Below are 56,344 nucleotides of genomic sequence, written 5' to 3' on the forward strand. Positions count from 1 at the left end.
AGGGCGACGACCTGGCCAGCGGCGGCGACGGCGACGACACGCTGCTGGGCGAGGACGGCGACGACACGCTGTTCGGCGGAGCGGGCGACGACCTGCTGAACGGCGGGGCCGGCAACGACGTGCTGTTCGCCGACGGCGGTGCGGACACGCTGTGGGGCGGCGGCGGCGCGGACCTGTTCGCCTTCGGGCGCAACTCGGGCGGGTCGGTGGTGATGGACTTCCAGGTTGGGGTCGACCGTCTGGCCTTCCACGAGGCGGGCATCGACCTCGGCGCGGTGATCCGCTCGGCCCGAGTGGAGGGCGGCAACACCACCCTCGACATCGGCTCCGGCGCCCGCATCACCATCCTCGGCCAGACCGGAAACGTCGCCGCCTGGTTCGGCTGAGGAGACATAAACACCAGACAGAACGGCGGCGGACCAGCTCAAACCCGGAGGCGGCTTTCAGGCCACCTCCGGCACCGATGGGGAGTTGGGTCCGGGGAAACCCGCCCGGTCAGTAGGACTTCGGCAGATCCAGGACATGCTCGGCGACATAGGCCAGGATCAGGTTGGTGGAGACGGGCGCCACCTGATACAGCCGGGTCTCGCGGAACTTGCGCTCCACGTCGTATTCGCTGGCGAAGCCGAAGCCGCCATGGAACTGCAGGCAGGCGTTCGCCGCCTCCCACGACGCCTTGGCGGCGAGGTACTTCGCCATGTTGGCCTGGGCGCCGCAGGGCTCCCCGGCGTCGTAGAGGCGGCAGGCCTCGAAGCGCATCAGGTTGGCGGCCTCCACCTCGATGAAGCTCTCGGCGATGGGGAACTGCACGCCCTGGTTCTGAGCGATCGGGCGGCCGAACACCTGACGGTCGCGGGTGTAGTCGCAGACCTTGTCAATGAACCAGTAGCCGTCGCCGATGCATTCCGCCGCGATCAGCACCCGTTCGGCGTTGAGGCCGGTCAGGATGTACTTGAAGCCTTGCCCCTCCTCGCCGATCAGGTTCTCCGCGGGAATTTCCAGATTGTCGAAGAACAGCTCGTTGGTCTCGTGGTTGACCATGTTGCGGATGGGCTGGACGGTCATGCCCTTCTGCATCGCCTCCTTGATGTCGACGATGAAGATCGACATGCCTTCCGACTTCTTGCGAACCTGATCGAGCGGCGTGGTGCGGGCGAGCAGGATCATCAGGTCGGAATGCTGGACGCGGGAGATCCACACCTTCTGCCCGTTGATGACGTAGCGGTCGCCCTTCTTCTCCGCCCGGGTCTTGATGCGGGTGGTGTCGGTGCCGGTGGTCGGCTCGGTGACGCCCATCGACTGGAGGCGCAGCTCGCCCGCCGCGATCTTCGGCAGGTAGCGGCGGCGCTGCTCCTCCGAGCCGTGCCGGATCAGCGTGTTCATATTGTACATCTGGCCGTGGCAGGCGCCGGAGTTGCCGCCCGAGCGGTTGATCTCCTCCATGATGACCGAGGCTTCGGTCAGGCCGAGCCCCGAGCCGCCGTATTCCTCCGGAATCAGGGCGGCCATCCAGCCGGCCTTGGTCAGCGCATCCACGAACGCCTCGGGATAACCGCGCTCCTCATCGATGCGGCGATGGTACTCGCTGGGGAATTCGGCGCAGAGCGCGCGCACGGCGTCGCGGATCTCGTCGAAGCCCTGACCGATGCTGGTCTTCATGTCTCGTCACCCTGCTTTTTTGATTGGTGCCGTGTTTCAGGCCGTGGGATTCAGGCCGTGGGGGCGCTGCGCGCCAGGATGGCCTTCGCCCGCTCGGCGACCGGGCGGTCGACCATGCGCCCGTCCACCTGTACGGCGCCCCGCCCCGCCGTCTGGGCCTCGTCCCACGCCGCGACCACGCGCCCGGCCCAGGCCACGTCGGCAGCGGAGGGGGCGAAGACGTCGCGGACGACGGGCAGCTGGGCCGGGTGGATGCACAGGGCGCCGGTCATCCCGACGGCCCGCGCCTGCGCCACCATGGCGCGGTAGGCGTCGAGGTCGCGGAACTCGGCCAGCGAGCCGGGCAGGCCGATCGCCGCGAGACCATGGGCGGCGGCGGCCAGCGCGATCTGGCGGCACGGCAGGGCGAGCAGCGCCTCGGTCGGCTCCACCCCCAGCGTCAGGGCGAAATCCTCGCTGCCCAGCGCCAGCGCCGCCACGCGCGGAACGGCGGCGATCCCGGACAGCCGCTCCAGCCCCAGCGGGCTTTCGATGAGGGCGACGAGGCCGATGGCGCCCGGCGTCAGGCCGCGCTCCGCCTCCCACTCCGCGATCATCGCGGAGAGGACGCGCAGCGCCCCGGCGTCCTCGGCCTTGGGCACGACCAGGGCGGCCACGCCGGGGCGCACCGCGGCCTCCAGGTCGGCGACGGCGTCGCGCCAGCCGCTGTTGATCCGCACCAGCACCGGCATGTCCAGCCCGTGGAGCCGGTCGATCGGCGCGGGGAGACCGCGGCGGGCCTCCGGCTTGCTGGCGGGCAGGACCGCGTCCTCAAGGTCGAGGATGAGGGCGTCCGCCCCGCGCTGGTGGGCCTTCTCCAGCAGCTTGGCGTTGTCGGCGGGGACGAAGAGGTAGGATCGGTACGGCAGGGACATCAGACGCCTCCTCCAACCGTGCCGCGATGCGCCGTCGTCATGACCGTTCGGCCTCCAGCTCGGCGGACATGGCGACGAAGCCCTCGTGGTCGGTCACCCACAGCGTGGCGCCGGTTTCGGTCGGGGCGCCGCACAGGGTCAGCGGATGGATGTCGAACAGCGGCCGCTTCGCCCGGAAGCGGAAACCGGTCACCCGCGCCCCCGGATTCTCGCGCAGGAACAGATCCATCAGCATGGTGGCGCTGAGCGGGCCGTGGAACACCAGCCCCGGATAGCCCTCGACGTCGCGGCAATAGTCGCGGTCGTAATGGATGCGGTGGCCGTTGAAGGTCAGGGCCGAATAGCGGAACAGCAGCACCGGGTCGGGCTGGATGCGCCGCTGCCATACCGCCTCGCCCGCCGGACGCTCGCCAGGGACGGGGGCGTCGCCGGGCTTGGCGGCCTCGCGGTAGACGATGTCGTGGAATTCGGTGATGGCGACGCCGACGGCGGTGCTGATCTCGTGCCGGACCTTCACGAAGACCATCCGGCCCGACCGGCCCTCCTTCGGGGTGACCTCCTCGATGGTCGAGCGGCGGGTGATCGCCTCGCCGCTGCGGATCGGCCGGTGGAAGGTCAGCGTGTCGCCGGCCCACATGCGGCGGGGCAGCTCCACCGGCGGCAGGAAGCCGCCCTTGTGCGGATGGCCGTCCTCGGCGATGTCGCGCTGCAGCGCCTTGGGCAGGAAATACAGCCAATGCCCGAGCGGCGGCACCTCGCCGGCCGGCCAGGGCGGGTTGTCGTGGTCGAGCATCGCCGCCAGCCCAGTCAGCGCCGCCGGCGCCGCGACGTCCTCGGCGCTTTCCGACCGGCCGATCCAGTCGCGCAAATGATCCATGGTCATGCTCCCCCCTGTTGTTCAGAGATTTCACGCCGGACGGCGTCGGTGTGCTGGCCCAGCGCCGGAACGGCGCCGGAGGCGTAGGGTCGGCCGCGCACCTGCACCGGCGGCGCCACCACGTCGACCGGTCCGCCCGGCGTCTCGGCGGTCACGCGGCGCAGCTGCGCGTGGGTGGACAGGTCGGCCACCTCGTTCAGCGAGCCGAAGGCGGTGCGCGCGCGGTTCAGGCGGCGCACCGCCTCGGCGTGGTCCATGGTTTGGAAGATGGCGGCGACGAGCGCGTCCAGCTCCGGCCGGTTGGCGACGCGGCGGTTGTTGGTCGAGAAGCGCTCGTCCGTCGCCAGCTCCGGCCGCAGCAGCACGTCGGCGCAGAAGGCCACCCATTCGCGCTCGTTCTGGATCGACAGCACCACCTGCCGGCCGTCGGCCAGGGCGAAGGCGGAATAGGGGGCGATGCTCGGGTGCATCAGCCCGACCCGCCCCGGCGCCTTGCCGCCATGGTCGTGGTGCATCAGCGGCACCATCATCCACTCCGCCAGTGAATCGAACAGCGACACGGCCACCGCCGACCCCTCACCGCTGCGCTCGCGCTCCAGCAGCGCCTGGAGGACGCCGGTGTAGGCGTTCATGCCGCAGGCGATGTCGGCCACCGACACGCCGACGCGCCCCGGCTGGTCCGGCGACCCGGTGATGGAGGCCAGCCCGGTCTCGCTCTGCACCAGCAGGTCGTAGGCCTTCATGTCGCGGTAGGGGCCGTCGTCGCCGTAGCCGGAGATGTCGCAGGTGATCAACCGGGGATGGCGCCGCCGCAGCGCGTCCGAGCCGAAGCCGGCCCGCTCCGCCGCACCGGGCGCCAGATTCTGCACGAAGACGTCGGCGCGGGCGATCAGCCGCTCCAGCAACTCGGCGTCCTCGGGCGTCTTGATGTCGAGGACGACCGACTCCTTGCCCCGGTTGAGCCAGACGAAATAGGAACTCTGCCCGTGGACCACGGCGTCGTAGCCGCGGGCGAAGTCGCCCTCCGGCCGTTCGATCTTGATGACCCGCGCCCCGGCGTCGGCGAGCCGCGATGTGCAGAGCGGTGCCGCCACCGCCTGCTCCAGCGAGACGACCAGCCGTCCTGACAGAGGTCCAGCCAGAGGTAAAGTCATTCTGCGAAGCCTCCGCTGTGGGCCAGGGCCGATTATCCGTGACCGCGATGGTAAACAGCCGGACCGGCCCCGATCCAATACAGATGGGGCATGCATCGCATAACGAAGCGCTATGAGGCCGAGGCGGCTACGAGGACGCCGCTTCTTCGTCCAGCAGCAGGGTGCCGGGCCAGTCGCCGCCGCCGACCAGATCGCGCACCACCCGCAGGAAGGTCTCGCGCACCGCCGCCGCGGCCTCGGTCACCGGGGCGCCGCGGGGACGGCAGAGATGGACCGAGCGGCGCAGCGACGGCGACACGATCAGCCGGGCGGAGACCTGGTCCGTCCGCCATTCCTCCATCACCGCCGAGATCGGCAGGACCGAATAGCCCACCCCCTTGGCGACCAGCGCCTTGATCTGGGGGAGCCCGTTGATCTCCACCGCCACGGTGACGATCGTGCAGGTCTCGCGCGCCACCCGTTCGATGCGGTCGCGCAGATTGTGCGGGCGGCTCGGCAGGATCAGGTCCTTGCCGGCCAGTTCGTCGAAGGCGATCTCGCCATCGTCACCGCCCGGCGGCCCGATCAGGTAGAGATCCTCGCGCACCAGCGATTCGGCCAGCAGCGTGCGCGACCGCGTCACGTCGTAGATGCAGCCGAAATCCAGCCGGTCGTCGTTCAGCCATTCCAGGATCGTCCCGCTGAAGGACTCGACCACCCGCAGCGACACCTGCGGCAGCTCGGCGCGGACCGCCTGCACCAGGGGAACCGCCGCCACCAGCGCCACCGAGGAGGTAAAGCCGACGGTCACCAGCCCGCTCGGCGTGCCCGAGCAGTTGCGCACCTGCTCGGTCGCCTGGGCGACGTGGCGCAGGATGATCTCCGCGTGCTCGTACAGCCGGGTGCCGGCGGCGGTCGGCTTGACCCCATGGACGCCACGGGTCAGCAGCTTGACCCCGAGGCCCGCCTCCAGATTGCGGATGTTGTGGCTGAGGGCCGGTTGGGCGACGTTCAGCTTCTGAGCCGCGGCCGTGAAGGAGCCTTCATCGACGATGCCGATGAAATACCGCAACTGACGCAGATCCAACGCTCACCTTCCTTTGCCCGGCCCTTTGCCTGCGGGAGCGACACTCCCCCGCCTCGGCCAATCATGTCGGTGCGCCGCAAGCGGATCAAGGCGGGTGGATGAGGAAGCGCCGGGCAAACCCGGTTCAACCATCCGCGGGGCCACTGCGTTCCATTGACCCGTTTCATAAGACTTATCAGAGACCGGCGGGTAATCACCGGACCGGCACGGCCTAGTTTTTCCCCATCCGCACAAGCGGATGAGCCGTCCGCACGCCCGCGCCCCGCCCCGCGGGGCCGGGATTACAGCCAGGAAGGGAAGAGGATTCCACCGATGCACTATTCCGGCGACCTCGACATGACGCGGCGCGGCCTCCTGCTTGGGACCGCCGCCACCGCCGCGCTGACGGCGGCGCCGTTCCGGGCGCCGGCGCGGGCGGCCACCGTTGGAGAGACCGCCATGCCACCCCCCGCGACCGAAGCCGACGCGTCCACTCTGTCGCCCGTCCTGTCCAAGGTCACTTTCACCGTGAACGGGCAGCGCCGCGACCTCGAACTCGACACGCGGACGACCTTGCTCGACGCGCTGCGCGAGCATCTGCACCTCACCGGCACCAAGAAGGGCTGCGACCACGGCCAGTGCGGCGCCTGCACGGTTATCGTGGACGGGCAGCGGATCAATTCCTGCCTGTCGCTCGCCGTGATGCACGAGGGCGGCAGCGTCACCACCATCGAAGGGCTGGGCCTGCCCGGCAAGCTGCACCCCATGCAGGCGGCCTTCGTCGAGCATGACGGATACCAGTGCGGCTACTGCACGCCGGGCCAGATCTGTTCGGCGGTGGCCATGCTGGACGAGATCAAGGCCGGCGTGCCCAGCCACGTCACCGCCGACCTGAACGCCGCACCCCAAGCCACTGCAGACGAGTACCGCGAGCGGATGAGCGGCAACATCTGTCGCTGCGGCGCCTATTCCAACATCGTCGATGCGATCTCGGACGTCGCACGGAGGGAGGCATGAGACCCTTCACCTACGAGCGGGTGGACTCCCCCGCCGCCGCAGCCGCCGCGGTCGAACGCCGGCCCGGCGCCAAATTCATCGCGGGCGGCACCAACCTGCTCGACCTCATGAAGCTGGAGATCGAAACGCCGACCCATCTGATCGACGTCAACGGGCTGACGCTCGACAGCGTGGAGGCGACGCCGGACGGCGGGCTGCGCATCGGCGCGCTGGTGCGCAACACGGCGCTGGCCGCCGACCAACGGGTGCGGCGTGACTACGGCGTGCTGTCGCGGGCTCTGCTCGCCGGGGCGTCGGGCCAACTGCGCAACAAGGCGACGACGGCGGGCAACCTGCTCCAGCGCACGCGCTGCCCCTATTTCTACGATACCAACCAGCCCTGCAACAAACGCCAGCCGGGCAGCGGCTGCGCCGCCATCGGCGGCTACAGCCGGCAGCTCGCCGTCGTCGGGTCGAGCGACGCCTGCATCGCCACCCACCCCAGCGACATGGCCGTCGCCATGCGCGCGCTGGACGCCACGGTGGAGACGGTGCGGGCCGACGGGACGACGCGGAGCATTCCCATCGCGGAGTTCCACCGGCTGCCCGGCGACACGCCGCACATCGAGACGGAGCTGGTGCCCGGCGAGCTCATCACCGCGGTGACGCTGCCCAAGCCGGTCGGCGGCACCCACCTCTACCGCAAGGTGCGCGACCGCGCGTCCTACGCCTTCGCCCTGATCTCCGTCGCGGCGGTGGTGCAGCGCGACGGCAGCGGCCGGGTGGCGGTGGGCGGCGTGGCGCACAAGCCGTGGCGCGTCGAGGCCGCCGAGGCCGAGATGCCGCGCGGCGCCAAGGCGGTGACCGCTAGGCTGCTGGCCGATGCGAAGCCGACGCACGACAACGCCTTCAAGCTGACCTTGGTCGAGCGGACGCTCGCCTCGGTGCTGGCCGAAGCGAAAGGGTGAGACATGAAGTTCGACACTCCCGCGACCACCAACCCGATCGACCAGCTGAAGGTGGTGGGCAAGCCGACCGACCGCATCGACGGTCCGCTGAAGACGACGGGAAAAGCCACCTACGCCTATGAATGGCACGACGTGGCGCCGAACGTCGCCTATGGCTGGGTCATCGGCTCGGGCATCGCCAAGGGGCGCATCGCGTCCATGGATTTGGAGGCGGCGCGAAAGGCCCCCGGCGTCGTCGCCATCGTCACGGCGGAGAACGCCGGCTCCCTCGACAAAGGCAAACGCAACGCCGCGCCCCTGCTCGGCGGGCCGGAGATCGAACATTACCAGCAGGCCGTCGCCCTGGTGGTGGCGGAGACCTTCGAGCAGGCCCGCACCGCGGCGGGGCTGGTGCGCATCGACTACACCCCGACGGATGGCGCCTATGATCTGGCCGCGGCCAAGGACAAGGCGGAGAAGACCAAGGACGGCGATTCGGTGGTCGGTGATTTCGCGGGGGCCTTCGCGGCGGCTCCCGTGACGCTCGACGAGACCTACACCACGCCGGACGAAAGCCACGCGATGATGGAGCCGCACGCGACCATCGCCGCCTGGGAGGGCGATCGGCTGACCGTCTGGACCTCCAACCAGATGATCGACTGGATGGTCACCGACCTGTCGGCGACGCTGAAGATGCCGAAGGACAAGGTGCGCGTCATCTCCCCCTTCATCGGGGGCGGCTTCGGCGGGAAGCTGTTCCTGCGCGCCGACGCGCTGCTGGCGGCGCTCGGCGCGCGGGAGGCCGGGCGGCCGGTCAAGGTCGGACTGTCGCGGCCCCTGATGATGAACAACACCACCCACCGCCCCGCCACCATCCAGCGCATCCGCATCGGCGCCACGCCGGACGGCACGATCACCGCCATCGCCCATGAAAGCTGGTCGGGCAACCTGCCCGGCGGCTCGGAGGAGACGGCGACCGACCAGACGCGGCTGCTCTACGCCGGGGCGAACCGCCTGATCGGCAATCGCATCGCCACGCTCGACCTGCCCGAGGGCAACGCCATGCGCGCGCCGGGCGAGGCGTCGGGCATGATGGCGCTGGAGGTCGCGATGGACGAGATGGCGGAGAAGCTGGGCATGGACCCGGTGGAATTCCGCATCCGCAACGACACCCAGACCGACCCCGCCGATCCCAACCGGGCCTTCTCGCAGCGCCAGCTCGTGCAATGCCTGCGCCTGGGGGCGGAGCGGTTCGGCTGGGCCAAACGCAACCCGAAGCCGGGACAGGTGCGCGACGGGCGCTGGCTGGTCGGGCTGGGGATGGCGGCGGCCTTCCGCAACAACCTGCTGACCAAGTCGGCGGCGCGGGTGCGGCTGGACCAGCGTGGGATCGTGACGGTCGAAACCGACATGACCGACATCGGCACCGGCAGCTACACCATCATCGCCCAGACCGCGGCGGAGATGATGGGGGTGGGTCTGGACAAGGTGGCGGTGCGGCTCGGCGATTCGAGCTTCCCGGTGTCCGCCGGGTCGGGCGGCCAATGGGGCGCCAACAACGCCACCGCCGGGGTCTACGCCGCCTGCGTGAAGCTGCGCGAGGCGGTGGCGCAGAAACTGGGGGTCAACTCCGCCGACGCGCAGTTCGTGGACGGGCAGGTCGTCGCCGGCAACCGCAAGATCCCGCTGACCGAAGCGGCGGGCGCCGACGGCCTGTCCGCCGAGGACGGCATCGAATACGGCGACCTCGACAAGAAATACCAGCAGTCGACCTTCGGCGCCCATTACGTGGAAGCCGCGGTGGACGCGGCGACCGGCGAGATCCGTGTGCGGCGGATGCTGGCGGTCTGTGCGGCGGGCCGCATCCTGAACCCGAAGTCGGCGCGCAGTCAGGTGATCGGCGCCATGACCATGGGCGTCGGCGCCGCGCTGATGGAGGAACTGGCGCTCGACAAACGGACGGGCTTCTTCGTCAACCACGACCTCGCCGGTTACGAGGTGCCGGTCCACGCCGACATCCCGCATCAGGAGGTGATCTTCCTGGACGAGGCCGACCCGATCTCCTCGCCGATGAAGGCCAAGGGGGTGGGCGAGTTGGGACTGTGCGGGGTGGGGGCGGCGGTCGCCAACGCGGTCCACAACGCGACGGGCCTGCGGGTGCGCGAGTACCCGATCACGCTCGACAAGTTCCTGGACCGGTTGCCGGCGGTGGGGTGAGGGAGAGGGGGAAGGGCTTTATGGGTGGGGAAACCCCGCAACGCCGCCGTGCCGACGCTGGTGCGGCGCAGCCCAGGCCTTATATTGGAGGGCCATGCGCACCCTCCTCCTCGCCCTTTGCGGCATCCTCGCCGCCGCGCCCGGCTGGGCCGCCGGCCTGCACCATGACCTGACCGTCACGCTGGACCCCGCCGCGCGGCGGCTGGAGGTGGAGGACCGGCTGCGCCTGCCCGCCGGGACGCACCGGCTCCGGCTGGCGCCGGGGCTGGTGGTCGGCGAAGCACGGCTCGACGGCGCGCCGGTCGCGGTGCGCGGCAACGCCCTGCCGGTGACCGTGCCGGAGGGTGGGGGCGAATTGCGTCTGCGCTACGCCGGGACCCTGCCGCCCCTGACGCCGGAAGCGCGCGGCGGGGGAGGCGGAGCGGAGGGTGCCTATCTGCCTGCCGGCACCGGATGGATTCCGACTCCCGAAAGCGGCGCGGCGGAGCCGCCCTCCTGGCGCCTGTCGGTCCGCGTGCCGGGGCCTTTCGTCGCGGTGGCGACGGGACGTCTGGTGGAGGAGACGCGCGATGGTGCCAGCTACACCGCGACCTTCGCGGAGGAGCGCAGGGTCGAGGAGCCGTCGCTCTTCGCCGGACCGTGGCAGGTGACGGAGCGGATGCATAACGGATTGCGCCTGCGCACCTACTTCCATCCGGAACAGGCCCCGCTGGCCGACGAGTATCTGGACCTCAGCGCCCGGACCATCGACGCGCAGGCGGCGCGGATCGGCGCCTACCCCTTCGCCGGATTCGCGATCCTCTCGGCCCCGCTGCCGGTCGGTCTGGGCTTTCCGGGGCTGACCTACATCGGGCGTTCGGTGATGCCGCTGCCCTTCATCCGCGCCCAGTCGCTGCCCCACGAGATCCTGCACAACTGGTGGGGCAACGGGGTGCGCGTCGGCGAGGGCGGGAACTGGCCCGGAAATTGGTCGGAGGGGCTGACCACCTTCATGGCCGACTACGCGGCGGCCGAGGCGCGCGGAGAGGACGCGGCGCGGGCGATGCGGCTGGACTGGCTGCGCGACTACGCCGCCCTGCCGGCGGAGCGCGATTCCGCCCTGATCGATTTCCGGGCCAAGGTCCACGACGCCGCCCAGATTGTCGGCTACGGCAAGGCGGCGATGCTGTTCCATATGCTGCGCGCCGAGATCGGGGCGGAGGCCTTCGACGCGGGCATCCGCCGCTTCTGGGAGGAGAAACGCTTCCAGGATGCGGGGTGGGGCGACCTGCGACACGCCTTCGCGGAGGCGTCGGGGCGCGACCTCGACCCCTTCTTCGCGCAGTGGCTGACCCGCGTCGGGGCGCCGACGCTGGAACTGGTAGCGACGAAGGCCGACGGCGACGGGGTGGCGCTGACCCTGCGCCAGGGCCAGCCGGCCTACGGCCTGACTGTTCCGGTGGAGGTGCAAACCGCGGCGGGAGTGGAGCGCCTTGCCGTCCGCCTCGACGGACGCGAAACGACCGTGACGATCCCGATTGCCGCCGCACCGCGGGCGCTGGCGGTCGATCCGGGCTTCGGCCTGTTCCGCCGTCTGGCGCCGGGGGAGGCGCCGCCGACCCTGCGCGACGTGACACTGGACCACGCGGCCACCACCGTCATCGCCGCCGCCGACGGCCCCGCGGCGGAGGCCGCCCGCGCGCTGGCCGAGCGGCTGGCGGACGGCACGCCGCGGATCGCCACTGCTGACCGCATTGATCCCGCTGCTCCGCTCGCCGTGATCGGGACGGCGGGGGAGGTGAACCGGCTGCTGGTCCGGCTCGGCCTGCCGCCGCTGCCGGACAGCCTCAAGGGGCGCGGGACGGCGCGGGTTTGGACCGCGCGCACGCCGCAGGGCCGCCCGCTGCTGGCGGTGGCGGCGGACGACGCGGCGGCGCTCCAGGCGCTGCTGCGCCCGCTGCCCCATTACGGGCGGCAGAGCTGGCTGGTCTTCGAGGGCGCCCGCGCCGTGGACCGCGGCGTCTGGCCCGCCGGCGACAGCCCGCTGCGTGTGTCTTTCGAGTAGCCTCGCCCGCCCGGCAGCTGTCCATGGAGCATACCCCGCCTTTGCCTGTTGTAGGGGAAACGGCGCGCGATGCGCGCGTTCTGCGGGAGAATGCACATGTCTCGGATGACGAAGACTTTCCTCGGAACCCTGGCCGGCCTCGGCGTGGCGGCGGCGCTGGCCCTGCCCGCGGCGGCGGCCCCCGGCGACATCCACACGGTGACCGGCGAGAAGGTGAACCTGCGCGCGGCCCCCTCTGACAACGCCTCGGTCCGCTCCACGGTCACCCGCGGCGACGAGGTGATCGAGCTGAAGCAGGAGGGCAACTGGATCGGCGTGCGCTCGATGCGCACCGGCGAGGAGGGCTGGGTCTTCGGCGACCTCGTGAAGCGGCAGACGCCGAGCACGCTGGGCGGCGCGTCCTCCGCGGCGTCGGACGCCGGGTTCGGGCGCATCTCCTCGGGATTCGACGGGCTGCTGGCCGGCATCAACAACCAGCTCGGCTACCGTTTCGCGGAGCGGGTGGAGCAGTCGGGCAACGGCGCGCTGCGCGTCATCCCGACCCAGGAATGGCTCTACAACACCAGCCGCGAGGCCAAGATCTACGCGGCGCTGGCGCTCTACGAGATGTGGAAGAACCACAACAACGGGCGTCCGGTGAGCGTGGCACTGGGTTCCCCCGGCTCCTCCGCCATCGCCATCGAGGATTCGGGGCGTGGGCCGGAGCTGTCGCTGCCCATGATGGGCGCCTCGAAGTAAAGGGGCTTCGCGGCGGGGAGGGCATGACGCCGTCCCGCCGCGCCCCATTCTTGATCCGCATCAACGCCAGCGCTCCCCGCCGCCGTCCAAATGCCGCTGTGGCAGGCCGAAGGGGCGGGGACGATGAAGTACGTCGATGAATTCCGGGACGCGGCGCTGGCCCGCGGCATCGCCACCGCCATCGCGCGGGAGGCGGCGAGCGGGCGGACCTATCACCTGATGGAGTTCTGCGGCGGCCACACCCACGCGGTGTCCCGTTACGGCATTCCCGACCTGCTGCCGGACAACGTGCGGATGATCCATGGGCCGGGCTGCCCGGTCTGCGTCCTGCCGGTGGGGCGGATCGACGACGCCATCGCCATCGCGCGCCAGCCCGGCGTGATCCTGTGCACCTACGGCGACGTGCTGCGCGTGCCGGGATCGGGGCGGGTCAGCTTGCTGAAGGCGAAGGCCGAGGGGGCGGACGTGCGGATGGTCCTGTCGACCCTGGACGCTCTGCGCATCGCCGAGGAGAATCCGGACCGCGAGGTGGTCTTCCTCGCCATCGGCTTCGAGACGACCACGCCGCCGACCGCGGTGGCCGTCCACGCCGCCCAGGCCAAGGGCCTGAGGAATTTCAGCGTCTTCTGCAACCACGTCCTGACCCCCGCGGCCATCCGGGGCATCATGGACAGCCCGGAGGTGCGGAGCATGGGCACGCTGCCGCTCGACGGCATCGTCGGGCCGGCGCACGTCTCCGTGGTCATCGGCAGCCGTCCTTACGAATTCGTGGCTGAGGCCTACCACAAGCCGGTGGTGATCGCCGGGTTCGAACCGCTGGACGTGCTCCAGGCCATCCTGATGCTGATCCGGCAGGCGAACGAGGGGCGGGCGGTTGTGGAGAACCAGTTCACCCGCGCGGTGACCCCGGACGGCAACCGGAAGGCCCAGGGGATCGTCGCCGACACCTTCGACGTGCGCCCCAGCTTCGAGTGGCGGGGCCTCGGCTCCCTCCCCGACAGCGGCCTGTGCTTGAGGGAGTGCTTCGCCGCCTTCGACGCGGAGCGGCGCTTCGCCGTACCGGGCCGCGCGGTGCCCGACCACAAGGGCTGCGAGTGCGGCGACATCCTGCGCGGCGTGAAGAAACCCAGCGATTGCAAGCTGTTCGGCACGGTCTGCACCCCGGAGAATCCGATGGGCTCCTGCATGGTGTCGGCGGAAGGGGGCTGTGCTGCCCATTACACCTATGGGCGCTTCCGCGACCACCGATAGGCGGTGCCGTAACCGTTGGTTTCAACCGCGAACGGTTTGTCACGAAATATTTCGGCGGGGAAGCTATTCGCCCATTGCACGGCTAACCTTTTGCGGGGGTTCGGAGGAGGCTGATAGGTTCGTTCCCGAACAAAAGAACAGGAGGGGACTTCCCGCATGAAACGCCGTTCATTCCTCGCCAGCGCCGGTGTCGGCGTCGCGGCCAGCACTCTGGCGGCTCCGGCCATCGCGCAGAGCACCCCGGAAGTGCATTGGCGCCTCGCTTCCAGCTTTCCGAAGAGCCTGGACACCATCTATGGCGCCGCCGACGTGATTTCACGCCGCGTCGCCGCCATCACCGACAACAAATTCACGATCCGCCCCTTTGCCGCCGGTGAGATCGTCCCCGGCCTCCAGGTGCTCGACGCCGTGCAGAACGGCACGGTCGAGTGCGGCCACACCGCCAGCTATTACTATGTCGGCAAGGACCCGACCTTCACCTTCGATTCGACGGTGCCGTTCGGCCTCAACGCCCGCCAGCAGAACGCCTGGATTCTCCAGGGCGGCGGCATGGAACTGCTGCGCGACTTCTTCAAGGGCTACAACGTCGTCAATTTCCCGGCGGGCAACACCGGCACCCAGATGGGCGGCTGGTTCCGCAAGGAGATCAAGACGGTCCAGGACCTGAGCGGCCTGAAGTTCCGCATCGGCGGCTTCGCCGGGCAGGTGCTGACCAAGCTGGGCGTCGTGCCGCAGCAGATCGCCGGCGGCGACATCTACCCGTCGCTGGAAAAGGGCACCATCGACGCCGCCGAGTGGATCGGCCCCTACGACGACGAGAAGCTGGGCTTCAACAAGGTCGCCAAGTACTACTATTACCCCGGCTGGTGGGAAGGCGGCCTGAACGTGTCGCTTCTGGTCAACCAGCAGAAGTGGGAAGAGCTGCCGAAGCCCTATCAGGCGGCGCTGGAAGCGGCCTGCTTCGAGGCGCTGGCCATCATGAACGCCAAGTACGACTCCGACAACCCCGCCGCCCTGAAGCGTCTGGTCGCCGGCGGCGCCCAGCTCCGTCCCTTCCCGCGCGAGGTGATGGAGGCCTGCTACAAGGCGGCCTACGAACTGTACGACGAGACGGCCAAGAACAATCCGAAGTTCGCCAAGATCTACGAGCCGTGGAAGAAGTTCCGCGACGAGGAGTATCTGTGGTTCCGCGTCGCCGAGAACAGCTTCGATAACTTCACCTTCACCGCCGGCCAGCGCCGCTGATGAGGGCGCGGTGCGGCGCGTTGGCGCGCCGCACCGTTTCGGCCGCTATTGGGCGGCCAGTTTCTGGGACAGACGTTGCAGATCCTGCGACGCGCGGTCGGCGATGCGCTGGGCGGCCACCAGCGTGTCCGTCAGATTGCCGACGTCCGGCGCGATCTCGCCCGCGGCGTCGGACATCTCGTCCAGGGCCTTCACCGCGGTGTCGATCAGGCGGATGACCAGCCCCGCGGGGCCGTCGGCGTTGTCATACCCAGCCATTCCAAAATCTCCATGGTTGCGCAACCCAGCCCGAACGACACGGGAAGGAGTTTCCATGGAGGGGGCGGCGCGCGCAAGCCGCTTGTTGCGGCGCACACGCTCCCGCCCTGGCCGGCGTCAGTGGATGCCTGGCGCTTCCTGCCCGGTGCTCGCAACATATTCGGTGTAGCCGCCGCCGTACTGGTGGATGCCCTCCGGCGTCAGCTCCAGCACCCGGTTCGACAGGGCCGCCAGGAAATGCCGGTCGTGCGAGACGAACAGCATGGTGCCCTCATAGGCGCCCAGCGCCGAAATCAGCATCTGCTTGGTGTCGAGGTCGAGGTGGTTGGTCGGCTCGTCCAGCACCAGGAAGTTGGGCGGGTTGAACAGCATGATCGCCATGACCAGCCGGGCCTTCTCGCCGCCGGACAGCACGCGGCACTTCTTCTCCACATCGTCGCCGGAGAAGCCGAAGCAGCCGGCGAGTGCGCGCAATGCTCCCTGGCTCGCCTGCGGGAAGGAGGTCTCCAGCGATTCGAAGATCGTCTTGTCGCCGTCCAGCAGGTCCATGGCGTGCTGGGAGAAATAGCCCATGCGCACGCTGCCGCCGACCGCGACGGTGCCGCTGTCCGGCTCGGTCGCGCCGGCCACCAGCTTGAGCAGCGTCGATTTGCCGGCGCCGTTGACGCCCATGACGCACCAGCGCTCCTTGCGGCGGATCGTCAGGTCCAGCCCCTCGTAGATGGTCCGGCTGCCATAGCCCTTGTGCACGTTCTTCAGCACCGCGACGTCGTCGCCGGAGCGCGGGGCCGGCGGGAAGTCGAAGGTCACGATCTGGCGGCGCTTGGGCGGCTCGAAGCGCTCGATCTTGTCGAGCTTCTTCACCCGGCTCTGGACCTGGCTGGCGTGGGAGGCGCGGGCCTTGAAGCGCTCGATGAACTTCAGTTCCTTGGCCAGCATGGCCTGCTGGCGCTCGAACTGCGCCTCCTGCTGCTTCTCGCGCAGCGCCCGCTGGCGCTCGTAGAAGCCGTAGTCGCCGGAGTAGCTGGTCAGCGACCCGCTGTCGATCTCGATGATCTTGTTGACGATGCGGTTCATGAACTCGCGGTCGTGCGAGGTCATCAGCAGGGCGCCCTCGAAGCCCTTCAGGAAGCCTTCCAGCCAGATCAGGCTTTCGATGTCCAGATGGTTGCTCGGCTCGTCGAGCAGCATGACCTCGGGCCGCATCAGCAGGATGCGGGCCAGCGCCACGCGCATCTTCCAGCCGCCGGACAGCTTCCCGACGTCCATGTCCATCATCTCCTGGCTGAAGCTGAGGCCGGCGAGCACCTCGCGCGCCTTGCCCTCCAGCTCGTAGCCGCCCAGCTCGTCGAAGCGGGCCTGGACCTCGCCGTAGCGCTCGATGATGGCGTCTATCTCGTCGGCGCGGTCGGGGTCGGCCATGGCGGCTTCCAGCTCGGCCAGTTCCGCGGCGACGGTGCTGACCGGGCCGGCGCCGTCCATCACCTCGGCGACGGCGGAGCGGCCGGACATTTCGCCGACGTCCTGGTTGAAGTAGCCGATGGTCGCCTGCTTCTCGATCGCCACCTGACCGGTGTCCGGCAAATCCTCGCCGGTGATCATGCGGAACAGCGTCGTCTTGCCCGCCCCGTTGGGACCGACCAGCCCGATCTTTTCGCCCCGGTTCAACGCCGCCGATGCTTCGAGGAAGAGGATTCGGTGACCATTCTGCTTGCTGATGTTGTCGAAGCGGATCATGTGCGGCTGCGTTCCTGCGGCGTTGTTCCCATGGCGTGGCGGGGGCTCTTATGCCACAGGATGTGCGGTGCGATGGAGTCCAGATCGGCGCCATGCGAAAATCGCATTCGGGAAACAGGTCGATGGAAGGAATCGCCGTTATGGGGCGTCCGCCGCAGGTTTGGGACTATTGGCGCCCCACCGGCAGCGGCGGCGGCATCGTCGAGCTGGGAACGGTGCGCGGCCGCGACGTGGCCCTGCCGGTGCATTTCCATCGTGAGGACCAGCTGACCTTCGTCCTGGCGGGGTGGCGGCGTTTCGTCATTGCGGGCGAGCTGCGCGAGGCCGGTCCCGGCGAGGGTGTGCACATCCCGGCGGGAACGCCGCACCGCTCGCTGTGCGGGGCCGACGAGGTCGTCTGCGTCAACCTCTACACGCCGCCCGGCCTGTACGCCGCGCCGGAGGCGATCGCCGGGCTGGCCCGGCACTGGCGCCGGTCGGGCGGGCTGGGCTGGCCCGACCTGACGCGGATCACCGAGGACCACCGCCGCTCCATCGGGACCGGGGTGGAGCCCGCATCCGCGTTCACGGGGGGCGAGGCGTGGGACAGCGTCGGCGACGCGGCCCGCCGCGCCGGGATGAGCCGCGAGGGCTACACCCGCCGGTTCCGCAAGCACCACGGCGTCCCACCCCACGCCTTCCAGCTTCAGGAGCGGCTGAACGACGCGCGGCTGCTGCTCCGCGCCGGGGAGCCCATCGCGGCGGTTGCGGCGGACACCGGATTCACCGACCAGAGCCATATGGGGCGCTGCTTCCGCCGTGCCTTCGGCGTGACGCCGGGCCGCTACCGCGCCGGGTAGGTCACATCCGTACCAGACCGCCGCCGCGCCGCCTGCTACCCATCCGGCATTCACCCACAGCCAATCTTGGGAGCATGGCATGTCCATCGCAGTGTCCGCCGTCTCGTACCTTCTGGTGGTCGGCGCTGGGGTCAGCGTCGCGTTGCAACAGGTCCTCAACGCCAACCTCAGGGCCGACCTCGGCTCGCCCTGGTGGGCGGGCTTCGTCAGCTACGTCGTCGGCATGCTGGCGATGCTGGCGGTGGCACTCCTCGCGCCGGGTCCCCGCCTTGCCGAAGCGGTGGGCGGGGTGGGGTCGTGGGTGACCTGGACCGGCGGGCTGTTCGGCGCGCTGTTCATCGGGACCGCCATCCTGATGGTGCCCCGCCTGGGGGCGGCGACGGTGCTGGCGCTGATCGTGGTCGGCCAGATGCTCGGCTCGCTCGCCTTCGACCATGTCGGTCTGCTCGGTCTGCCTCAGCAGCCGATAAGCCCGACCCGGCTGGCTGGCGCCGCCTCCCTGATCCTCGGCGTCGTCCTGATCCGGCTGTAGCGCACCTAAGCGGTACGGTGCAGGGCGAAGCCCGACGCGCCGGGGGCTTCCAACTCCGGGCGGAGTTCAAGGCTGGGGATGGCGTAATCGCCGCCGTTCTGACGGCGGAAGGGGATCGGCGCCGTCGTCTCCAGCGTCCGCATCCGCTCTCGCAATTGCTCCGCCGTCTGTGCGAAGCCGGTCTCGTCGAAGCGGTCCACCCGGTAGGCGACGAAGGGCGGCAGCACGTCGTAGCCGGGGTAGTGCAGGATGCCGTGGTTGATCGGGAACAGCAGGTCGTCGATCGGGCCGTTGATGCCGCGCGGCGCGTAATGCTCGGCCCAGCCGCCCGTCGTCACCACCAGCATGGCGCGCTTGCCGGCGAAGCGGCCCTCGCCGTAGCGGTCGCCCCAGCGCCGGTCGCTGTGCTCGCCGACGCCATAGGCGAGGCCGTAAGCGTAGACGCGGTCGACCCAGCCCTTGAGGATCGCCGGCATGGTGAACCACCAGAGCGGAAATTGCAGGATCAGCGCGTCGGCCCACAGCAGCTTTTCCTGCTCGGCCTTGACGTCCGCGGTCAGCGCGTCGGCGGCGAAGGCGGCGCCGGAGGCGGCGGCCACCTTCAGGCGCTCGCCGCCGCCGAGGGTGGGGAAGTCGGCGTGGTCCACCGCCGCCTTCCAGTTCATGGCGTAGAGGTCGGAGACCCGCACGGCGTGGCCCTGCGCCTCAAGCTCCGCGACGGCGGCATCGCGCAGGGCGGCGTTGAGGGAGCGGGGATCGGGATGGGCGAAGACGATCAGCACATTCATCGCAGGCACCTGTTCGCTTGAAGCACGTGCGACTCAAGCTAGGCGGATGGCGATTGATCCGGTAGACAGGGGGTATGGATAGGATACTGCCGTAAAATGGATCAATCGCCCGCGAACGTCACGCTGGACCGCATGCGGACCTTCGTCCGCGTCGCCGAGCGGGGAAGCCTGTCAGCGGTGGCGCGCGAGATGGCCATCGGCCAGTCCAGCGTCACCCGGCACATCCGCGAGTTGGAGGAGGCGCTGGGCGTCGCCCTGTTCAGCCGCACCACGCGCCGCGTCGCCCTGACCGCGGAGGGCGAGCGCTACTACGCCAACGCCGTCCAGATCCTGCGCCTCGTCGAGCAGGCGGGCGACGAGGCGCGCGACACCGGCCGCGCCTCGGCCGGGACGGTGCGCGTGTCCTGCACGGCGGCGCTCGGCGTCCGGCACATCAGCCGGTTGATCTTCGCCTTCCAGGACCGCCACCCGGACATCGCCGTCGATCTCGGCCTGACCGACGAGCGCATCGACCTCGTGCGCGACGGCGTGGACATCGCCATCCGGCTCGGCCCGCTCGCCGACAGTTCGCTGAAGCGGCGGGCGCTCGGGCAGAGCCGGCGTGCCCTCGTCGGGGCGCCGGCCTGTCTGGAGCGGCACGGCTGGCCGACGACGCCGGCCGACCTCGCGGGGTTCGAGGGTGTGCGCATGTCGAACATCGCGGGGAGCGACCGGCTGACGCTCGAAGGGCCGGACGGCGCCCTTCACGCCGTGTCCCTGGGGGGACGGCTGCGGGTCGATCACGGCCTTGCCGCGCGCGAAGCCTATCTCGCCGGCCGCGGCATCGGCCCGGCCCATGTCTGGCTGGTGGACGATCTGCTCGCCGACGGCCGCCTGGAGCTTCTCCTGCCGGACCACGCGCCGCCCGCCGTGCCGCTCAACCTGCTGATCGTGCCGGAACGGGCCGGCATCGCGCGGGTCCGGCTGCTGGTGGAGTTCCTGGCGGAAACGGTCGCGACCATCCCCGGGATCAAGCGGTCGTCCCGGGGATAGCCGCCCGGGGATCGCCGCCCGAGGAGAGCCGATAGGGTGATTACGGGGCCGCCCTCTCGGTCACCGCCTCTTTTCTGACCGCCAGGCTGCGGCGCGGCAGGCGCAGGCGCCCGTTGAGGACGAGGTGAGCGACGAGGCCGATCAGCAAGCCCCAGAACGCCCCGCCGATGCCGAGCAGCTTGATGTTGGCGGCGGACGCCAGGAAGGTGATCAGCGCCGCCTCGCGGGAGGCCGGGTCGGCCATCGCCCCGGCCAGGCTGCCGCCGATGGTGCCGAGCAGCGCCAGACCGGCGAGCGCGGTGATGAAGGTTGCGGGAAACGCCATGAAGACGGCGGCCAGCGTCACCCCGAACACGCCGACGAGCACGTAGAAGACGCCCGCCGCGATCCCGGCGATCCAGCGCTTGGCCGGGTCCTCGTGCGCTTCCTTGCCGGTGGCGATGGCGGCGGTGATGGCGGCGATGTTGAAGGCGTGGGAGCCGAACGGGGCCATGAGCAGCGAGCCGAGGCCGGTCACGGTCACGATGGGGTTGGCGCTCGTCTTGAAGCCGTCGTTCCGCAGGACCAGCATCCCCGGCATGTACTGGCCGGACAGCGTGATCAGGAACAGCGGCAGCGCGACGGACAGCAGCGCGTTCAGCGAGAAGTCCGGCGCGGTGAAGACCGGGGCGGCGAACTCCAGCGACAGCCCCGACAGATCGACGCGGCCCTGAGTCAGCAGGAAGGCCAGCCCGAGGACGAGGATGCCGACCACGGCGTAGCGGGCGGAGAACCGCTTCAGCGCGACATAGGCGACGATCAGCAGGCCGACCAGCAGCGGATCGACGCTGGCCCCGCCGAACGCCCCGATGCCGAAGGGGAGCAGGATGCCGGCGAGAAGGCCGGAGGTGATGCCGGGCGGGATCAGCCGGATGACCTTCTCGAAGCAGCCCGACAGGCCGAGCGCGACGAAGGCCGCCGCCGAGATCATGTAAGCGCCGACCGCCTCGGCGTGGGGCGTCGTCGCCAGCGCGGTGACGAGGAACGCCGCGGCCGGGGTGGACCAGGCGGTGATGATCGGTTCGCGATGGCGCCAGCTCAGGAACAGCCCGGTCAGCCCGACGCCGATGGAGACCGACCAGACCCAGGAGGCGGTGAGGTCGGGGCCGAGGCCCGCGACCTTCGCCGCCTGGAAGACCAGGATGAAGGTGCCGCCGTAATTGACGATGACGGAGATCAGGCCCGCCACGACGGGGTGGGTGAGGTCGTCGAGGCGGATGGGAGCGGAATTGGGTGGCATGGTTGCGTGGGACCTCCGGACGGTTCGGGCCGCAAGGGCGATGAGCGGCCTTGACAGCTACCCGACCAATGGCCTGATGTGCCCATCCGCTTTATCGAAGAAGGCCAGACCAATTGTTCCGGCATTCCCAGCTCGAGTCCGTGAAGGCGTGGATCGCCAACCCCGCCCACGCGGCCATGCCGCTCCACGCGCGGATTCAGCGGGCCGTCCGGCAGCTCATCGTCGACGGCGCGCTCGGGCCGGGCAAGCCGCTGCCCGCCTCGCGCGCGCTCGCCGCGTCGCTGGGGGTGTCCCGCGACACGATCGAGGCGGCCTACGCCCAGCTTCACGCCGAAGGTTTCATCGACCGGCGCGTCGGCAGCGGCAGCTTCGTCGCGGAGATCACCGAGTTCACCCCGGGCCGCCGCCGGCCCCGGCGCGACACGCTCCCGAGCGATCAGGCGCCCGCTCTCAGCCGGCGCGGCGCCGCCGTGTTCGAGGCGGGCGGGGTGCGCGAGATGCCCGCGCCGCGGCCCTTCGCCCATGGCGTTCCGGAAACCCGGACCTTTCCGCTCGCGCTCTGGGAGCGGCTGGAACGGCAGGTGCGCAAGGAGGTCGGCGCGCAAAGCCTGTTCCACGGCGATCCGCAGGGGACCGAACCGCTGCGCCGCGCCATCGCCGATTATGTGAACCTGGAACGCGGCGCGCGCGCCACCGCCGACCGCGTCCTGGTGCTGACCAGCTCGCAACAGGCCATGGCGCTCTGCGCGAGCATGCTGCTCGATCCTGGCGACGGGATTTTCCTGGAGGACCCGGCCTATTACGGGGCGCGCAAGGCGTTCGAGGCGGCAGGGCTGGACTGCGTTCCGATCCGCGTCGACCGGCAGGGCATCGTCGTCGATCACATCCTGGCCGAGCCGCAGCGGGCGAAGGCGGTGTTCCTGACGCCGTCCCACCAGTTCCCGACCGGCGCGACGCTGGCGCTGGACCGCCGTCTGGCCCTGATCGAGTGGGCGGCCCGGCATCGGGCCTGGATCATCGAGGACGACTACGACAGCGAGTTCCGCTACACGGGCAAGCCGACGGCCTGTGTGCAGGGGCTCGATCCGCACGGCCGGACCATCTACATCGGCACCTTCACCAAATCGCTCTTTCCCGGATTGCGGATCGGCTACGCCGTGCTGCCGCCCCAACTCGTGAAGCCGATGACCGTCGCGCGCACCCTGCTGGATGGCCACACGGCGCCGATGGCCCAACTCACGCTGGCCCGCTTCATGGAGGGCGGGCATTTCGGGGCGCATGTGCGGACCATGCGCGGCGTCTACGCCGAGCGCCTCGACGCGCTGGCGGGCCTCGTCGCCAAGCACCTGTCGGATTTCGTCGAGCCGCAGGTTCCCATCGGCGGCCTGCAGATGCCCTGCCTGCTGACCGGCGACCTGACGGAGCGCGCCGCCGTCGATGCGGCGCGGCGGGCCGGGATCGAACTGCTCGGCCTGTCGGCGCTGCACGCCGCCGGCGACGGCAAGGCCGGCTTCCTGATGGGTTTCGCGGCCTACACGCCTTTCGAAATCGAGGTGGCGGTCAGAAAGCTGGAGAAGGCGCTTCGCGCGGCGACGAAGCCATAGCATGGCGCGGGCGCGCGGCATCGGATGAATTGGTCTGGGTGGGTGTCTGAGAGTGGCTGGGTATGGCGGGCCATTTTCCTGCTATCGAAGAGCCGACCAATCCTTGATGTTTCCCATTTGGGAAGGGAAGGCGACCCATGCACAAGACAGCGGTGGCGATCCGGCACGTCCATTTTGAAGACCTCGGCATCTTCGGCGCGGTGCTGTCGGATGCCGGCTACACGGTGCGTTATCACGATCTCGACGCGGCCCCCTTCGCGACGCTCGACCCGCTGGAGCCGGATCTGCTGATCGTCCTCGGCGGTCCCGTCGGGGTCTATGACAGCGACGCCTATCCGTATCTCGCCGAGGAGGCATCCCTCCTGGAGGCGAGGCTGGCCGCGGGGCGCCCGACGCTCGGCATCTGCCTCGGGGCGCAGCAGATCGCCACGGCGCTCGGCGCTGCGGTGCGCCCCATGGGCCACAAGGAAATCGGCTTCGGCCCGCTCACGCTGACCGATGACGGACGGGCCGGGCCGCTTCGCCATCTGGAGGGCGTTCCGGTGCTCCACTGGCACGGGGACGCCTTCCAGATCCCCGCCGGGGCGGAGAGCTTGGCGTCGACGCCGCTCTGCGCAACCCAGGGGTTCGCGGTTGGCCGCCATGCGCTGGCCCTGCAATTCCATCCGGAGGTCGATGTGGCTGCCGGCATCGAGCGATGGCTGACGGGCCATGCCGCCGAATTGGCGGGGGCCGGCATCGACCCGCGCGTGCTGCGTGGCCAAGCGGCGCGGATCGGCCCGGAACTGCGCGAGGCCGCGCAAAAAATGCTGGCCGAGTGGCTTCAGGGTGTGGCCTGACCCTGTGCGGCGAGGCGGGATGAGATTTTCACCGATCTGCACGACGCTGCCGATCTGTGGCACAGTCCGCTCCGACGAGCCGCCTCACAGGGAAGTTGAATGAACGACGCAGCAAGGAACATGCTGATCGACGGCATGGAGCGTTGGAGCGCCTTCATCGAAGCGAACGCCTCCTGGGCGGAGGTGATCTTCTTCCTGTGCGCCTTCGCGGAGTCCCTGGCCTTCGTCGGGTTCGTGGTGCCGGGCGTGGTGCTGATCGCCGCGGGAGGCGCGCTGGTCGCCTCCGGTGCCCTCGGTTTCTGGCAGGTCTACGTCGCCCTCGCGCTGGGCGCGGTGCTGGGGGACGCCGTGTCCTACTGGCTCGGCCGGGTGTTCGGCGATCGTGTCCCGGTCGTCTGGCCGTTCCGCCAGCGGCCCGAGCTTCTGGAGCGGGGCAGCCGCTTCTTCCTGCGCCACGGTGGCAAGAGTGTGTTCCTCGCCCGCTTCCTTGGCCCGCTGCGGCCGGTGGTGCCGATCACCGCCGGGATGATGGCGATGCCCCACCACAGCTTTCAGACCGCCAACCTGCTGTCCGCGGTGATCTGGGTGCCCCTGATGATGGCGCCCGGCATCGCCATCGCGAAGGGCGTCGGCATCGAAGACCTCCTGTCCGGCGCCAGGGCGACGCCGACGGTCACCCGGAACGGGGGCGACGCGCCCTGCGTTCTGGCGCCGCCGATTTCCGGCGAACCGTTGCGGTGCTAACCGCCCTCAGGCGCATTTGGAATAGCCGCAATTGAGGCAGCTGTCGCAGCCTTCCTGCCGGATCAGGCCGGGCTGGCCGCATTTCGGGCATTGCCGGAGGGCGGCCGTGTCCGGCCCGGCGTGCCCGGTGTGGGGTGGCGCGGTCAGCGCCCCATCTTTGGCCCCGTCGTCGGGCAGCAGGCCGATGGCCTTGAGGTGCCGTTCGATCACGTCGCCGATGGCTGCCAGAAGGGACGGGACGTAGCGGCCCTGCATCCAGGCGCCGCCGCGCGGGTCGAACACCGCCTTCAATTCCTCCACCACGAAGCCGACCTCGCCGCCGCGGCGGAACACCGCGGAGATCATCCGCGTCAGCGCCACCGTCCAGGCGTAATGCTCCATGTTCTTGGAGTTGATGAAGACCTCGAAGGGCCGGCGGCGGCCGTCCTCCACGATGTCGTTGATGGTGATGTACATGGCGTGGTCGCTGTCCGGCCAGCGCACCTTGTAGGTTTCCCCCGGCAGGGTCTCCGGACGGTCGGGCGGCTTGGCCATCGGAACGGGAGGCGAGGCCGCCCCTTCCTTCTTCACTGACAGGACGGAGCCGGTGACCGCGTTCGGGCGGTAGGTGGTGCAGCCCTTGCAACCCAGCTCGTAGGCCTGCCAATAGACGTCCTTGAAGGCGTCGAAGGGCAGGTCCTCCGGGCAGTTGATGGTCTTGGAGATGGAGCTGTCCACATGGCGCTGGGCCGCCGCCTGCATCACCACATGCTCCGCCGGGGTCAGGGACTGCGCGTCCACGAACCAGTCGGGCAGGGGGGCGTCGCTGCCGAACCGCGCGCGGAACAGGCGGTAGGCGTGGTCGCTCACCTCCTCCGTGCGGCGGGTGCCGTCGGGCATCAGGACGGTGCGCTCGTAGCTGTAGGAGAAGACCGGCTCGATCCCCGACGACACGTTGTCGGCGAACAGCGAGATCGTGCCCGTCGGCGCGATGGAGGTCAGAAGGGCGTTGCGGATGCCATGCTCGGCGATCAGGGCGCGCACGTCCTCGTCCAGCCCGCGCACCATCGGGGCGTTCGGATAGGCGTCGCGGTCGTAGAGCGGGAAGACGCCCTTCTCCGCGGCGAGCAGGGCGGAAGCGCGGTAGGCCTCGTTGCGGATGACCCTCAGCCAGGACTCGGTCAGCGCCACCGCCGCCTCGCCGCCGTAGCGCGTGCGGCAGAGGATCAGCGCGTCGGCCAGCCCGGTGACGCCCAGCCCGATGCGGCGCTTGGCGTGGGCCTCCCGCGCCTGCGGTTCCAATGGGAAGCGCGAGGCGTCGACCACATTGTCCATCATCCGCACGGCGAGCGCCGTCAGCTCCTTCAGCCGGTCGGTATCGAGCCGGGCCGTCTCCTCGAACGGGTCGAGCACCAGGGCGGCGAGGTTGATCGAGCCGAGCAGGCAGGCGCCGTAGGGGGGCAGCGGCTGCTCGCCGCAGGGGTTGGTGGCGGAGATGGACTCGCAATAGCTCAGGTTGTTCTGCCCGTTCACCCGGTCGATGAAGATGACGCCCGGCTCCGCATAGGCGTAGGTGGCCTGCATGATGCGGTCCCACAGGCCGCGGGCCCGCACCTCGCGGTGGACCTGCCCGTCGAAAACCAGCGGCCAGGGCCGGTCCTCGCGCACGGCGTCCATGAAGGCGTCGGTGACCAGGACCGACAGGTTGAACATGCGCAGCCGGCCGGGCTCGCGCTTGGCGTCGATGAAATCCTCGATGTCGGGATGGTCGCAGCGCAGGGTCGCCATCATCGCGCCGCGCCGGGCGCCCGCCGACATGATGGTCCGGCACATGCTGTCCCACACGTCCATGAAAGACAGCGGGCCGGAGGCGTCGGCGCCGACGCCCTTCACGAGGGCGCCCTTGGGCCGCAGGGTGGAGAAGTCGTAGCCGATGCCACCGCCCTGCTGCATGGTCAGCGCCGCTTCGCGCAGATGGGCGAAGATGGCGCCGAGGTCGTCCTCGATCCGTCCCATGACGAAGCAGTTGAACAGCGTCACCGTCCGCCCGGTGCCGGCCCCGGCCAGGATGCGCCCGGCGGGCAGGAACTCGAAACGGGACAGCGCCCGCTCGAAGCGCGGCGCCCAGACCTGAGGATCGGACTCGGGCGCGGCGAGCGCCGTGGCAACGCGGCGCCAGGTGTCGGCGACGGTCTGGTCGATGGGATCGCCCGCGGCGGACTTGAAGCGGTACTTCATGTCCCAGATCCGCTGGGAAATGGTGGCGATCCCCGTCATGCGTCCTCCCCTTGCGCGGGCGGGCCGGTCCATGGCGCCGGCCCGCCGACAACGCTATCCGAAGAGTAGGGTGCGCCTCCGTGAGGGTCAACCCGGCTGTTCCGTTTGTGTTCCGGTCGTCAGTTGCTGATCCGCTCCCGCTGATCCGGCATGGCCTTGAGCGTCGCCAGGATGTGCCCGCTGTCGGCGCCGGACCCGCACAGGCCGAGAGCGGTCTCGCCGAAGTCCACGAGGCTGTGGTGGCGCGGGGCGGGCGCCCGCTCCAGCGGCACCAGCCACGCCGCGTGCCCGCGCGCCGTCAGGGCGTCGAAATAGCCGCGCTGGGTGTGGAACGGGATGTTGGTCTCGCGCGGGTCGCCGATGACGAAGACGCGGCGTTCGGGATCGGGCGGGATGCGGTCGAGCGATGCGGTGGGGTCGAACCAGCCCTGCGGGCGGGCCAACAGCGACCGCAGCCCGCGCGCCTCCAGATAAGCGCGGTAGGCCGGCGCGCCGGAGGAGATCACCGCGCAGCGCAGATCGTGGCGGCGGGTGAGGAACTCCGCGGTCAGCGTGCCGCCGGCGCTGTGCCCGCCCAGCGCCCATGCCGTCACGCCGTAGCGGGCCTTCAGGACGTCGAGCAGGGCGTTCATCAGGGCCGCCTCGCGCGGCGTGTGGCGCGTCGTCCAGAAGCGGCCGGAACTGCCATAGGCGCCGGGCCGGGCGAGGAACAGGAAGGGGATGCCGAACCGTTCCGCCAGGGCGCGTTCCTGGTCGATCATGGCGGCGACGCCCAGCCCCTCCTGGTGACCGACGGAGGTCGGCTTGGTCCCCATGATGTCGCCGTGCATCCAGGCCGCGGCGATGGGGTTGGGGCCGGGGGCGGGTCGCAGGCCCGCCGCGTAGTAGCGCAGGCACTCCCCACGCCCGTCCACCTCGACCCAGGCGGCGGTCTCCTGCGCTTCCAGCGTGGCGCAGGCCTTGCGGGTGATGGTGACGCCCTCGCTCACCGCGGCGTTGGAGAAGCGTTCCGCGCTCGGCTGCGACTGGGCTCGCGCGCCGGTCGCCGTCGCCAGGAGAAGTCCGGCGAGGATGGCGAAGGCCGCGCCCCGGCGCATCAGGACGCGGTTTCGGCCACGTCGGCGGTGACCGGTTCCGCCGCCTTCGGCCGCACGGTCGCCGGGCCGCCCGCGGCGACGACCAGCCGGTCGGTGGCCGCCTCCAGCCGCTCTTCCAACTCCTGCATGGCCTTGGCGCGGCCCAGGCCCGGCGGGATGGGGGGCAGGAATTCCACCATGATGGTGCCGGGCCGCTTGATGAAGCTGTTGCGTGCCCAGTAGAGGCCGGCGTTCAGCGCCATCGGCACGATGGGGATTTTGAGATGGTCGTAGAGCACGCCGACGCCGATCCGGTAGGGTCGGTAGGCGCCGACGGCGACCCGTGTGCCCTGCGGGAAGATCACGATGGGCCGCCCCTCGTCCCGCACCGGGCGGGCGTTCCGGACCATCGAGGCGACGGCGCGGCCCTTGGCGCCGCGGTCGACGGCGATCATCCGGGATCTGGCGGCGTACCAGCCCCAGATGGGAATCCACAGAAGCTCCCGCTTCAGGATGATCGCCGGATCGTTGACGAGGAAGTGCAGCTTCATCGTCTCCCAGGCCGACTGGTGCTTGGCGGCCAGGAGGAAGGACCCGCTCTGGGGAACATGCTCCCGCCCGCGCACCTCGTAACGGATGCCGACGAGCGTGCGCTCCAACCACGAGACGGTGCCGAAATACCACGTGATCACGCGGATCATGCTGCGTCGCGGCAGCAGCAGCGACCACAGGATGCCGACGCAGATGACCGCCGTCCACACATAGAAGGCGACGTTGAAGGCGAGGGAACGCAGGAAGATCATGGCCGGGAACTTGTCAGGATTCGATCAGCTTCTCAAGCGCGTAGCGAAGCCGCGTCACAATGTATTTGTTGTATTCGGTCATCAGCAGGCTCGCCGTGCCCGGCCACAGCCACCAGTCGTTCAGATGCACGTTGGGGGAGGCGACGGGGTGGGGCACCACCTCGACCTCCGGGATCACCATGCGGAACTCCAGCAGGCTGCGCATCATGTGGTAATTGGCGGTGACCAGCCGCATCGAGCCGTAGCCCTGCGCGCGCAGCCAGTCCGCCGTCTCGTAGGCGTTGCCGACCGTGCTGTCCGCCGAATAGCCGAGCGTGATGCAGCATTCCATCTCGCCGGGGAACTGGCGGGAGCGCTTCAGCAACTCCTGCACCTCCAGCCCCTCATAGACGCCGGAGACGAACAGCCGGTGCGCCCGCCCGTCGGCCAGCAGTTCCAGCCCGGTGCTCAACCGGCCGCTGCCGCCGGTCAGCACGACGATGGCATCGGTGTTGCGGGTGGCCTCGGCGCTGCCGGGCGGCGGTGGGGTTCGGGGAATCGACGCGGCGAACCAGAACAGCCCGCCGAGCCACGCCAGCCCGCCCAGCATCGCCAGCAGCAGCAGCCGTCGCAAAGCCCGCAGGACGCGGGCGCGCCGCGTGTGGGCCATCGCTCAGCCTCCAGACGGGCGGGTCGGGCGGGCGGTCACGGCATCGACTCCAGCGTGCGCAGCACCGTCCAGCGCGCGGTCAGGGCGGCCAGCAGGCAGGCGGCCAGCGGCACGGCGGCCAGCGCGGCGACGGCCCACCAGGGCGAGGTGGCGAGGTCCGGCAGCAGGCTGGCGTGAAGCCCGGCGGCGGCGTGGCCGATCCCGCCCAGCGTGCCGGCGGCCAGCAGCAGCCCGGTCATCCCGCCGCGCAGGGTGAGGCCGATGACGTGCGATTCGAACTGCCGCGCCACATAGCGATCGGTGGCCCCCATCAGGTGCAGCAGTTCCACCACATGGCGGTGGATGGCGAGGCCGGAGCGCACGGCGAAGATCACCGCCATCACGCCCGCCCCGCCGATCAGCGCGACGATGCCCAGCGCCGCCAGATGCATCGCCCCGGCGAAGCGTCGCAGGTCGGCCAGCCACACGGCGTGGTCGTCCAGCGTGGCGCCGGGGGCGGCGGAGGTCAGGCGCGCGGACAGCGCCGCCGTGTCCACCGGCCCGTTGGTCATTACGTCGATCAGCCGCGGCATCGGCAGCAGCGGGTCGGCGGCCTCCTTGCCCAGCCAGGGTTCGAGCAGCCGGCCGACGTCGCCGCTGGACAGGACGCTGGCGGTCGAAATGCCCGGAGTCGAGCGCAGAACGGTCAGCGCGGCCTCCGTCCGCTCCTCCAGCGGGGCGGCCTGGGCGCTGTCGGGGAGCGGCATGATCTGCACCGTCAGTCCGCCGGCCAGACCACTGTCCCAGCGCCGGGTCATGTCGGAGACGAGCAGGGCTCCGGCCAGCGCCAGCGCCGCCAGATAGACCATCAGCGCGGTCAATCCCATGAGGAAGCGCGAGGTCGGGTCCTTCGCCAGCGGCAGGTCGGAGTTTCGGCGGGTCAGCGGCGGCAGGGCCATGGCGTGTCTCCTTCCCCCATCTTCAGGCCTCCATCTCAGGCCCAGCGCGAGGCGTGCGCCGGCAGGACGTGCAGGCGCCCGTTCTCCAGCATCAGGCGCGGGTGCTCGAAGCGGCGGATCAGCGCCTCGTTGTGGGAGGCGATGACCACGGTGGTGCCCAGCTTGTGAAGCTCCTCGAACAAATACAGAAGGCGCATGCCGATGCCGTCGTCCACGTTGCCGGTCGGCTCGTCCGCCAGCAGCAGGCGCGGGCGGTTGATGACCGCGCGGGCGATGGCGACGCGCTGCTGCTGCCCGCCCGACAGGGTGGAGGGCAGGGAGTTCAGATGGTTGCCCAAGCCCACCCAGCGCAGGATCTCCGTGCAGTGTTCCACCACGTCCGATTCGCGGGCACCGCCCATGCGCAGGGGCAGCGCCACGTTGTCGAGCGCCGAGAGATGGTCGAGCAGGGCGAAGTCCTGGAACACCACGCCGATCTGGCGGCGCAGCGCCGGCAGGTCGGCGCGCTTGACCCGCGCCATGTCCTTGCCGAACAGGGTGACCAGCCCGCGCGACGGGCGGAGCGCCAGATACATCAGCTTGAGCAGCGACGACTTGCCGGCCCCGCTCGCCCCCGTCATGAAATGGAACGAGCCGGGCGGCAGGGTGAAGCTGATGTCGCGCAGCACCTCCGGTCCGGTGCCATAGCGCAGTCCCACATTCTCGAAACGGATCACGGTCCCACCAAAGGCGCAACGGAAGGCCCCGGCGGCGTCCCGCCGGGTGCGCGGACGGACAATGCACCGGCAGGGGCCGGCGCGTCCACCGCTGTCCGTCCTGCGGCACCGATCATCCGGTTTGGGACGGCCGCGCGCGGCGCCCGTGCGTTCCTTGCTTCACACCTCATGACTACCTATAAGGACAGTCTGCAATTTCGGTGACAACGATCGGCATCTATGATCATCACCTGCCCGGCCTGCGACACACGGTACACTCTTGCCGATTCGGCGGTCGGTCCGCAGGGCCGGAAGGTGCGTTGCGCCCAATGCGGCCACATGTGGTGGCAGTCGCCGCAGGACGATTCCGTCCTCCATCCCGACGCGGTGACCGAGTTCCACCCGGTCCCGCCGCCATCCTCCAAGACGCCGTCCTCCAAGAAGAAGGAAACCGCCAAACCCCCGGCGGAACCCGGCGCGCGGCGCCGGGCGCTGGTCGGTTGGGGGGCCTTCATGGCGGTGCTGCTGGCCATCGCCGCCGCCGGTTACTTCGGCCGCGCCACCGTGGTGCGGTTGTGGCCTCCGGCCGCCCTGTTCTACGAGACGGTCGGCCTGCCGGTGGAGCCGCCGGGCACCGGCCTCCAGCTTCAGAACGTCCGCTCGGAACAGAAGGCCGAAGACGGCAAGACCGCTCTGCTGGTGGAGGGGCAGATTGTCAACACCTCCGAGACGCTGCGCACGGTGCCGACGCTGCGGGTCACCGCGCTGGGCGCCGACCGCCAGCCGTTGCGGAACTGGACCGTCGAGCCGGTGCCGCCGCAGATCCTTCCCGGTGAGATCGCCACCTTCCGCGATGTCCAGGCGGACGCCGCCGGGGTGCTGGAGGTCATGATCACCTTCGACGGCGGTCGCTGACCGCAGGCCCGTTATGGCGCGTAGCCCCGGATGATCAGGGAGACCGCGCCGTCGACGATCCGGGTCAACTGCTCCTCCGTCGGGCGCTCGGACAGGCACAGCATGAAACGCAGATGCGTGTGCGACTTGACGAGTCCGACGAACTGCTCCGCCGCCAGCAGCGGGTCGGGGATGCGCAGCTGGCCGCGGCGGTCGAGGTCCGTCATGAAGGCGCTGATGTGCTCCATGGTGCGGGCCGGGCCGGCCTCGTAGAAGGCGCTCGCCAGCTCGGGGAAGCGGTGCGCCTCGCCGACCACCACGCGGTAGCCGGCCAGCGCCTGCGGCGACAGGATCAGCGTGACGAAATGGCGGGCGATCAGGCGCAGCCCGTCGGCCATGTCGAGCGCGCGCGCCTCTTCGCAGACGGCGGCCATCGCCTGTCCCTTGCATTCGCGGGCGACCATGACGCGGAACAGCTCGTCCTTGCTGCCGAAATGGGCGTAGAGGGTCGCCTTGGACACGTTGGCCGTCTTGGCGATGGCGTCCATGCTGACGGCGCCGTAGCCATGGTCCAGGAACAGCTTTCCGGCGGCCTCCAGGATCTGCGCGGGCTTCGATCCTGCCTCCGGGGTGGGGGCGACCAGCGTGCTCATGCGTTCCTCGTGTCCTGAAACCGGATGTCCTGAAACCGGGTGTCCTGCCACCGACCTTGCGTCCTGTTCTACCACGGTGCCGGCGGTGCTTGCGGGGCTTCGTGCGCCGAGTCCCCGCTGCCGTAGCGCGTTCCGCATTCAACCACAATCCCAAACGTTAAAACTAGACCGTTCAGTTCACTCTTGACAACAGGTAGGGTCGCGATCATTTTTCCGCAAGACTAAACTGAACGGTTCAGTTCCGGCGCGGCGCCAAGCCGCTCCCCGCCGGGCAAAGAGCCGAAACGGGTGGGTTGGATCACGATGGTCAAGGCCGTGCGAAAGATCGTTCTGTCGGGTGTGGCGGTGGCGGCGCTGGCCGGTGGCGGCTACGCCGGCTGGGGCTGGTGGACCGAGGGTCGCTTTTTCGAGTCGACCGACAACGCCTATGTCCACAGCGACATCACGGTGGTGAGCCCCAAGGTCTCCGCCTATGTGCGCGACGTCCGGGTGGCGGAGAACCAGCAGGTGGCCGCGGGCGACGTCCTGGCGGTCCTGGACGACCAGGACTTCCGCGCCAAGGTCGCGGAGGCCGAGGCCAACGTCGCCGCGCAAAAGGCGGCGCTCGGCACCCTCGACAGCAAGCTGCAGCTCCAGAAGGCGATCATCGATCAGGCCGCCGCCTCGGTCGCCAGCGCGGAGGCCGAACAGCGCCGTGCCCAGCAGGATTTCGACCGCACCCGCGCGCTCGCCAGCGACAGTTGGGCCAGCCGCCAGAAGTTCGAGACGGCGGATGCCGATCTGCGCAAGGCGGTGGCCGAAACCGCCCGCACCCGCGCCGCGCTGGTCGCGGAACAGGATCAGGTCGGCGTGCTGAACGCCAACCGCAGCGAGACCGACGCCCGCCTGCGTCAGGCGGAGGCCGCCCTGCAGACCGCGCGCAACGATCTGAACAACACGGTCATCCGCGCCCCGGTGGACGGGGTGGTCGGCAACCGCGGCGTCCAGGTCGGCCAGTACGCGCGTCCGGGCGTGCAGCTTCTCTCGCTGGTGCCGTTGCCCGACGTCTATGTGGTCGCCAACTTCAAGGAGACGCAGCTCGCCCGCATGCGCCCCGGCCAGCCGGTGACGGTGGAGATCGACGCCTATCCGGGCAAGCCGCTGCATGGCCGGGTGGAGAGCTTCGCCCCGGCGTCGGGCTCGCAGTTCAGCCTGCTGCCGCCGGAGAACGCGACCGGCAACTTCACCAAGATCGTCCAGCGCGTGCCGGTGCGCATCGCCCTGCCGCGCGACAGCGCACTGTCCGGCCTGCTGCGCCCCGGCCTGTCGGTGGTCGCCGAGGTGGACACCCGTGGCGCCGAGGAGCAGCCGCACAGCGCGGGCACCGTCATGGGCGCGCTGGTTCCCGGCCGGACGGTCGCGTCGAAGTAACCGCGCCAACAACCGTTTTTCGTCCCAATCTCTTTCGTCCTGGAGAGGGCGACCATGACCGCCATCACCAACGACGACACGCCCACCGCCCGCGACGCCAATCCCCCGGCGGACGCGGGCGGCGAGGCCGCCGCGTCCCGGCTCCAAACTCCCCCGCCCCCCGCGGGCCGGGGCGCGGCGGCTCCTTCTTTCCCGCCCACGGCGGGACCGCGTCCGGTGACCACGCGCGACTGGCTGGGCTTCCTGTCCATGGTCGTCGGCATGTTCATGGCGATCCTGGACATCCAGATCGTCTCCAGCTCCCTGTCGGAGATCCAGGCGGGCCTCGCGGCCAGCGCCGACGAGATCTCGTGGGTCCAGACCTCCTACCTCATCGCCGAGGTGGTGATGATCCCGCTGTCCGGCATGCTGGCGCGGATTCTCTCCACCCGCGTGCTGTTCACCATCGCCGCCGCCGGCTTCACCCTGACCAGCGTCGCCTGCGCCTTCACCTCCAGCATCGAATCGATGATCGTGTGGCGGGCGCTCCAGGGTTTCATCGGCGGCGCGATGATCCCGACCGTCTTCGCCACCAGCTTCTCCCTGTTCCCGCCGGAAAAGCGGGCCGGGGTGTCGGTGATGATCGGTCTGGTCGCCACCATGGCGCCGACGCTCGGGCCGACTTTGGGCGGCTGGCTGACCCAGAGCTTCTCCTGGCACTGGCTGTTCCTGGCCAACGTGCTGCCGGGCATCGCCGTGACCTCGTTGGTCTGGACTCTGGTCGACGTGGACAAGCCCAACCCGGCGCTGCGCAAGGGCTTCGACTTCATCGGTCTGGGGCTGATGGCCGCCTTCCTCGGCAGCCTGGAGTTCGTTGTGGAGGAAGGGCCGCGCCAGGACTGGTTCCAGGACGAGTATGTGGCGATCTTCGCCGTGGTCGCCGCGGTGTCCGCCGTCGGCTTCTTCTGGCGGGTCCTGACCTACCGCAACCCGATCGTCGAGCTGCGCGCCTTCCTGGACCGCAACTTCGCCATCGGCTCGCTCTACAGCTTCATCATCGGCATCGGGCTCTACGGGGCGGTCTACCTGCAGCCGCTGTTCCTGGCGCGGGTGCGCGGGCTGAACAGCCTGCAGATCGGCACGATCATGTTCGTGACCGGCGCCTTCCAGTTCCTGTCCGCCCCCATCGCCGGCGTGCTGTCCAAGAAGATGGACCTGCGGGTGATGCTGGCGCTGGGGCTGTGCCTGTTCGGGACGGGCGTCTGGCTGAACGCCCACCTGACCAACCAGTCGGGCTTCTGGGAGCTGTTCCTGCCGCAGGCGGTGCGCGGCCTGTCGCTGATGCTGTGCTTCATCCCGGTGAACACCATCGCGCTCGGCACCCTGCCGCCGGAGCAGCTCAAGAACGCGTCCGGCCTCTACAACCTGATGCGCAACCTCGGCGGCGCCATCGGTCTGGCGGCGATCAACACGGTGCTGCTGGAGCGGGCCTCCCTGCACATGAACCGGCTGGGCGACAATCTGAACCTCGCCCGCCCGCTGGTGCAGGAAACGCTGGACGGGCTGGCCGCCAAGTTCGACGGGCTGGTCGCCGACCCGCAGGCCGCCGCCATGAAGACGCTGGCCCGGATGGTTGAGCGCGAGGCGATGGTGCTGACCTTCAACGACTGTTTGCTGCTGATGGCCGGGGTGTTCTTCGCCGGGCTCCTGCTGATGCCGCTGGTGCGGCGCCCCGGCGGCAAGCCGGTGGCGGCGGATCACTGATCCTTCGGCCCTCCACTCGTCGCGGCGGTGAAGCGTCCCGGTGACCGGCGCCCGTCTTCGTGCTATAGGGCAGGCCGTCGCGTCGAAGGGTCTTTCCACCGTCATGAGCAAGCGCCAATACACCCGCGCCGAAGTCAAGGAACTGCTGTCCGCGCTGGAACGCCAGTGCCGGGAGGCGTCGAAGCTCGCCCAACTGGCCGAGCATGAGGCGAGCAAGCACAGCTTCGGCGCCTACCGCGAGTTCCGCGACAAGGTGGGCGAGTTCCAGGCGCTGGTGATCCTGATCGAGCAGCGGCTGCGCAACCTTGTGGACACCCGGTCCGACGACCTGCGCGACCAGTTCGAGCGGCTGGACACGGTGATGCTGGCCCTTCTCGTGCGGGCGAGCATGCGCTTCTTCTTCGTGCTGTCGGCAAACCCGATCCTGCCGATGGGCGCCCGCGAGATCTTCGTGGCGGAGCTCCGCAGCCTGCACGACGCCCACGAGAAGCTGAAGCGTCCCAACTACGCCGGCAAGCTCGGCGCGGACCTGGAGCGCGATCTGGAGACCGCCTCCCTGATCCTGGAGGAGATCATCGACAAGGCGCCGAGCCTGCTCAATTTCCGCGGGGGGTGACCGCGCCGGCGATCAGCGCTGGATCAGCGCGCTTTCCTTTCCGGACAGCACGAACACCTTGGCGTAGCTCTTGAGAAGCGCGTCGATCAGGGCGTTGACCTTCGGGCTGGACATGGCGCGCGGCTTGGCCGGATCGACATGGAGGACGCAGCTGTCCTTCACGTCGTTGAAGGCGGCCAGGGCGTGGATGCGGTCGGGCCGGAACTCATCCGGAAAATTCTCGTCCATCAGCCAGAAGCACTGGAAGTTCCGGCAGGATTGCGGACGCTCCTCATAGACGGTGCAGCCCTTGCCCTGGTCGCAGGACACGCACCATTTGGCCGAGGGCTTCTTCAGTTCGGGCACGCCCATCAGCTTGCAGCACAGCGTGCATTCTCCGCAGTTGCGGTCGGCCATAACGCGAAATCCTGATCTGTCCCGGTGAAAGAGCGCGGACACTCGCACAAAGAACGGTGCCGGGGAAAGTGTCCGTTGGATGGGGCCGGGGCCGGGATAAGGGGATGCGGAGGCTTACGCCAGGCTGGGAAGGACCAGCGGTTCCTCCGCCTCGCGGAGCAGCAGCGCCTCGATGGCGTCGGCGGGGGCCGGGCGGGCGTAGAGGTAGCCCTGCGCGTACTTGCACATGATGTCGCGCAGGAACTCCGACTCCAATTCGGTCTCCACCCCTTCGGCGACCGCCTCCATGCCCAGGATGGCGGCCAGCGTGGCGATCACTTGCACGATGGCCGCGTTGCCCTCGCCCGACGAGATGGCCTGGACGAAGCTGCGGTCGATCTTCAGCGTGTCCGCCGGGAACTTGTGCAGGTAGGACAGCGACGAATAGCCGGTGCCGAAATCGTCGATGGACAGGCGCACGTCCATGTCGCGGATGCCCTGCATCAGCACCCGGCACTTGGCGGGGTCCTTCATCAGCAGGCTTTCCGTGATCTCCAGCTTCAGGCTGGACGGCGGGACCCGGCTTTCCTGGAGAACTTCGCTGACCAGCCCGATCAGGTCGTCGTCGCTGAACTGGCGGGAGGAGACGTTCACGCTCATGAACAACGGAGCAGGGCGGGGGAAGCGTGCCTGCCACTGGCCGAGCTGGCGCGCCGCCTCGCGCAACGCCCAGCGGCCCATCGGCACGATCAGCCCCGATTCCTCGGCCAGCGGGATGAATTCGCCCGGCGGGACCAGCCCGCGCTCCGGATGCTTCCAGCGCATCAGCGCCTCGAACCCGGCGATGTGGCCCGAGGACAGGGCGACGATCGGCTGGTAGTAGAGGACGAGCTGGTTCTGCTCCAGCGCCGTGCGCAGGTCGGTTTCCGTGCGCATCTGGGCCATGGCCTGACGGCGCAGATTGCTGTCGAACACGTCGATGCGCGCCCGTCCGCCCGACTTGGCGCGGTACATGGCGAGGCTGGCGTCGCGCAGCATCTCCTCCGCCCGGTCGTAGCCGGAAACGCTGAGCGCGATGCCGATGGAGGCGGACAGGACGAATTCGTGCCCATCCAGCGCCAAGGGCCGCGCGACGGCCTCGCCCATGCGCTCCGCCGCCGTCAGGGCGTCGCCCACGTCGTCGATGCCGTCCAGCAGCACGGCGAACTCGTCCGCCGACAAGCGGGCCAGCGTGTCGCCCATGCGGCGGGTCTCGTCCAGCCGCTCGGCGATGGTTTTCAACAGCCGGTCGCCGACGCTGGACCCCAGCGCGTCGTTGATCGACTTGAAGCGGTCGAGATCGACGAAGATGACGGCGAAGGCCTTGCCGCCGGCCCGCCGGTTGCGGTCGAGCGCCTGCCCGATGCGGTCCAGCAGCAGGGTGCGGTTGGGCAGCCCGGTCATGCCGTCGTGGAAGGCGTCGAACAGGAGTTGCTGTTCCGCCCTCTTCTGGGCGGTGATGTCGGTCATCGAGCCGGCGATCCGCACCGACCGGCCCGACCCGTCGCGAACGGCGAGGCCGCGGACCAGCATCCACAGCTCGTCCCCGTCGGCGGCGCGGATGCGGAAGACGTGCTGGAGATTTTCCCGCTCGCCGGACAGGTGGAGGTCGACGGCGGTGCGCAGCCCGGCCAGATCGTCGGGATGCACGCGGTCGAACCATTCGCCGATGCGGTTGGACAGGCTGTCCACGGCGAAACCCAGCATGGCCGCCCAGCGCGGCGAGTAGTAGACCTCGTCGTTGTCCAGCCGCCAGTCCCACAGCCCGTCGTTGGCGCCGGCGGCGGCCAGCGCGTAGCGCTCCTCGCTCTGCAGCAGGCGTTGCTCGGCGGACTTGCGGTCGGTAACGTCGGCCTGGCTGCCGACCAACCGGACCGGGCGGCCCTGGGCGTCCAGCACGGCGATGCCGCGGCAGGCCATCCAGCGGATGCCGCCATCGGCGTGGTGCACGCGGTATTCGATCTGAAACACGGTGTTGGCGCCGCCCAGGGCGTCGAGCGCCTCGCGCAGGGAACGGCGGTCCTCGGGATGGACGCGCTCCATCCATTCGTCCGGGCTGCTGCCGACGCTGCCTTCCTCCAGCCCGAGGAGCGACAGCCAGCGCGGCGAGTAATAGGCGGTCCCGGCGTCGAGATCCCAGTCCCACAAACCGTCATTGCTGGCCGCGGCGGCGAGCGCGTAGCGTTCCTCGCTCTTGCGCAACTGGCGTTCGGCGTGCTTGCGGTCGGTGATGTCGGCGACCGACCCGACGAGACGGACCGGGTCACCCGATTCGTCGGTCACCGCCATGCCGCGGCAGACCAACCAACGCCAATGGGCGTCGCTGTCGCCCGGAGATGCGCCGACTCCGATGCGACGAACGCGGTGCTCGATCTGGAAAGGCAGCGAGACGCCAACCATCTGGCCTTCGAAGGAGGCGTAGAGCCAGTCGATGTCGTCCAGGTGGACGCGGTCGAGCCAATCTTCCGGGCGATTGATCTCGCCCGGCGGCAGGCCGAGAAACTCCTTGAAGCGGGGAGACAGGAACATCGTATCGTTGCGAAGGTCCCAATCCCAGACGCCCTCGGAGCCGGCTTTCTCGGCCAGCAGATATCGCTCGATCGTGCTGTTCAAAGCCCCCTCACCGCTGCGGTGCGCCCGCATTCTGTCACTCGCAACATAGTGCCCGAATGGTGAATGAGAAATGAAGCCCTGTTGCGAAGGATTTGCGCCATGCTGGCGGAAAAATTGACCGATCCCGCGTCGCGGGCGCCCCGTGGCCGGCCCGGGTACCGCAGGCGAGTCGGCCGCGGTTCGTCAACGTAAGGAAGCAGGCCTATGGAATGGTCCGATCAGGGGGTTGTGCTGTCGGCGCGGCCGCATGGCGAGACCTCGGCGGTCGTCACCTTGCTGACGCGGGATCATGGGCGGCATGCGGGCATGGTCATGGGCGGGCGGTCCAGCCGGACGCGGGCGGCGCTGGAGCCGGGCACGCTGGTGTCGGCGCGCTGGCGCGGGCGCCTGCCGGAGCATCTGGGCAACCTGACGCTGGAGGTGGTGCAAGGCTATTCCGCCGCTTTCCTGGACGACCCGCCGCGACTCGCGGCATTGACCGCCGCCTGCGCGCTGGCCGAAGCCGCTCTTCCGGAACACCAGCCGCACCCGGCGCTGTTCGACGGGTTGTTGGCGCTGTTCGGCCTGCTGGCCGGCGACGCCTGGGCCGAGTCCTATGTGCGGTGGGAGGTCGGGCTGCTGGCGGAGCTCGGATTCGGGCTGGATCTCGACCGCTGCGCGGTCACCGGGGCGAACGACTACCTCGCCTATGTCAGCCCGCGCACTGGGCGCGCGGTGTCGGCGTCGGCCGGGGAACCCTACCGCGACCGGTTGCTGCCGCTGCCCGGATTCCTGATCGGGCTGGGCGGCGGCGGACCGCAGGCGGTCGGGGAGGGGCTGCGCCTGACCGGCCATTTCCTGGAGCGTCATCTGCTGAACGGCCCGCTGCCGCCCGCGCGGCTGCGATTAAGAGAACGTTACGAGAACATTGTGGCGCGTGGCCGCTAGATTTGGTATTCACGCGCCATGACGTCCCGAGACCCTGCCCAAGACCCCGTCCTCGACATCCAGGAGAAGCCGCTCCGCGACGCGCTGAGCGAGCGGTACCTGAGCTACGCGCTGTCCACCATCATGGCGCGGTCGCTGCCCGACGTGCGCGATGGGCTGAAGCCGGTGCACCGGCGGCTGCTCTACGCCATGAGCCAGCTGCGGCTCGACCCCTCGACGCCGCCGAAGAAGTCGGCCCGCGTGGTCGGCGACGTGATCGGCAAGTTCCACCCGCACGGCGACACCTCGGTCTACGATGCGCTGGTTCGTCTGGCGCAGGACTTCGCGGTGCGCTACCCGCTGGTGGACGGCCAGGGGAACTTTGGCAACATCGACGGCGACAACGCCGCGGCCATGCGTTACACCGAGGCGCGCCTGACCGACGTCGCCAAGGCCCTGCTGGAAGGCATCGACGAGGACGCGGTCGACTTCCGCCCGACCTACGACGGCGATGGGGACGAGCCGGCGGTCCTGCCCGCCAACTTCCCCAACCTTCTGGCCAACGGCTCCAGCGGCATCGCGGTCGGCATGGCGACCAACATCCCGCCGCACAACGCCGCGCAGCTCTGCTCCGCCCTGCGGCTGATCGTGAAGTACAGGCAGCGCTGCGAGAAGGCACTCCTGGCCGACAAGGCAGCGCCGCCCCCTCCGTCGATCGAGGATCTGGTCACCCTGATCTCCGGTCCCGACTTCCCGACCGGCGGCGTGCTGGTGGAGCCGCGGGCGAACGTGGTGGAGGCATACCGGACCGGGCGCGGCTCCTTCCGCCTGCGCGCCAAGTGGGAAGTGGAAAAGCTGGGGCAGGGCACCTGGCAGGTCGTCGTCACCGAGATGCCTTATCAGGTGCAGAAGGCCCGGCTGGTCGAGAAGATCGCCGAGCTTCTGACCAACCGCAAGCTGCTGCTGCTGGAGGACGTGCGCGACGAGTCGGCGGAGGATGTGCGTCTCGTCCTGGTGCCGAAGAGCCGCAACGTCGACCCTGAGGTCCTGATGGCCTCGCTGTTCCAGACGACCGATCTGGAAATCCGCTTCGCCATGAATATGAACGTGCTGGGCAAGGACAACGCCCCGCGCGTCATGAACCTGTTCGAGGTGCTGGACGCCTTCCTCGACCATCGGATGGAGGTTCTGGAGCGCCGCTCCCGGCATCGGCTGGCCAAGATCGACCACCGGCTGGAGGTTCTGGGCGGCTACCTGATCGCCTATCTGAATCTGGACGAGGTGATCCGCATCATCCGCGAGGAGGACGAGCCGAAGCAGGAGCTGATGCGCGCCTTCTCCCTGACCGAGGTGCAGGCCGAGGCCATCCTCAACATGCGGCTGCGCAACCTGCGCAAGCTGGAGGAGATGGAGATCCAGCGCGAGAACGACGCGCTGAGTGCCGAGAAGGCCGGGCTGACGGAGCTTCTCTCCGACACGGTCCTGCGCTGGGAACGGATCGGCAAGGAGACGGAGGACACGCGCAAGCGCTTCGGCGAGGACCGTCGGACCCAGGTGGCCGGCGCGACGGCGATCATCGACATCCCCGTCGACGCCATGGTGGAGCGCGAGCCGCTGACCGTCCTGTGCTCTCAGAAGGGCTGGATTCGCGCGGTGCGCGGCCACCTGACCGACGCCGAGCGCCTCGACGTGAAGTACAAGGAGGGCGACAAGGAAGGCTTCTCGGTCCATTGCGAGACCACCGACAAGCTCCTCGTCTTCGGCACCAATGGCAAATTCTACACGCTGACCGCCGACAAGCTGCCGCGCGGGCGCGGCTTCGGCGAACCGGTGCGGCTGATGATCGACCTCGGCAACGAGGCGGACATCATCACCCTGTTCAAGCACCAGCCCGATCGTCGCTTGCTGGTCGCGTCGGAGGACGGGCGCGGCTTCCAGGTCGAGGAGAACGAGGTCGTCGCCCAGACCCGTTCCGGCAAGCAGGTCCTCAACCCCGACGACAACAAGGACGCCAAGATCTGCATCCCGGCGGAGGGCGACCATGTCGCCGTCATCGGCAACAACCGCCTGCTGCTGGTCTTCCCGCTGGAGCAGGTGCCGGTGATGGCCCGTGGCAAGGGTGTGCAGCTTCAGAAGTACAAGGACGGCAGCCTGTCCGATCTCAAGGTCTTCACCATCGCCGAGGGACTGAGCTGGAAGCACGGCGAGCGGCAGTTCAACGTCACCAACCTGACCGGCTGGCTGGGCAACCGCGCCGGCGTGGGCAAGATGCCGCCCAACGGCTTCCCGAAGGTCAACCGCTTTACGTGATACGGCGCTTCATCTGACCTGTATTACCTAACGTTGCACGCAAACGGGGGGCTTTAGGCTCCCCGTTTCACTTTTGGCGGAATTTCCGACGGAAAGTTCCCGAATTGGTAGGGTTGAGCCATGCTTGGACTTGAAGTCTGCCCCGCGATTCCGGCATAGTCATTGTATCAAAAGGAACTCGGTGCCGTCGGCCGAAGCGGTGCCCCAAACGGGGACATCAGGGCTGAAGGAACACCGGGCATAGGGGAGGCACGCGCATGGTCACCACAGATCCGTGTGAAGGCACAGCGGTGGCACGGGGTCCCATCGGCTCCGGCAGTCCCGGTCCGTGACCCGCACGGTGACGTCGATCCGGCGTTGCCAGAAGACTTCCAACAAACAACAGCCTTTCGGTTCGCACGCCGCGCTCCCTTTCCGGGGGCCGGAACGGCGGCGTGCACCCGCGCCGGGACGAGAGGACCCAAGGAGACCGCCATGAAACGCCGTACCTTCATCACCAGCGCCGGTGTCGGTGTCGCCGCCAGCGCATTGGCCGCCCCCGCCATCGCCCAGAGCAACCCCGAGATCAAGTGGCGCTGCGCCTCGAGCTTTCCCAAGAGCCTGGACACCATCTACGGCGGGGCCGAGCGGGTGGCCAAGCGCGTCGCCGAGATGACCGAGGGCAAGTTCCAGATCCGCACCTTCGCCAGCGGCGAGATCGTTCCCGGCCTGCAGGTGCTGGATGCCGTGAAGGACGGCACCGTGGAGTGCGGCCACACCGTCTCCTACTACTATGTCGGCAAGGACCCGACCTTCGCCTTCGACGCGGCGATGCCCTTCGGCCTGAACGCGCGCCAGCAGAACGCCTGGATGACCCACGGCGGCGGCATGGAGCTGATGCGCGAATTCTTCAAGGGTTACAACATCATCCAGTTTGCGGCGGGCAACACCGGCACCCAGATGGGCGGCTGGTTCCGCAACGAGTTGAAGAGCGCCGAGGACCTGAAGGGCCTGAAGTTCCGCATCGGCGGCTACGCCGGTACGATCCTGCAACGCCTGGGCGTCGTGCCGCAGCAGATCGCCGGCGGCGACATCTACCCGGCGCTGGAGAAGGGCACGATCGACGCGGCGGAGTGGGTCGGCCCCTACGACGACGAGAAGCTCGGCTTCAACAAGGTCGCCAAATACTACTATTACCCCGGCTGGTGGGAAGGCGGCCCGCAGGTGTCCTTCCTGGTCAGCCTGCCGCAGTGGGAGCAGCTTCCCAAGCATTATCAGGCGGTTCTGGAAGCGGCCTGCGCCGACGCGACCGCCGACATGGTGGGCAAGTACGACGTGGTGAACATGCACGCGCTGAAGCGTCTGGTCGGCGCCGGCACCGTGCTGAAGCCCTACCCGCGCGACATCCTGCAGGCCTGCTATCAGGCAACCTTCGACGTCTATGAGGAGGAGGCCGCGAAGAACGAGAAGTTCCGCAAGGTCTACGAACAGTGGCGCAAGTTCCGTGACGAGGAGTATCTGTGGTTCCGCGTCGCCGAGAACACCTTCGACAACTTCGTCTATTCGGCCCCGACCCCGAAAAAGAAGTCCTAACAAAGCCCGACACGAAAAAGCCCCGCGGAAGCGGGGCTTTTTTGTTGCCGATGATCCGGCTGTTCTTCCATCCCCTCCTCCCCCGCTGGTCGGGGGAGGAGGGGATGGAAGGACCGGTTACTTGCCCTGCAACTGCCGCATGAGGTCGGCGTTGGGGTCCTCGGCGGGCTGTTCCGGAGCGCCGAAGGGCGGCGGCGGTTCGCCCGAATCGAAAGCCGGGATCTCGATCTGGATGTTGTCGATGTCGATCGGTTCGCCGCGGTCCAGGCCGCTGAAGACCATCTCCGGGAACATGATAACCAGCGCCACCATGATCAGCTGGATGCAGACGAACGGCACAGCACCCCAGTAGATCTGGCCGGTGGTGATCTTCTTGATGATCTTCCCGGTGATCTTGTCCTTGTAATCCTCGCGTGGAGCGACGCTTCGCAGGAAGAACAGGGCGAAACCGAAGGGCGGATGCATGAAGGAGGTCTGCATGTTGACGCCCAGCAGGACGCCGAACCAGATCAGGTCAATGCCCAGCTTTTCCGCGACCGGGGCGAGCAGCGGCACGATGATGAAGGCCAGCTCGAAGAAGTCGAGGAAGAAGGCGAGCAGGAAGACCATGATGTTGACGACGATCAGGAAGCCCAGTTCGCCGCCCGGCAGGCCGGTCAGCAGATGCTCCACCCACAGGTCGCCGTTCACGGCGCGGAACACCAGACCGAAGACCGTCGAGCCGATCAGGATGAAGATGACGAAGGAGGACAGTTTCGCCGTCGTGTCCATCGCCTGACGCATCAGCGACCAGCTGAGCTGCCGCTTGATGAGCGCCAGGATCATGGCGCCCGTGGCGCCCATGGCGCCGCCTTCTGTCGGCGTCGCGATGCCGAGGAAGATGGTGCCCAGCACCAGGAAGATGAGGACCAGCGGCGGCACGAGCGAGGTCAGCACCCGGAACAGGAGCTGGAAACCGCGCAGGCTCCGCGCCTCCGGCGGCAGGGCCGGGGTGTATTCGGGGCGGACGATGCTGGTGATCAGGATGTAGCTGGTGTAGAGGCCGGTCAGCACCAGGCCGGGGACCAGGGCGCCGGCGTACATGTCGCCGACCGAACGGCCGAGCTGGTCGGCCAGGATGATCAGCACCAGCGACGGCGGGATGATCTGGGCCAGCGTGCCCGACGCCGCGATGACGCCGGTGGCGACCCGCCGGTCATAGCCGTAGCGCAGCATGATCGGCAGCGAGATCAGGCCCATCGAGATGACCGACGCCGCCACCACGCCCGTCGTGGCGGCGAGCAGCGCGCCGACGAAGATCACCGCATAGGCCAGACCGCCGCGCAGCGGGCCGAAGAGCTGCCCGACCGTGTCGAGCAAATCCTCGGCCATGCCGGATCGTTCGAGGATCAGGCCCATGAAGGTGAAGAAGGGAATGGCCAGCAACGTGTCGTTGCGCATGATGCCGAAGACGCGCTCCGGCAGCGCCTGGAACAGCGCCGGGGTCAGCAGACCCAGCTCAATGCCGATCAGACCGAAGAGGAGGCCGTTCGCGGCGAGCGCGAAGGCGACCGGGAAACCCATCAAAAGGAAAAGAACAAGCGCCGCGAACATCAGCGGCGCCATGTTCTCAATGAGGAAGGCGGCCATCGTGTGTGGTCCCCGGTCTCTTAGGAGTGGCTGTGCATCTTCTCGCCGGGCTCGTCGATGAGTCCGGCCAGGAAGGCGATGCGCTTGATCAGCTCGGACACCGCCTGCATGGTCAGCAGGAAGAAACCGGCGGGAACCAGGATCTTGGCCGGCCAGCGGATCAGGCCGCCGGCATCGCTCGACATCTCCTTGGTGATGAAGCTGTCCCAGAACATCGGCCAGGAAAGCCACATGATCAGGATGGCCATCGGGAACAGGAAGACGACGATCCCGAAGATGTCCACCATGCACTGGACGCGCCTGGAGAAGCGACCCAGCACGATGTCGATCCGGATGTGTTCGTTGCGCAGGAACGTGTATCCAGAGCACAACAGAAAAATCGCGGAGAACAAATACCATTGCAGCTCAAGCCAGGCGTTGGAGCTGTAATGGAGGCTGTAGCGGATGACCGCGTTGCCGGCGCTGACAATCACGGCGACCAGCACCAGCCAATAAACGAGTTTGCCGATGCCGTTGTTGACAGCATCGATCAGCCCGCTGATTCGGAGCAGGAACCTCAACGGAGAGCCTCCCTGTTGGTTTGGAACGGGTATGTCCCCGTCCGTTCCTTTTGTTGCCCTGTGAACGGTGGCGCTGGGCGCCGGTTCAATCTTTTATGGTAACACCAAGGGTGTGTATTCTGCGGCAATATTCCGCAGGCGGCCCCGCTATGCAAGGGCTTGAAGGCCCTTATACGTGATTGCCCCAATATTCCCCGATCATGGGCAATCCGAATGGCGGTCTGTCAGTCGGCCGGATCGTTCGGCAGACGGAACCAGCCGTCACGCCCCAGCGCCTCCAGGGGACGGAACTTGGCCTTGTAGGCCATCTTGCGGCTCTGGGCGATCCAATAGCCGAGGTAGACGTAGGGCAACCCCTCCGCCCGGGCGCGCTCCAGCAGGCTGAGGATCATGAAGCTGCCCAGGCTGCGGCGGTCCTGGCGGGGGTCGTAGAAGCTGTAGACCGCAGAATAGCCGTCGGTCAGCCGGTCGGTCAGCATGCAGCCGACCAGCCGCCCCTGCGTGTCGCGGGCTTCGAGCAGGCTGGTGTCGGCCCGCCCCTCGTCGATCATGGCGGCGAAATCGGCCATCGCCATGCGCGCCATGTCGGACTCGCCGTGGCGGGAATTCTGATAGAGCGAGAACAGCCGGTACTGCTCCGTCGTGGCGGCGGCGGCGGCCTCCGCCAGGGTCAGGTCGCCGTTGGCCCGGCGGACGCGCTTCTGCGACCGGGTCGGGGCGAAGGAGCCCACCGGGATTCGGACCGGGACGCAGGCTTGGCAATTCGGGCAGACCGGCCGGTAGACGATGTCGTGGCTGCGTCGGAAGCCGGCGCGCGACAGGGTGGAATTGACCTCCGCCGAATAGGGACCCAACAGCCGGGTGAACAGCTTGCGCTCCACCCGTCCCGGCAGATAGGGGCAGGGCATCGGCCCGGACCGGAAGAACTGCTGGAGCGGGCGGAGTTGCGGCTGGATGACCGACATCGGGCTGGCTGACTTCTGAATCACCGGCCCGTGGGCCGGCTGTTGGGGGTCTGCGGCTGGAGAGGGTGCTGAACGGCGGTTTGCTTTAAGTAGGCTACTGGGACTGGCTCTGGGTCATGGGGACGGTGTCCTGGCCGAAAAAAGCGCGTCCGATCTCGGTGGTGATGCCGCAGAGCTGGGCCTGCACGCCGTCCAGATACTCGTGCAGGCCGAGCTGGATCACCTCTTCGATCGGGCGGGCCAAAAGCGCGCCGAGCAACTCGTCCACCTTCTCCATCGCTTCACTGCCGTTGCGCAGGGTGTAACGGGACTTCAGGCGGGTCAAGAGGCCGTCGATCTGTCGCACACACATCACAACGGATCGCGGGAATCCCTCGTTGAACATCATGAAGCCAGCGACCGTGGTGGGCGACATGCCACGCGGGTAGACGCGCCGGAAGGCGTGGTACCCGGCGGCGGAGCGCAGCACCGTCGTCCACTGGCTCATGTCCAGCGTGGAGCCGACCACCACGGGGGAGGGCAGCAGCGTGTGGTACTTGATGTCGAGCAGGCGGGTGGTCTGGTCCGCCCGCTCGATGTACTTGCCGAGCTGGTAGAAGTACCAGCCCTGGTCGCGGTAGAAGGTGCCCTCGGTGATGCCGGTGTGGGTCTGGCACTCCTCCTTGATCCAGGTGCAGACCTTGGAGAGGTTGGACAGGGCGACGTCCTTGCCGTTCATCTCCACCAGCTTGTTGTGGAACACGTTGATCTGCGTCCACATCTCGGTGGAGATCCACGGGCGCAGGACGCGGGCGTTTTCCCGCGCCATGCGCAGCATGGACACCAGCGAGTTCGTGTGCTGGGTGTCGAACATATAGTAATGGACCACCGCCTCCGCCGTGGGGCGGTCGTGGCGGCTGAAGAAGTCCTTCTCGTCGGCGTTGAGCTGGACGATGGAGAACCAGTTGGTCATCCCCCGCGTGTCGCGCGCGAAGGTCTCATGCACGTCCAGGATCCGGGCGAGATTCTCGGCGCGCTCCATGTAGCGCGCCATCCAGAAAATGCATTCGGCGTAACGGGCCAGCAGATTCACGACGCGCTCCCTTCCTGTGCGCCATCCTGGAGACCCCCATCTTGGAGAACCCAGGTGTCCTTGGACCCGCCGCCCTGCGACGAGTTGACGATCAGCGTGCCCTTCTTCAGCGCCACGCGGGTCAGGCCGCCGGGCAGCACCCAGGTGTTCTTGCCCGTGATGGCGAAGGGGCGCAGGTCGACGTGGCGGGGATCGATGCCGTCGTCGGTCACGGTGGGGCAGACCGACAGGTCGACCACCGGCTGGCTGATGTAGTTGGCCGGATCGGCCAGCAGCTTGGCCCGGCAATCCGCCAACTCCTCCTTGCTGGCGCGCGGGCCGATGGTGATGCCGTAGCCGCCGGCCTCGCCGACCGGCTTCACCACCAGCTTGTCCAGGTTGTCCAGCGTGTACCGCAGCGCGTCGGCCTCGCGGCAGATGCGTGTGTCCACGTTGGGGATGATCGCCTCCTGGTCCAGGTAGTATTTGATCATCCGCGGGACGTAGCAGTAGATCGCCTTGTCGTCGGCCACGCCGGTGCCGATGGCGTTGGCCAGCGCCACGTTGCCCTTGCGGTAGGCCTCCAGGAGGCCCGGCACGCCCAGCATGCTGTCCGGGTTGAAGGCCTTGGGGTCGAGGAAGGCGTCGTCGATGCGGCGGTAGATCGAATCGACCCGCGCCAGACCGTTGGTGGTCTTCATGTAGACGCGGTCGTTCTCCACCACCAGATCGCGGCCCTCGACCAGCGGCACGCCCATCTCGCGCGCCAGGAAGATGTGCTCGAAATAGGCGGAGTTGTAGGAGCCGGGCGACAGCAGCACGACCTGCGGGTCGGCCACGTCCTGCGGCGCGATCTCCATCATCGCGTCGAGCAGCTTGTGCCCGTAATTGTCGACCGGGCGGATGCCGATGTCCTGCATCAGGTCGGGGAACACGCGCTGCATCATGTGGCGGTTCTCGACCACGTAGGACACGCCGGACGGCACGCGCCCGTTGTCCTCCAGCACGCGGAAGGTTCCCTCGCGGTCGCGGACCAGATCCGTGCCCATGATGTGGATGTAGGTGTCGAACGGCACGTCCAACCCGACCATCTGCGGCCGGAAGCAGCCGTTGCCCAGCACGAGGTCGGCGGGAATCACCCCGTCCTTGAGGATCTTCTGGTCGTGGTAGATGTCGTGGAGGAACAGGTTCAGCGCCGTGACGCGCTGGGTGATGCCGGCCTCCAGATGCGCCCATTCCTTGGCCGAGATCACCCGGGGAATGATGTCGAAGGGAAGAATCCGGTCCACCGCGTCCTTGTTCGAGTAAACGAGGAAGGTGATGCCCAGATTGTACAGTTCACGTTCGGCGTCCTGCGACCGCCGCAACAGATCCCCGAAGTTCAGACCGGCTAGTCTCTGCCGGATCAGCGCCGAGTGCTCGGCTGGATAATCACGGCCTCCGAACAATTCGTCGTAATAAAGGCCGGGATCGTAGTTCGTCAATAGGTCAGTCGCCTTGCCTTCGGGTACGCTCACAGACTCCCCCGCAGCTAACGCCCTTGATTGACCGATGCCGTATGGCAATGGTGTCTGCCGCGAAGTATGAACCATCACTTCGCCATTTGAACAGGGCAAACATTCCCCGCGTTGTGCAGCGCATCGACAAAACAAGAAGGGGTACGTTCAAAGGCAGAGAACTAACGCCTTGGTACCAACCCCTCATCGGCTTTGGTATCAATTCGTGGCGGCGGGCGCGGCGGCGGTCTTGCTTTCGCGCAGCAGCACCATGCTGATGCGGCGGTTGCGCGGGCTGCCGGGCTGGTCGGGCACCAGCAGATCGCGGTCGGCGCGGCCGATCACGTCCTGGACGCGCTCCTCCGGGATGCCGCCGGCGATCAAGGCGCGGCGCGTGGCGTTGGCGCGTTCGGTGGACAGATCCCAATTGTCGCGCCCGGCCCCGGAGGTGAAGGGGATGCCGTCGGTGTGGCCGCTGATCGACAGCTTGTTGGGCAGCTTGGCGAGCGCCTTGGCCACCTGCATGACGAGCTGGCGGGTCTGCGGGTACATCTGGCCCGACCCGCCGGGGAACATCGAGACGCGGTCCTGGTCGACGATCTGGATTCGCAAGCCTTCCGGCGTCTGGTCGATCATCAGGTTCTGGGCCAGCGGCTCCAGTTCCGGCACGGATTGGATGGCCTGCCGGATTTCGGTGGCGGCCTGCTGGAACTGGCGGGCCTCCTTCTGGGCGTCCTGCAGCTTCTCGCCGCCTTCCTTCACCCGCTCCGCGAAGTCGGACAGCCGTTCCCCCGGCTTCTGGCCGGGAATGCCGAGCTGCTTGGCCTGTTCCTCCAGCCGTTTCTGGTAGTCGAGCCGCGACTCGTTGGATTTCTGCTCGGCGGGCGAGGCGGGGGACGAGGAAGGCGGCGGGGCGGCGTCGGTGGGATCGTTCGCCTCGTCGTCCTCCTGTGTCGAATGGCCGGGCGGGCCGGAGACCGGAACATCGGCGGACATCGGGGAGGAGGGAGAGATCTGGGCGCCCGGCGCGGTGATGGTGCGCCCGCCCAGCATGCCGCCGGACCCGGAGCTTTCGCGGCTGACCGAGGTGGGCGAGAAATAGTCCGCGATGCCCTTGCGCTGGTCCGACGTGGTGACGTTGAGCAGCCACAGCAGCAGGAAGAAGGCCATCATCGCCGTCACGAAGTCGGCGTAGGCGACTTTCCAAGCGCCGCCATGGTGGCCGCCGTGGCCACCCTTCTTCTTCTTGATGATGATCGGCCGTTCGCCGCCGGACGGGTTCGCTGACATGAAGCCTTGCTGAATGGGGCCTTGAGGTCGGGAATTCGTGGTCCGTGCCGACGCCCGAAGGGTGGACCTTCATCCTTAAGATCCATTTAATGCGGAAGGCGGCCTCTTCCGGCCGCTTCCGGACGGTCCGGGGCAGATGCGGCTTGCGCCGAGGGTCCGGCTGGGTTAATCCCGCTGTTTCGCCGCCGCACCCTCGCCCCAATAACCGACGAGCCCATACAGGCCGCCATGACCATCGACTCTCGGGCCTTCCGCAATGCCCTCGGATGCTTCGCCACCGGCATCGCCGTGGTCACCACCGTCGCCCCGGACGGCGAGCCGATCGGCGTGACCGTGAACTCCTTCTCGTCGGTGTCGCTCGACCCGCCGCTGGTGCAGTTCTGCCTGGGCCGGGCGGCCATGTCGTTCGAGGCCTTCACCACCGCGCCGTCCTTCGCGGTGAACATCCTGGCCGAAGGGCAGGCGGAACTGTCCAACCGCTTCTCGCGCCGCGACCTTCAAGAGCGCTGGGACGGGGTGGGGGTCGAGCGCTGGGACAGCGGCGTGCCGATCCTCACCGGCTGCCTCGCCAGCCTGGAGTGCGACCGGGAGCATGTCTATGACGGCGGCGACCACGTCATCATCGTGGGCCGCGTCCGCCGCCTGTCCGGGAGCGAGGATGGGAAGCCGCTGCTCTATTTCCGCGGCGCCTATGCGCAGCTTCCCTGAGGCATCAGGGGGTGTTCGGGGCGCCCGGACCGGACCGGGCGCCCGTCACCGGCCGGGCGTCATTTGAGGGCGAAGGCCAGGTAGCTGGAGCCGTTGACCTCTCCGGGGGTGACGAAGATCGCGCCGAAGGACTTTCCGGCGATGGTCATGCTCATGTCGACGCTGCCGTTGTTGTCGAGGTCGATGTGCGCGGTGACGCCCTTCGCGCTCTCGGCGCCGGCCATCTCGGCCCAGGTCAGTTTGGACGTCCCTTCCTTCCAGCCCCAGGCGGTGACCCATTCCCCCGCCTCCAGGTCGGTCACCGTCGACCAGGTGACGCCACCGCCGCGCCCGTCCACGAAGAAGGTGTCGCCGCCGCTCCCGCCGGTCAGGTAATTGGAGCCCAGGCCGCCGTCCAGCACGTCGTCGCCGCCGCTGCCGTCCACCGCGTCGTCGCCGCCCGCCGTGTTGATGAAATCGGCACGCTCCGTCCCGCGCATCGCCTCGCTGTCGTTCTGGCCGATGTGGCTGTTGTGAAGCCAACTCACCGGGCCGGAGTAGCGGTCCATCGCGATTACGGTGCTGTCCCCGCCGCGGGTGATCGAAAGGCGGCGCTCGGGATCGATGGGCACGGGAACCGGAGGCTCCTTGACGGGATTGGGAAGGGGGGACCGTAGGATCGATGTGGCGTCCGCGACGGCGACGCTGCGGTCGGTGAAGGACAATTGTTCGATCCCGTGCAGCCGGTCGCTGATGCCCAGCTTGGGAATCGACAGGAACAGGGTGCCGTGCAGGCTGTAGGCATAGGCGTCGGTCGAGGCGGCGCCATAGACCGCGGTGTCGTACCCGAGGCTTCCGTCGAGCACGTTGCTGCCCGTTCCGCCGATCAGCGTGTCGTCGCCGGACCCCGCCATGATGTCGTCGTTGCCCGGTCCGCCGTCGAGGCGATTGTTGGCGCTGCCGGGAAGAAACGTGCCATTGACCAAATGGATGGGGTTGGAGAACGACCCGAAGATGGTGTCGTTGCCGGCCCCGCCGATGGCGTTTTCAATGCTGATGCCCTTGGCGATAACGGCGTTGCCGTTGATCTCATTGGACGAGAGATCGATGTGCAGGCCGCTCGACGCGGCGGAGGCGTCCAGTGTATCGGTTCCACCGGCGTCCCAGATCGCCGCTCCCGCGAGCGGACCGTCGATGCGGTAGACGTCGTCCCCGGTGCGCGTGCCCAGGTTGGCGCCGTACCAGGACTGCAGCACCTGGATGTCCGCCGCCATCGGCCCGACCGGGTTGAACGCCGTGCCGGCCGGCAGGCGGGAGGCTGGTGGCGTGACCGACATCATCGTCCAGCCCGTGCTCCACACGCCGCTCTCCGCCCGCGGATCGTTGCCGGACGCAGGTGCATCGCCGGGCTCGAAGCTGTCGGTGAGGCCGAGGGCGCGCCCGATCTCCCGGAGAACCCGCGCGTATCCAGCGCCGCTGGCGGCGTCGATTCGGTCGGAATCGAAGGCGACCAGACCACTGGACAGGGTCGAGGCGGACGGACCGATGGCATAGGCGGGCGTGCCTGGATCGTTGTCCAGCCGGGCGTCGTCGATGAAGCGCAGATGGCCGACCAGCGCGCCGGACGCTCCGGGAGCGTCGAGCGGGCCGCCCGTCGCCGACTCGGTGATCTCCACGAAACGGATGCTGGCGACGTCGGCGATGCTTGCCAGGGCGCCGCGGATGGCGTCGCGGAAGGCCGCGCCCAGTGGGGCCGGATTGACCTCCGCGGTGGCGACGGCGGGACCGCCGTTCTCATAGAAGGAGTAGGTGAGGGTGACCGGAGCCGCGGCCTGGGTGGTGCCCCATTTGGCCCCCGACAGGATGGGTTTCAGGGAGGGATCGGAAATCGCCTGGGGCGCCGTCACGATGCCGGTTCGGAGCAGTGCGGGATCGCATCCCAGCGGGCCGCCGTCGATGTCGGTGGCGGGGCGGTTGGCGGCGGTCAAACCGTAGACGGTGGCGACCGAGGTGGGGACCCAGAAGGCGGCTGGCATACGCTTACATCCTGATAGAGAGAGTTCGCGTTGGGTTTCTCTATCACGGAGTGCGTCATTTTTGTACAGGGCCGCGCAACAAGAAAACCATCTTGCGTCATTCCATCGCGGATCAGGAGATGTCGGTCATCAGTTCCGTCGGAAAGCCCGCTTCCTCCATATGGGCGACGAGTCGCTGGACGTGGCTGCGCCCGCGGGTTTCCAGCACCACGTCGATTTCGGCCATGCGCACCGGCACGTCGTGGAACAGGCGCTGGTGGTGCACCTCCACGATGTTGGCCCCGGCCTCGCCGAGCAGGCGGGCGACCCGGGCGAGCGCGCCGGGCGCGTCGGTGATGCCGATGCGCAACCGCACCATGCGCCCCTCGTAGACCAGCCCGCGCGTCAGCACTTGCGCCAGGATGCGCGCGTCGATGTTGCCGCCGGACACGACGATGCCCACCCGCTTGCCGCGGAACCGTTCCGGGTCGTCGAGCACGGCGGCCAGCCCCGCCGCCCCGGCCCCTTCGGCGACCAGCTTCTGCACGGTGGCGAGGCGGTAGACGGCCTCCTCCAGCCGCGGCTCGCCCACCTCGACCACCGCGTCCACATGCCGGCGGACCAGCGGCAGGGTGACGGCGCCGGGAGCCTTGACGGCGATGCCGTCGGCGATGGTGGCGCCGCCGCAGGTGATGGGCTGCCCGGCCAGCGCTTGGCGCATCGACGGGAACATGGCGCACTCCACCCCGATCACCGCGATGTCCGGCTTCAGGGCCTTGGCCGCCACCGCCATGCCGCCGATCAGCCCGCCGCCGCCCACCGGCACCACCAGCATCTCCAGGTCCGGCGCGGCGTCCAGCAGTTCCAGGGCGGCGGTGCCCTGGCCGGCGGCGATCAGCGGGTCGTCGTAGGGATGCACGAAGGTCAGCCCGTCGCGCGCCGCCAGCTCCTGGGCGTAGGCCGCCGCGTCGCTCAGCGTCTCGCCGTGCAGCTCGACCCGCGCGCCCAGGCTTTCGGTGCGCTCCACCTTGGTGAAGGGGGTGAAGGACGGCATCACGATGACCGAGCGGATGCCCAGCCGCGTGGCGTGGCAGGCCACCGCCTGGGCGTGGTTGCCCGCCGACATGGCGATCACCCCGGCCCGCCGTTCCGCCTCGCCCAACGACAGCAGTTTGTTGAGCGCCCCGCGTTCCTTGAAGGAGCCGGTGAGGTGCTGGTTCTCCAGCTTCAGGACCACCGAGCAGCCGGTGATCTCCGACAGGCGGGGCGAGGCTTCGGTGGGGGTGACGGGGAGGTGGCTTCCGATCCGGGCGGCGGCGGCGCGGACGTCGTCCAGGGTCAGGGTCGGAGACGGTGTAGCCTCGGTCATTGCGAACTCCCTGGACGGGTGGGGGAAAGCGTCAGCAGCGTGGCGCCCTCGCGGGCCAGCGTGCCGCGGTCGCCGGTCAGCCGCAGCCCCACCCCGTCGCGCCAGCCCTGCACCAGATCCCCCCAATGGGGCGACAGCGGGTTGCCCGACTGGCCGGTGGCGATGGAGAAGCGGGAGTTGCCGAGGTCCGCCAGATCATAGACCGCGCGCAGCCCTGGGCCATGGACGTGGGAGAAGGGGGCCTGCGGGTCGCGCACGCGGGTGGTGCCGCGGTTGACGGTGAAGGCGCCGCCGCCGGTCGGGATGGACAGGTCGAACATCTCGCCGAGCAGCGGCACGCGGCCGAGAAGCCGGTGGTTCAGGGCGGCCTTGTGCTCCGCCCCCCAGCGCCAGTTGATCATGTCCGCTCCGTGGCGCCGCTCGATCTCCGCCAGCGCCGTCTTCAAGGCTCCGGCCAGCATGGCGGTGCAGTCCTCGCGGGCCGGCGTCGTCCGGTCGTCGCACCAGTGCGGCGCCTGGGTCAGCACGCGATGCAGGGCGCGGGGGCGCAGGTCCCAATAGCTCGGGAACAGCGGTCCCAGCTCGTCGGCGAAGACGCTGCGCACCAGTTCCCGCTCCCACCACGAGAAGATCAGCGGCTCGGCCCGGTCGCGGTCCATCCGCCCGTCCCAACCGGCCAGACGGTCCAGCGCGGCGCGGGCCTGCCCATTGAGATCGGGCACGCCGCGCAGCGGCTCCAGCATCAGGGGCAGCAGGTCGCGCGCCGGCAGGGACAACTCGTCCATCTGCTGGGCGGCGACCTCTTCCACCGTGTGCGGGCCGTCGCCCAGCATCTGCACGATCCGCTCCGCGCGGGCGGGGTCCGGCCATTCGGTCGCCAGGGCGTAGGGGTAGCCGGGGCCGACCACCGCATTGTTGGCGTTGACGAACTGGCCCGACGGCGGATCGACCGCCTGGGGCAGCGCGTCGAAGGGGATGTAGCCGATCCAGTCATG

At 68.8% G+C, this 56,344-nt stretch carries 48 protein-coding genes and 2 pseudogenes (1 of these 50 cut by a window edge); 23 read left to right on the top strand and 27 right to left on the bottom strand.

What is annotated here, in order from left to right; translation table 11 throughout:
• Nucleotides 1-386, top strand: a pseudogene (locus tag DS837_RS33070) (calcium-binding protein); the annotation flags it as partial.
• Nucleotides 387-495: 109 nt separating this feature from the next.
• Here the strand turns inward: DS837_RS33070 and DS837_RS12880 are convergent.
• The 5 genes from DS837_RS12880 to DS837_RS12900 form a co-directional block, all read right to left on the bottom strand.
• Nucleotides 496-1,659, bottom strand: coding sequence for an acyl-CoA dehydrogenase family protein (locus DS837_RS12880; protein WP_149165124.1), 1,164 nt, complete (start codon nucleotides 1,657-1,659; stop codon nucleotides 496-498).
• A gap of 50 nt (nucleotides 1,660-1,709) precedes the next feature.
• The gene (locus DS837_RS12885; protein ID WP_149165125.1) at nucleotides 1,710-2,573 is read right to left on the bottom strand and encodes an HpcH/HpaI aldolase/citrate lyase family protein; all 864 of its coding nucleotides are present in this window, start codon (nucleotides 2,571-2,573) and stop codon (nucleotides 1,710-1,712) included.
• Nucleotides 2,574-2,610: 37 nt separating this feature from the next.
• Nucleotides 2,611-3,450 carry an HTD2 family dehydratase gene (locus DS837_RS12890; RefSeq protein WP_149165126.1) on the bottom strand — a complete coding sequence of 280 codons (840 nt, stop codon included), beginning with the start codon at nucleotides 3,448-3,450 and terminating at the stop codon, nucleotides 2,611-2,613.
• A gap of 2 nt (nucleotides 3,451-3,452) precedes the next feature.
• Nucleotides 3,453-4,604: a CaiB/BaiF CoA transferase family protein gene (locus DS837_RS12895; protein ID WP_149165127.1), complete on the bottom strand. Its 1,152-nt coding sequence runs from the start codon at nucleotides 4,602-4,604 to the stop codon at nucleotides 3,453-3,455.
• Between the two features lie 127 nt (nucleotides 4,605-4,731).
• Nucleotides 4,732-5,670 carry a LysR family transcriptional regulator gene (locus DS837_RS12900; protein ID WP_149165128.1) on the bottom strand — a complete coding sequence of 313 codons (939 nt, stop codon included), beginning with the start codon at nucleotides 5,668-5,670 and terminating at the stop codon, nucleotides 4,732-4,734.
• A 312-nt stretch (nucleotides 5,671-5,982) separates the two neighbouring features.
• Here DS837_RS12900 and paoA point away from each other — a divergent pair, with 312 nt between their 5' ends.
• From paoA to DS837_RS12935, 7 genes are all read left to right on the top strand, one after another.
• On the top strand, nucleotides 5,983-6,666 hold the full coding sequence (gene paoA, locus DS837_RS12905) for an aldehyde dehydrogenase iron-sulfur subunit PaoA (protein WP_149165129.1): 684 nt from the start codon (nucleotides 5,983-5,985) through the stop codon (nucleotides 6,664-6,666).
• The gene (locus DS837_RS12910; RefSeq protein ID WP_149165130.1) at nucleotides 6,663-7,613 is read left to right on the top strand and encodes an FAD binding domain-containing protein; all 951 of its coding nucleotides are present in this window, start codon (nucleotides 6,663-6,665) and stop codon (nucleotides 7,611-7,613) included. The genes paoA and DS837_RS12910 overlap by 4 nt, the downstream gene beginning before the upstream one ends.
• A 3-nt stretch (nucleotides 7,614-7,616) precedes the next feature.
• Complete coding sequence (gene paoC, locus DS837_RS12915; protein WP_149165131.1) at nucleotides 7,617-9,809, top strand: aldehyde oxidoreductase molybdenum-binding subunit PaoC; 2,193 nt, start codon at nucleotides 7,617-7,619, stop codon at nucleotides 9,807-9,809.
• A gap of 94 nt (nucleotides 9,810-9,903) precedes the next feature.
• On the top strand, nucleotides 9,904-11,853 hold the full coding sequence (locus DS837_RS12920) for a M1 family metallopeptidase (protein ID WP_149165132.1): 1,950 nt from the start codon (nucleotides 9,904-9,906) through the stop codon (nucleotides 11,851-11,853).
• 96 nt (nucleotides 11,854-11,949) lie between these two features.
• Nucleotides 11,950-12,591, top strand: a complete 642-nt coding sequence (locus DS837_RS12925; protein WP_149165133.1) for an SH3 domain-containing protein — start codon at nucleotides 11,950-11,952, stop codon at nucleotides 12,589-12,591.
• A 123-nt stretch (nucleotides 12,592-12,714) separates the two neighbouring features.
• On the top strand, nucleotides 12,715-13,842 hold the full coding sequence (hypD, locus tag DS837_RS12930; protein ID WP_149165134.1) for a hydrogenase formation protein HypD: 1,128 nt from the start codon (nucleotides 12,715-12,717) through the stop codon (nucleotides 13,840-13,842).
• Between the two features lie 156 nt (nucleotides 13,843-13,998).
• Nucleotides 13,999-15,087 carry a TRAP transporter substrate-binding protein gene (locus DS837_RS12935; RefSeq protein WP_145627260.1) on the top strand — a complete coding sequence of 363 codons (1,089 nt, stop codon included), beginning with the start codon at nucleotides 13,999-14,001 and terminating at the stop codon, nucleotides 15,085-15,087.
• A 45-nt stretch (nucleotides 15,088-15,132) separates the two neighbouring features.
• On the opposite strand, the gene DS837_RS12940 is transcribed toward DS837_RS12935, so the two are convergent.
• Together DS837_RS12940 and DS837_RS12945 are read right to left on the bottom strand one after the other, a co-directional pair.
• Nucleotides 15,133-15,345: a hypothetical protein gene (locus DS837_RS12940; protein WP_149165135.1), complete on the bottom strand. Its 213-nt coding sequence runs from the start codon at nucleotides 15,343-15,345 to the stop codon at nucleotides 15,133-15,135.
• A gap of 117 nt (nucleotides 15,346-15,462) precedes the next feature.
• Complete coding sequence (locus DS837_RS12945; RefSeq protein WP_149165136.1) at nucleotides 15,463-17,082, bottom strand: ABC-F family ATP-binding cassette domain-containing protein; 1,620 nt, start codon at nucleotides 17,080-17,082, stop codon at nucleotides 15,463-15,465.
• Between the two features lie 122 nt (nucleotides 17,083-17,204).
• Here DS837_RS12945 and DS837_RS12950 point away from each other — a divergent pair, with 122 nt between their 5' ends.
• Both DS837_RS12950 and DS837_RS12955 read left to right on the top strand, forming a co-directional pair.
• On the top strand, nucleotides 17,205-17,921 hold the full coding sequence (locus DS837_RS12950) for a helix-turn-helix domain-containing protein (protein WP_247889909.1): 717 nt from the start codon (nucleotides 17,205-17,207) through the stop codon (nucleotides 17,919-17,921).
• A 79-nt stretch (nucleotides 17,922-18,000) separates the two neighbouring features.
• Nucleotides 18,001-18,453, top strand: a complete 453-nt coding sequence (locus DS837_RS12955; RefSeq protein ID WP_040135038.1) for a DMT family transporter — start codon at nucleotides 18,001-18,003, stop codon at nucleotides 18,451-18,453.
• Between the two features lie 5 nt (nucleotides 18,454-18,458).
• Here DS837_RS12955 and DS837_RS12960 read toward each other — a convergent pair whose 3' ends face one another.
• Nucleotides 18,459-19,241, bottom strand: coding sequence for an NAD(P)H-dependent oxidoreductase (locus tag DS837_RS12960; RefSeq protein ID WP_149165138.1), 783 nt, complete (start codon nucleotides 19,239-19,241; stop codon nucleotides 18,459-18,461).
• 96 nt (nucleotides 19,242-19,337) lie between these two features.
• On the opposite strand from DS837_RS12960, the gene DS837_RS12965 reads away from it, so the two are divergent.
• Nucleotides 19,338-20,273: a LysR family transcriptional regulator gene (locus DS837_RS12965; RefSeq protein ID WP_149165139.1), complete on the top strand. Its 936-nt coding sequence runs from the start codon at nucleotides 19,338-19,340 to the stop codon at nucleotides 20,271-20,273.
• A 40-nt stretch (nucleotides 20,274-20,313) separates the two neighbouring features.
• Here DS837_RS12965 and DS837_RS12970 read toward each other — a convergent pair whose 3' ends face one another.
• The gene (locus DS837_RS12970; RefSeq protein ID WP_149165140.1) at nucleotides 20,314-21,552 is read right to left on the bottom strand and encodes a benzoate/H(+) symporter BenE family transporter; all 1,239 of its coding nucleotides are present in this window, start codon (nucleotides 21,550-21,552) and stop codon (nucleotides 20,314-20,316) included.
• Between the two features lie 113 nt (nucleotides 21,553-21,665).
• Here DS837_RS12970 and pdxR point away from each other — a divergent pair, with 113 nt between their 5' ends.
• From pdxR to DS837_RS12985, 3 genes are all read left to right on the top strand, one after another.
• A complete protein-coding gene (gene pdxR, locus DS837_RS12975) occupies nucleotides 21,666-23,156 on the top strand; it encodes a MocR-like pyridoxine biosynthesis transcription factor PdxR (protein ID WP_149165141.1) in 1,491 nt (496 codons plus the stop codon).
• Nucleotides 23,157-23,293: 137 nt separating this feature from the next.
• Entirely contained in the window at nucleotides 23,294-23,995 is a 702-nt protein-coding gene (locus DS837_RS12980; RefSeq protein ID WP_149165142.1) for a glutamine amidotransferase, read from the top strand.
• Between the two features lie 99 nt (nucleotides 23,996-24,094).
• Complete coding sequence (locus DS837_RS12985) at nucleotides 24,095-24,739, top strand: DedA family protein (protein ID WP_247889910.1); 645 nt, start codon at nucleotides 24,095-24,097, stop codon at nucleotides 24,737-24,739.
• A 6-nt stretch (nucleotides 24,740-24,745) separates the two neighbouring features.
• Here DS837_RS12985 and DS837_RS12990 read toward each other — a convergent pair whose 3' ends face one another.
• The 6 genes from DS837_RS12990 to ftsE form a co-directional block, all read right to left on the bottom strand.
• Entirely contained in the window at nucleotides 24,746-26,995 is a 2,250-nt protein-coding gene (locus tag DS837_RS12990) for an adenosylcobalamin-dependent ribonucleoside-diphosphate reductase (protein ID WP_149165143.1), read from the bottom strand.
• 119 nt (nucleotides 26,996-27,114) lie between these two features.
• Complete coding sequence (locus DS837_RS12995; RefSeq protein ID WP_211102208.1) at nucleotides 27,115-28,092, bottom strand: alpha/beta hydrolase family protein; 978 nt, start codon at nucleotides 28,090-28,092, stop codon at nucleotides 27,115-27,117.
• Nucleotides 28,092-28,874 (bottom strand): lysophospholipid acyltransferase family protein, encoded by a 783-nt coding sequence (locus tag DS837_RS13000; RefSeq protein ID WP_149165144.1) that lies wholly within the window; start codon nucleotides 28,872-28,874, stop codon nucleotides 28,092-28,094. The genes DS837_RS12995 and DS837_RS13000 overlap by 1 nt, the downstream gene beginning before the upstream one ends.
• Nucleotides 28,875-28,887: 13 nt before the next feature.
• Complete coding sequence (locus DS837_RS13005; RefSeq protein ID WP_149165145.1) at nucleotides 28,888-29,523, bottom strand: YdcF family protein; 636 nt, start codon at nucleotides 29,521-29,523, stop codon at nucleotides 28,888-28,890.
• Between the two features lie 35 nt (nucleotides 29,524-29,558).
• Entirely contained in the window at nucleotides 29,559-30,461 is a 903-nt protein-coding gene (locus tag DS837_RS13010; RefSeq protein ID WP_149165146.1) for a cell division protein FtsX, read from the bottom strand.
• A gap of 35 nt (nucleotides 30,462-30,496) precedes the next feature.
• A complete protein-coding gene (ftsE, locus tag DS837_RS13015) occupies nucleotides 30,497-31,177 on the bottom strand; it encodes a cell division ATP-binding protein FtsE (RefSeq protein ID WP_109070314.1) in 681 nt (226 codons plus the stop codon).
• Between the two features lie 219 nt (nucleotides 31,178-31,396).
• Here ftsE and DS837_RS33320 point away from each other — a divergent pair.
• Together DS837_RS33320 and DS837_RS13020 are read left to right on the top strand one after the other, a co-directional pair.
• A pseudogene (locus DS837_RS33320) lies at nucleotides 31,397-31,489 on the top strand (zinc-ribbon domain-containing protein); the annotation flags it as partial.
• 6 nt (nucleotides 31,490-31,495) lie between these two features.
• Nucleotides 31,496-32,071 (top strand): zinc-ribbon domain-containing protein, encoded by a 576-nt coding sequence (locus DS837_RS13020; RefSeq protein WP_425599251.1) that lies wholly within the window; start codon nucleotides 31,496-31,498, stop codon nucleotides 32,069-32,071.
• Nucleotides 32,072-32,082: 11 nt separating this feature from the next.
• Here the strand turns inward: DS837_RS13020 and DS837_RS13025 are convergent, their stop codons facing one another.
• On the bottom strand, nucleotides 32,083-32,703 hold the full coding sequence (locus DS837_RS13025; RefSeq protein ID WP_149165148.1) for a TetR/AcrR family transcriptional regulator: 621 nt from the start codon (nucleotides 32,701-32,703) through the stop codon (nucleotides 32,083-32,085).
• A gap of 303 nt (nucleotides 32,704-33,006) precedes the next feature.
• On the opposite strand from DS837_RS13025, the gene DS837_RS13030 reads away from it, so the two are divergent.
• The 3 genes from DS837_RS13030 to DS837_RS13040 all read left to right on the top strand — a co-directional run bounded on the left by DS837_RS13030 (nucleotide 33,007) and on the right by DS837_RS13040 (nucleotide 36,472).
• Entirely contained in the window at nucleotides 33,007-34,113 is a 1,107-nt protein-coding gene (locus tag DS837_RS13030) for an HlyD family secretion protein (protein ID WP_149165326.1), read from the top strand.
• A 54-nt stretch (nucleotides 34,114-34,167) separates the two neighbouring features.
• Nucleotides 34,168-35,856 carry a DHA2 family efflux MFS transporter permease subunit gene (locus DS837_RS13035; RefSeq protein WP_149165149.1) on the top strand — a complete coding sequence of 563 codons (1,689 nt, stop codon included), beginning with the start codon at nucleotides 34,168-34,170 and terminating at the stop codon, nucleotides 35,854-35,856.
• 103 nt (nucleotides 35,857-35,959) lie between these two features.
• Nucleotides 35,960-36,472, top strand: a complete 513-nt coding sequence (locus DS837_RS13040) for a hypothetical protein (protein ID WP_109070310.1) — start codon at nucleotides 35,960-35,962, stop codon at nucleotides 36,470-36,472.
• A 12-nt stretch (nucleotides 36,473-36,484) separates the two neighbouring features.
• On the opposite strand, the gene DS837_RS13045 is transcribed toward DS837_RS13040, so the two are convergent.
• Both DS837_RS13045 and DS837_RS13050 read right to left on the bottom strand, forming a co-directional pair.
• Entirely contained in the window at nucleotides 36,485-36,868 is a 384-nt protein-coding gene (locus tag DS837_RS13045) for a hypothetical protein (RefSeq protein WP_014198290.1), read from the bottom strand.
• Nucleotides 36,869-36,982: 114 nt separating this feature from the next.
• Nucleotides 36,983-39,499, bottom strand: a complete 2,517-nt coding sequence (locus tag DS837_RS13050; protein ID WP_149165150.1) for a sensor domain-containing protein — start codon at nucleotides 39,497-39,499, stop codon at nucleotides 36,983-36,985.
• 204 nt (nucleotides 39,500-39,703) lie between these two features.
• On the opposite strand from DS837_RS13050, the gene recO reads away from it, so the two are divergent.
• The 3 genes from recO to DS837_RS13065 all read left to right on the top strand — a co-directional run bounded on the left by recO (nucleotide 39,704) and on the right by DS837_RS13065 (nucleotide 44,287).
• The gene (gene recO, locus DS837_RS13055) at nucleotides 39,704-40,426 is read left to right on the top strand and encodes a DNA repair protein RecO (protein ID WP_149165151.1); all 723 of its coding nucleotides are present in this window, start codon (nucleotides 39,704-39,706) and stop codon (nucleotides 40,424-40,426) included.
• An 18-nt stretch (nucleotides 40,427-40,444) separates the two neighbouring features.
• Nucleotides 40,445-42,715 (top strand): DNA topoisomerase IV subunit A, encoded by a 2,271-nt coding sequence (gene parC, locus DS837_RS13060; protein ID WP_149165152.1) that lies wholly within the window; start codon nucleotides 40,445-40,447, stop codon nucleotides 42,713-42,715.
• Nucleotides 42,716-43,189: 474 nt separating this feature from the next.
• Nucleotides 43,190-44,287, top strand: coding sequence for a TRAP transporter substrate-binding protein (locus tag DS837_RS13065; protein ID WP_149165153.1), 1,098 nt, complete (start codon nucleotides 43,190-43,192; stop codon nucleotides 44,285-44,287).
• Nucleotides 44,288-44,404: 117 nt separating this feature from the next.
• On the opposite strand, the gene DS837_RS13070 is transcribed toward DS837_RS13065, so the two are convergent.
• The 6 genes from DS837_RS13070 to DS837_RS13095 all read right to left on the bottom strand — a co-directional run bounded on the left by DS837_RS13070 (nucleotide 44,405) and on the right by DS837_RS13095 (nucleotide 51,278).
• Nucleotides 44,405-45,916, bottom strand: a complete 1,512-nt coding sequence (locus tag DS837_RS13070; protein ID WP_149165154.1) for a TRAP transporter large permease — start codon at nucleotides 45,914-45,916, stop codon at nucleotides 44,405-44,407.
• Nucleotides 45,917-45,936: 20 nt separating this feature from the next.
• Nucleotides 45,937-46,476, bottom strand: coding sequence for a TRAP transporter small permease subunit (locus DS837_RS13075; protein WP_145627225.1), 540 nt, complete (start codon nucleotides 46,474-46,476; stop codon nucleotides 45,937-45,939).
• A 224-nt stretch (nucleotides 46,477-46,700) separates the two neighbouring features.
• Nucleotides 46,701-47,441 carry an arginyltransferase gene (locus DS837_RS13080; protein WP_149165155.1) on the bottom strand — a complete coding sequence of 247 codons (741 nt, stop codon included), beginning with the start codon at nucleotides 47,439-47,441 and terminating at the stop codon, nucleotides 46,701-46,703.
• Nucleotides 47,442-47,535: 94 nt separating this feature from the next.
• Complete coding sequence (locus tag DS837_RS13085; protein WP_149165156.1) at nucleotides 47,536-48,513, bottom strand: alpha-E domain-containing protein; 978 nt, start codon at nucleotides 48,511-48,513, stop codon at nucleotides 47,536-47,538.
• Nucleotides 48,510-50,009, bottom strand: a complete 1,500-nt coding sequence (locus tag DS837_RS13090) for a circularly permuted type 2 ATP-grasp protein (protein ID WP_170295847.1) — start codon at nucleotides 50,007-50,009, stop codon at nucleotides 48,510-48,512. The genes DS837_RS13085 and DS837_RS13090 overlap by 4 nt, the downstream gene beginning before the upstream one ends.
• A 198-nt stretch (nucleotides 50,010-50,207) precedes the next feature.
• Nucleotides 50,208-51,278 (bottom strand): flagellar motor protein MotB, encoded by a 1,071-nt coding sequence (locus DS837_RS13095; protein ID WP_149165157.1) that lies wholly within the window; start codon nucleotides 51,276-51,278, stop codon nucleotides 50,208-50,210.
• A 228-nt stretch (nucleotides 51,279-51,506) separates the two neighbouring features.
• Between DS837_RS13095 and DS837_RS13100 the strand changes: the two genes are divergently transcribed.
• Nucleotides 51,507-51,986, top strand: coding sequence for a flavin reductase family protein (locus tag DS837_RS13100; RefSeq protein ID WP_149165158.1), 480 nt, complete (start codon nucleotides 51,507-51,509; stop codon nucleotides 51,984-51,986).
• A 59-nt stretch (nucleotides 51,987-52,045) separates the two neighbouring features.
• On the opposite strand, the gene DS837_RS33075 is transcribed toward DS837_RS13100, so the two are convergent.
• The 3 genes from DS837_RS33075 to DS837_RS13115 all read right to left on the bottom strand — a co-directional run.
• A complete protein-coding gene (locus tag DS837_RS33075; RefSeq protein ID WP_149165159.1) occupies nucleotides 52,046-54,001 on the bottom strand; it encodes a M10 family metallopeptidase C-terminal domain-containing protein in 1,956 nt (651 codons plus the stop codon).
• A gap of 112 nt (nucleotides 54,002-54,113) precedes the next feature.
• Complete coding sequence (locus DS837_RS13110) at nucleotides 54,114-55,349, bottom strand: threonine ammonia-lyase (protein ID WP_149165160.1); 1,236 nt, start codon at nucleotides 55,347-55,349, stop codon at nucleotides 54,114-54,116.
• Nucleotides 55,346-56,344 carry the 3' end of a penicillin acylase family protein gene (locus tag DS837_RS13115; RefSeq protein ID WP_149165161.1) on the bottom strand. 1,422 nt of this gene lie beyond the right edge of the window, so 999 of the gene's 2,421 nt are visible here — the last part of the coding sequence; the start codon falls outside the window, past its right edge — the gene reads right to left on this strand; it ends in the stop codon at nucleotides 55,346-55,348. Before DS837_RS13115 ends, DS837_RS13110 begins: the two co-directional genes overlap by 4 nt.

The sequence above is a fragment of the Azospirillum brasilense genome (assembly GCF_008365405.1).
In the GTDB taxonomy this organism is placed as follows: Bacteria; Pseudomonadota; Alphaproteobacteria; order Azospirillales; family Azospirillaceae; genus Azospirillum; species Azospirillum brasilense_D.

What these genes read in the sequence shown, in the direction of transcription:
- DS837_RS12995 (WP_211102208.1), bottom strand. Translation starts at nt 28,092, where the DNA reads ATGCGCCGGGGCGCGGCCTTCGCCATCCTCGCCGGACTTCTCCTGGCG.
- hypD (WP_149165134.1), top strand. Translation starts at nt 12,715, where the DNA reads ATGAAGTACGTCGATGAATTCCGGGACGCGGCGCTGGCCCGCGGCATC.
- DS837_RS13110 (WP_149165160.1), bottom strand. Translation starts at nt 55,349, where the DNA reads ATGACCGAGGCTACACCGTCTCCGACCCTGACCCTGGACGACGTCCGC.
- paoC (WP_149165131.1), top strand. Translation starts at nt 7,617, where the DNA reads ATGAAGTTCGACACTCCCGCGACCACCAACCCGATCGACCAGCTGAAG.
- DS837_RS13020 (WP_425599251.1), top strand. Translation starts at nt 31,496, where the DNA reads ATGTGGTGGCAGTCGCCGCAGGACGATTCCGTCCTCCATCCCGACGCG.
- DS837_RS12895 (WP_149165127.1), bottom strand. Translation starts at nt 4,604, where the DNA reads ATGACTTTACCTCTGGCTGGACCTCTGTCAGGACGGCTGGTCGTCTCG.
- DS837_RS13040 (WP_109070310.1), top strand. Translation starts at nt 35,960, where the DNA reads ATGAGCAAGCGCCAATACACCCGCGCCGAAGTCAAGGAACTGCTGTCC.
- paoA (WP_149165129.1), top strand. Translation starts at nt 5,983, where the DNA reads ATGCACTATTCCGGCGACCTCGACATGACGCGGCGCGGCCTCCTGCTT.
- DS837_RS13065 (WP_149165153.1), top strand. Translation starts at nt 43,190, where the DNA reads ATGAAACGCCGTACCTTCATCACCAGCGCCGGTGTCGGTGTCGCCGCC.
- DS837_RS12940 (WP_149165135.1), bottom strand. Translation starts at nt 15,345, where the DNA reads ATGGCTGGGTATGACAACGCCGACGGCCCCGCGGGGCTGGTCATCCGC.
- DS837_RS12945 (WP_149165136.1), bottom strand. Translation starts at nt 17,082, where the DNA reads ATGATCCGCTTCGACAACATCAGCAAGCAGAATGGTCACCGAATCCTC.
- DS837_RS12880 (WP_149165124.1), bottom strand. Translation starts at nt 1,659, where the DNA reads ATGAAGACCAGCATCGGTCAGGGCTTCGACGAGATCCGCGACGCCGTG.
- DS837_RS12980 (WP_149165142.1), top strand. Translation starts at nt 23,294, where the DNA reads ATGCACAAGACAGCGGTGGCGATCCGGCACGTCCATTTTGAAGACCTC.
- DS837_RS13095 (WP_149165157.1), bottom strand. Translation starts at nt 51,278, where the DNA reads ATGTCAGCGAACCCGTCCGGCGGCGAACGGCCGATCATCATCAAGAAG.
- DS837_RS13000 (WP_149165144.1), bottom strand. Translation starts at nt 28,874, where the DNA reads ATGATCTTCCTGCGTTCCCTCGCCTTCAACGTCGCCTTCTATGTGTGG.
- DS837_RS13070 (WP_149165154.1), bottom strand. Translation starts at nt 45,916, where the DNA reads ATGGCCGCCTTCCTCATTGAGAACATGGCGCCGCTGATGTTCGCGGCG.
- DS837_RS12935 (WP_145627260.1), top strand. Translation starts at nt 13,999, where the DNA reads ATGAAACGCCGTTCATTCCTCGCCAGCGCCGGTGTCGGCGTCGCGGCC.
- DS837_RS12960 (WP_149165138.1), bottom strand. Translation starts at nt 19,241, where the DNA reads ATGAATGTGCTGATCGTCTTCGCCCATCCCGATCCCCGCTCCCTCAAC.
- DS837_RS13100 (WP_149165158.1), top strand. Translation starts at nt 51,507, where the DNA reads ATGACCATCGACTCTCGGGCCTTCCGCAATGCCCTCGGATGCTTCGCC.
- DS837_RS13030 (WP_149165326.1), top strand. Translation starts at nt 33,007, where the DNA reads ATGGTCAAGGCCGTGCGAAAGATCGTTCTGTCGGGTGTGGCGGTGGCG.
- DS837_RS33075 (WP_149165159.1), bottom strand. Translation starts at nt 54,001, where the DNA reads ATGCCAGCCGCCTTCTGGGTCCCCACCTCGGTCGCCACCGTCTACGGT.
- DS837_RS12910 (WP_149165130.1), top strand. Translation starts at nt 6,663, where the DNA reads ATGAGACCCTTCACCTACGAGCGGGTGGACTCCCCCGCCGCCGCAGCC.
- DS837_RS12885 (WP_149165125.1), bottom strand. Translation starts at nt 2,573, where the DNA reads ATGTCCCTGCCGTACCGATCCTACCTCTTCGTCCCCGCCGACAACGCC.
- DS837_RS12890 (WP_149165126.1), bottom strand. Translation starts at nt 3,450, where the DNA reads ATGGATCATTTGCGCGACTGGATCGGCCGGTCGGAAAGCGCCGAGGAC.
- DS837_RS12950 (WP_247889909.1), top strand. Translation starts at nt 17,205, where the DNA reads ATGGAAGGAATCGCCGTTATGGGGCGTCCGCCGCAGGTTTGGGACTAT.
- DS837_RS13010 (WP_149165146.1), bottom strand. Translation starts at nt 30,461, where the DNA reads ATGGCCCTGCCGCCGCTGACCCGCCGAAACTCCGACCTGCCGCTGGCG.
- DS837_RS13025 (WP_149165148.1), bottom strand. Translation starts at nt 32,703, where the DNA reads ATGAGCACGCTGGTCGCCCCCACCCCGGAGGCAGGATCGAAGCCCGCG.
- DS837_RS12920 (WP_149165132.1), top strand. Translation starts at nt 9,904, where the DNA reads ATGCGCACCCTCCTCCTCGCCCTTTGCGGCATCCTCGCCGCCGCGCCC.
- DS837_RS13080 (WP_149165155.1), bottom strand. Translation starts at nt 47,441, where the DNA reads ATGTCGGTCATCCAGCCGCAACTCCGCCCGCTCCAGCAGTTCTTCCGG.
- parC (WP_149165152.1), top strand. Translation starts at nt 40,445, where the DNA reads ATGACGTCCCGAGACCCTGCCCAAGACCCCGTCCTCGACATCCAGGAG.
- DS837_RS12990 (WP_149165143.1), bottom strand. Translation starts at nt 26,995, where the DNA reads ATGACGGGGATCGCCACCATTTCCCAGCGGATCTGGGACATGAAGTAC.
- DS837_RS13045 (WP_014198290.1), bottom strand. Translation starts at nt 36,868, where the DNA reads ATGGCCGACCGCAACTGCGGAGAATGCACGCTGTGCTGCAAGCTGATG.
- DS837_RS13005 (WP_149165145.1), bottom strand. Translation starts at nt 29,523, where the DNA reads ATGGCCCACACGCGGCGCGCCCGCGTCCTGCGGGCTTTGCGACGGCTG.
- DS837_RS12970 (WP_149165140.1), bottom strand. Translation starts at nt 21,552, where the DNA reads ATGCCACCCAATTCCGCTCCCATCCGCCTCGACGACCTCACCCACCCC.
- DS837_RS12985 (WP_247889910.1), top strand. Translation starts at nt 24,095, where the DNA reads ATGAACGACGCAGCAAGGAACATGCTGATCGACGGCATGGAGCGTTGG.
- DS837_RS13035 (WP_149165149.1), top strand. Translation starts at nt 34,168, where the DNA reads ATGACCGCCATCACCAACGACGACACGCCCACCGCCCGCGACGCCAAT.
- recO (WP_149165151.1), top strand. Translation starts at nt 39,704, where the DNA reads ATGGAATGGTCCGATCAGGGGGTTGTGCTGTCGGCGCGGCCGCATGGC.
- DS837_RS12955 (WP_040135038.1), top strand. Translation starts at nt 18,001, where the DNA reads ATGTCCATCGCAGTGTCCGCCGTCTCGTACCTTCTGGTGGTCGGCGCT.
- DS837_RS12965 (WP_149165139.1), top strand. Translation starts at nt 19,338, where the DNA reads ATGGATCAATCGCCCGCGAACGTCACGCTGGACCGCATGCGGACCTTC.
- DS837_RS12925 (WP_149165133.1), top strand. Translation starts at nt 11,950, where the DNA reads ATGTCTCGGATGACGAAGACTTTCCTCGGAACCCTGGCCGGCCTCGGC.